A 56,407-nucleotide genomic window follows, 5' to 3' on the forward strand; every position below is an offset into this window, starting at 1 on the left:
GCCTATCAGCGTCTTTTCGGGCTGGCGCTGACGGGCGCGTATCTCGCCAAGGGTGGCATGGCGGAAACCGGCGACGGAAAAGAGGACGCCCGCATCGCGCTTTGCCGTTTCGCGGCGGAAAACCTGCTCGCCGAAACAGCCGCGCTCAAGGATCGCGTCGTCAATGGGGCGGAGAGCCTTGCGGCCGCGCGGGCCGTTCTCGTTTGAGGGGGAACTTATGACTGATCACGTGCTCGTAGAACGCCCGGAGGCCTATCCCGGCGTCCAGGTCATCCGCTTCAACCGGCCGGAAAAGAAGAACGCCATCACGCGCGAGATGTACGCCAAGATGACGAATGCACTGGCGGTGGCGGGAGCCGATCCGGCCGTCCGGGTTACTGCCTTCCTCGGCACCGAAGGATGCTTCTCCGCCGGAAACGACATGGCCGACTTTCTCGCCTTTGCCATGGGCGGGACGATGGGGAACGAGGTACTCGATTTCCTGCGGACGCTTGCAGGCGCGAAGAAGCCGGTTGTCTCCGGCGTCGACGGTCTGGCGATCGGCATTGGCACGACCATCCATCTCCATTGCGACCTGACGCTTGCTTCCGCGCGCTCGGTTTTCAAGACGCCCTTCGTCGATCTCGCGCTCGTGCCTGAAGCCGCATCCAGCCTGATCGCGCCGCGAATTATGGGGCACCAGCGCGCCTTCGCGCTTCTCGCCGCCGGCGAACCGCTGGAAGCCGCCGACGCCTTGCAGGCCGGGTTGATCTGGAAGGTCGTCGATGCGGTCGAGGCGGAGACGCTTTCGCTCGCGGCGCGCCTCGCGAAGAAACCACCGGAGGCGTTGCGCATCGCCCGTGACCTTGTTCGCGGAGACCGCAGCGATGTGCTTGCGCGGATCGACGAGGAGGCTGCGCATTTCGCGGCGCAGTTGAAGAGCGCCGAAGCGCGTGCGGCCTTCGAAGCCTTCATGCGTCGCTAAATCCGCGGGAGAGTCGGCTGCGCGTTCCGGAGGATAGCGTTGCGGGCGGATATCCTGAACTTGCATATGTCAATTTTAATCGGTTCTTAAATAGCGGTCGTTAGCGTGCGGCCGCAGTAGGCCTTCCCTGGATTATCCTGCTTTCAGAGTGGAAACATGGAAAAAGCGGTAAGGATGTTCCGGAACCAGAGCGCCGAGCGTCCTTTGCGCGTTCATCAGAACAGGCAGGCGCTTGTCGTGCGGGCGGCCCCGGCCGCATGAGGCATGGCCGGTCTTGCCTTCGCGGCATGTCCATCATTTCCCCGCAGTTTCGTTTGTTGCGTGCCGCGACCGATCCGCCATGCGCGGGGAATCTCACGAGCTCATGTCCGGCGAAGGATGCCGGCTACTCCAGGGGAGTCCTCTCTTGTCCAAACGATCGAATCTCATGACGCGCATTCTCGTTGCCGCGTCCTGTGTTGTCGTCGGCGCCTTTGCAGGCTTTTCCGTCTACATCGACAGCCTTCAGCGCTCAACGACGACGAAGGCAGTCGAGGAGGACATTGCCTCGTCCGGCAATCAGGCGGCCCAGAGCGTCGCCAATTGGCTGAACGGCCGCGTGACGCTGACCGCCATGGTCGCCGACGCTGTCGGTCGCGTTGGTGACGACGCCGGTGTCCAGCCGGTTCTGAAGAACGATGTTCTCACCGCCGAGTTCATCTCCACCTATGTCGGCAACGAAAGCGGCAAGTTCATCACCTGGCCCGAAACACCAATGCCCGAAGGCTACGATCCGCGGCAGCGTCCGTGGTATCAGCAGGCGGTAAAGGCCGACGCCCGCGTGCTCACCGAACCCTACATCGACGCCTCCAGCGGCGATCTGATCATCAGCGCGGCGGTGCCGGTCAAGCATCAGGGCAAGCTCTATGGCGTCGCCGGCAGCGACTTCTCGCTGAAGACCCTGGTTTCCATGGTCAATGCGATCGACGTCGGTGGCGAAGGCTTCGCGTTCCTCGCCAACAAGGACGGCCAGATCCTTGTCCATCCGAATGCCAAGCTGGTAACGAAGACGCTTGTCGATGCTTTTCCCGTCGACACGCCGAAGATCGGCAGCGGCATCATGAACACCGAACTCGACGGCAAGCCGATGCTGGTCAGCTTCGTTCCGGTCAAGGGGCTCCCTTCGGTCGACTGGTATGTCGGCTTCGTCGTGGACGCGGACGTCGCCTACTCGGCAATCAGCCAGTTCCGCGTCGCCGCCACCGTCGCGACGATCCTCGCCGTTGGCGTCATGATCGCTTTCCTTGCGACGCTGCTCAGCCGCCTGGTCATCCGGCCGATCACGGAAATGACCGGCACCATGGAAAAGCTTGCCGCCGGCAATATCGACGTCGAAATCCCCTGCGAGGGGCGCCCTGACCAGATCGGCTCGATGGCTGCGGCCGTTGCCGTCTTCCGCACAAATGCCGTCGAGCGGGCGCGGCTCGAAGATGAAGCGGACGCCACGCGGTCGCTCACCGAGCGCGAGCGTCTGGACCGCGAGGCCCAGACGGCACGCGATGCGGCGGAAGTACAGCACGCGGTCGACGCGCTTGCGACCGGCCTCGACCGGCTCGCCAACGGCGATCTCGCCTTCCGCATCGACAGCCCCTTTGCCGATCGTCTCGATCGCCTGAGAGCCGATTTCAACAATTCGGTCGCCAAGCTGCACGACACGCTCCGCGCGGTTGGCGTCAACGCCCGAGCGATTGATGCCGGCGCCAGCGAGATCCGCTCGGCTGCCGACGATCTTGCCCGCCGCACCGAGCAGCAGGCAGCGTCCGTCGAAGAGACGGCCGCTGCGCTCGAGGAGATCACTACGACCGTCAAGGATTCCGCTCACCGCGCTGAAGAGGTCGGCGCGCTCGTCGCCCGCACTCGCGCCGGCGCCGAGAAGTCCGGCGAAGTCGTGCAGAACGCCGTGCAGGCGATGCATGCGATCGAGAAGTCGTCCGGCGAAATCTCCAACATCATCGGGGTCATCGACGACATTGCCTTCCAGACCAATCTCCTGGCGCTCAACGCCGGCGTCGAGGCGGCCCGTGCGGGCGAGGCCGGCAAGGGCTTTGCCGTCGTCGCCCAGGAAGTGCGCGAACTTGCCCAGCGTTCGGCCAACGCCGCGAAGGAAATCAAGGCGCTGATCACGACCTCCGGCGACCAGGTACGCTCCGGCGTGACGCTGGTCGGCGACACTGGCCGGGCACTGGAAGCGATCGTTGCCGAGGTGCAGGAGATCAACAAGCATGTAAGCGCGATCGTGACCGCGACGCGCGAGCAGTCGACGGGTCTTCAGGAAATCAACACGGCCGTCAACACCATGGATCAGGGCACGCAACAGAACGCGGCGATGGTCGAGGAACAGACGGCGGCAAGCCACGGTCTCGCCCAGGAGGCTGCCGCGCTCAACGCATTGCTCGCCCAGTTCAATCTCGGTGAGACGCAGGCGGCCCATTCGAGCGCCGCAAGCTACCGGCGCCGCGCAGCCTGATCAGGCTAGACATGAACCAAAAGGAGGCCCGGCATCTGCCGGGCCTCCGTCATTTCTGGGGTTTTTCGAGGGTCGCGACCGCTTCCACATGCGCCGACCAGAGAAACTGATCGATCGGCGTCACGGACGTGATCCGATAGCCCGCAGCGGTGAGAATTGCGAGATCGCGGGCAAGCGTCACGGGATTGCACGAAACGGCCGCAATCTTCTTGACGCCCGAGCGGGCGAGTTCACGGCATTGAGCTTCGGCGCCGGCGCGCGGCGGGTCGAACACGACCGCATCATAGGCCTTCAATTCCTGTGCCATCATGGGCCGGCGGAATAGGTCGCGCTTCTCGATCGTCACCGGCTTCAGGCCTTGCGTGTTGCGCGCGGCAAAATCTAGCGCTTTCAACGCCTTGTCGTCGCCCTCGACGGCATGCACGCGCGCCCTCTGCGCGATCCTCAGGGCGAAGGTGCCGATGCCGGAGAAAAGATCGGCGACGTGTTTGGCCTTACCGACATGCTCGAGCACCAGCCTTGCCATCGCTTCTTCGGCAGGCCGCGTCGCCTGGGTAAAACTTCCCGGCGGCGGTGACACGGCAACGCTGCCAAAGTTTATCACCGGCTTTATGGGCTCGACGATGATCTCGCCATTGAGACTGACGCGCGCAATGCCCCGCTCGGCCAACACAGCCTCGACCGTCAGGCGACGCTCTCTGTCGCCGAGCTTGACGCCCTCAAAGGCGAGATCGAGGCCGGAATTGGTTTCAAGCACCGTGATGCGGAACGGCTCGGCGCTTGACGCCATCGCGGCCGCGATCTTGCGAACGGTCGCGAGCCGGGAGACGATGCCCGGGCTCGTGATCGGACATTCGCTGATCGCCACGATGTGATGGCTTTCCGCCTGGTTGAAGCCGAGCAGCAATTCTTTTTCGGTTTGCCGCACAGTGAAGACGACGCGCCGGCGCTCGCCTGGACGGGCAATGACCAGCGGCGCCACCTCCGGCGTTAACCCCTTCGACTTCAGGGCATCGATAACGAGATTGCGCTTGAAGGCGTGATAAAGGTCGTCAGATGCGTGCTGGAGCGTACAGCCGCCGCAGGTGCCGTTGATGCCGTCAGGGCCGAAGTGACGACACTTCGGCTCGGCCCGGTCGGGGGAGGCCTCCTTCACCGAGATCAGCGTGCCGTGCGCCTTGTTGACGGCGAGCGCTATGGTCTCGCCGGGTAGCGTGAACGGCGCATAGATCGCCCCGGCTTCGGTCTGCGCGATGCCGTCGCCCTGTGCGCCGAGACGGGTGATCGTGACCGTTTGCGTGCTCATGGCTTCACCCCGGCAAGAAGGAATTCCGCGTTCCCGTCGCCACCGGCGATGGGGGAGGGGATGAGGCCGAGGCTCTGCCAGCCCATGTCCTCCACAAGCCAGCGCTCCAACTCCTTAGCCACCGCCGGGGCGCTCTCGGGATCCTTGAGTAGCCCGGCCTTGCTGATCGCCTCGCGCCCGGCCTCGAATTGCGGCTTGACGAGCAGAACGCAGTGCGCGCCGGGTTCGGCCATGCGGAGCGCGGGCGGGAGTGCCAGTTTCAACGAGATGAAGGAGACGTCGGAAACGACGAAGGTGATCGCATGATCCCCGATGTCGGCCACGGTCATCGCCCGGGCGTTCAGCCCTTCGATATTGGTAACGCGCGGATCTGCCGCAATGCGCGGATGCATCTGTCCATGGCCGACGTCGACGGCGATGACATGGCCGGCACCACGCGTGAGCAGAACCTCGGTGAAGCCGCCGGTCGAGGCGCCGATATCGATGCAGGTCTGCCCCAACGGGTCGAGGCCGAAATGGTCGAGGGCGGCGACGAGCTTCAGCGCCGCTCGGGAAACATAGGCCTGCGCCGGATCATCTATGGTAATCGCGACGCCTTCGACGAAGGTGGCGGCGGGCTTGGTGACGGTGCGGCCATCGACCTTGACGGTACCGCGCTGGATGGCATCGCGCGCACGGGCGCGGCTGGCAACGAGGCCGCTGTTGAGCAGCAACTGGTCAAGGCGGAGGGATATCTTGGCTTCATCGGACATGCTGTCTCATCGCGCCTTGGCGTCGTCTCTTCGTTGAGGCGTGTGACCGAGAAGGTCTCAGCCAGCCGCCCCGAGGTCGACCGCATGCTTCTGGCCGAGGGCCTTGAAGACGGTCGAGACGATGCCGGCCCGGTCGAGTCCGGCCGCGGCATACATAGCTTCGGGTTTCGCCTGTTCCATCCAGATATCCGGCATCACCATCGGCCGCACCTTGAGTCCGCCATCGAGCAGCCCGTCCAGGGCAAGGAACTGCAGCACGTGACTCGCAAAGCCGCCGATGGCGCCCTCTTCGATGGTGATCAGCACTTCATGATGACGCGCAAGCTGGCGGATGAGATCGTAGTCGAGGGGCTTTGCGAAGCGGGCATCGGCAACTGTCGTCGAGAGACCGGCAGCGTCCAAGTCCTCGGCCGCCACCAGACAGTCGGCAAGCCGCGTACCGAACGAAAGCAGGGCAATCTTCGATCCTTGCTTGACGATGCGGCCCTTGCCGATCTGCAGGATCTCGCCGCGTTCCGGGAGTTCGACGCCGACGCCTTCGCCGCGGGGGTAGCGGAAGGAAATCGGGCCTTCGTCATAGGAGGCAGCGGTGCGCACCATATGTTTCAGTTCCGCCTCGTCGGCGGCCGCCATCACCACGAAGCCCGGAAGAGTGGCGAGGTAGGTCGTATCGAAGGAGCCGGCGTGCGTCGGTCCATCGGCGCCGACAAAGCCGGCGCGATCGATCGGGAAGCGGACGGGCAGTCCCTGGATTGCCACGTCATGGACGACCTGGTCGTAGGCGCGCTGAAGGAACGTGGAATAGAGCGCCGCGAAAGGCTTGTAGCCTTCCGCCGCAAGCCCCGCCGCGAAGGTCACGGCGTGCTGCTCGGCGATGCCCACATCGAAGCAACGCGACGGGTGCACGGCCATGAACTTGTCGAGACCGGTGCCGGACGGCATCGCCGCGGTGATGGCGACGATCTTGTCGTCAAGGCTCGCTTCCTGGATAAGCGCTTCCGCAAACACGGAGGTGTAGGCCGGCGCATTCGGTTTCGCCTTCGCCTGCGCACCGGTAATCACGTCGAACTTGTTGACGCCGTGATATTTGTCGGCCGCAGCTTCTGCCGGCGGATAGCCCTTGCCCTTCTGCGTGACCACATGGATCAGCACCGGTCCCTTGGCATTATCCCGGACATTGCGCAGGACGGGCAGCAGATGGTCGAAGGAATGACCGTCGATCGGGCCGATATGGTAGAAACCCATCTCCTCGAAGAGAGTGCCTCCGGTTACATAGCCGCGAGCATGCTCGACGGCGCGGGTGAGCGCCCGGTCGACCGACTTGCCGAGATAGGCCGTCAGCTTCTTGCCGACCTCGCGGATGCCCATATAGGTGCGCCCCGAGGCAAGCCGCGCGAGATAGGCGCTCATGGCGCCGGTCGGTGGCGCGATCGACATGTCGTTGTCGTTGAGGATGACGATGAGGCGTGCATCCAGCGCGCCGGCATTGTTCAGCGCTTCGTAAGCCATGCCGGCGGAGAGCGCGCCGTCGCCGATCACGGCGATCACGTTGCGGCTCTTGCCGTCGAGATCGGCGGCGACCGCCATGCCAAGCCCCGCGGAGATCGACGTCGAGGAATGCGCCGCGCCGAAGGGGTCGTACTCGCTTTCGGCGCGCCGCGTGAAGCCGGAAAGGCCGCCTTCCTGGCGTAGCGTGCGGATGCGGTCGCGCCGTCCAGTCAGGATCTTGTGCGGATAGCACTGATGGCCGACGTCGAAGATCAGCCGATCATGCGGCGTGTCGAAAATCTTGTGAATCGCGATCGTCAGTTCGACGACACCGAGGCCGGCGCCGAGATGGCCCCCGGTACGCGACACCGCATCGATCATTTCCGCGCGCAATTCGCTTGCCAGTTGCGGCAGATCCTTCTCGTCGATCTTCTTGAGATCGTCGGGGAACTTAACCTGATCAAGCAAGGGCGTCGCCGGCATAGGATTGGTTGGCAGTTGTGTCACGCTGCATGCCTCATGCGCGCCGGAGGGGCGCGCGAATTGTTGATGGTGTTCTTCGGAACGGATCTTTAGACGCAATCGCCGTTGAATGCAAAATTAGGCTTTCCTGCGACTTCAACCAAGAGCTTAACGAAAATTAGCTTTCGGGCAAAGGTATGAACTCTTCCTCATCCCCCGGCACTATGTCGAACCGCCCGGTGCGCCATTCTTCCTTCGCCTTGTCGATCCGTTCCTTCGACGAGGAAACGAAATTCCACCAGATGTGGCGCGGCGAGCCGAGAGCAGCGCCGCCGAACAGCATGATATGACAGCCCGCGGGACCGGCGGTTACCGTGATTTCATCGCCGGGGCGGAAGACGAGCAGCTGGTTGTCGGCAAAGTGATCGCCGGCGATGATCGCTTCGCCGGAGAGGATGTAGAGCGCACGCTCTTCCCAATTGGCCGCGAAGGGGGCGCTTTTGCCCGCTTCGATCGCGAGATCCACATAGATCGTGTCGGTGAAAGTGGAGACGGGTGACGCCGCGCCCTCGAAACGGCCGAGGACCACGCGTGCGCGTACGCCGCCGTCGGCAAGGTGCGGCAGCAAGCGTTCTTCGGTGTGCGTGAAGATCGGGTCGATTTCCTCCCTGTCGTCGGGGAGTGCCAGCCAGGTTTGCAGCCCGGACAGCGAACGTTCAAGGCCGCGCTGGTTCTCCGGGGAGCGTTCGGAATGCACGATGCCGCGGCCAGCGGTCATCAGGTTCACGTCTCCGGGGCGGATCACCATTTCGGTACCGAGGCTGTCGCGATGCTTGATCTCGCCGTCGAAGAGGTAGGTCACGGTCGAAAGGCCGATATGCGGATGCGGGCGCACGTCGATTGCCTGACCGGCCCGAAGCAGTGCCGGCCCCATCCGGTCAAAGAAAATGAACGGACCCACGAGGCGGCGCCTTGCGGTCGGCAGCGCCCGACGAACCTGAAGACCTCCGATGTCGCTGGTGCGCGGAATGATGAGATGCTCGATGGCGTCGCAGGCCGGCTTGTCGCCGGCGAGCGGATCTGGACCAGGAAAGAAGGACATGGCGATCACTCCGGTTGGTGGCGTACAGGTCGAGACTATCCTCAATGCTGCCGGTCCGGTAGCAACAATCGGGAGACGCAGCGTTTCGCGATCCTGTGGCGTTTCTCACAGGTCGAAACGCCACAGGAGCAGCTTAGCCCGCTTGCGAGGGAGAAGGTGGCCGGCTGGCCGGACGAGGGCAGCAAACCGGCAACGTCTCGTTGTTCACTATTCGGCGTCGAGCGGTTCCACGCCCTGCGGCTTGCCGGCGCGGTCGAGGCGGATTTTCTCGATGCGGTCCTCGGCGGCCTTCAAGAGCATCTCGCAATGCTTCTTCAGCGCCTCGCCGCGTTCATAGATCTCGATCGACTTGTCGAGCGCGACGTCGCCGCGTTCAAGCGCCGAGACGATACGCTCCAGCTCTTCGACGGCCTGCTCGAAGGAGAGGGTGGAAACGTCCTGTTGCGCGGTGGTGGTCATCAATTACCCTCTCATCAATCTCAGAGTATGCATACCCGCCGATTCGGCGAGCCCCTGCAGGTCATAGCCGCCCTCGAGCAGGCTGACGACACGGTTGCCGGCGCTTCTGCCGGCGATTTCCATGAGGCGACCGGTTGCCCAGTCGAAATCCTCCGCCACAAGGTTGATCTGAGCCAGCGGATCTCGGTGATGGGCATCGAAGCCGGCGGAAATCAGCACGAAGTCGGGACGGAAATCATCAAGTGCATTCAGTACCCGTGTCCGGAACGCGTCGCGGAAATGCTCGCTGCCGCTGTTCGGCGAGAGTGGGGCGTTGACGATGTTGTGCTTTATGCCCGTCTCGTCCTTCGCGCCGGTGCCGGGATAGAGCGGCATCTGATGGGTCGAGCAGAAGAGCACCGACGGGTCGTCCCAGAAAATGTCCTGCGTACCATTGCCGTGGTGGACGTCCCAATCGACGATCGCGATGCGCTCGGCCCCATGTGCCTTCTGCGCATGACGGGCGGCGATCGCGACCGTGTTGAAGAAGCAGAAACCCATCGCCTTGTTCTTCTCCGCGTGGTGTCCCGGCGGGCGCGCGGCGACGAAGGCGTTGTCCGCCTCGCCGGCGAAAACGGCATCGACCGCCGCGACGGCACCGCCAATAGCGGTCAGCGCCGCGACAAGGCTCTGCGGGCTCGCGTATGTGTCAGCCTCGAGCTGGTTTATGTCCTCCTCGGGAATCTCCCTGACGATCGACCTCAGGTGCTGTTCCGGATGGGCGAGCAGGACGAGGTCCTCGCTGCCCTTGGACGCCTCGACCCGTTTAAGTTCGGCAAAATTCGGATGGTCGAGCGCAAGGTTCAGCGCCCTCAGCCGGTCCGGCCGCTCGGGATGCCCCTCGGGAACCTTGTGCTCCAGAAAGACCGGGTTTTCGTAGAGAAACGTGGTCATGCCGGAAAACTAGTGCGTGAACTGCCAGAGGTCCATGGTGCAGATCGTGAAAGTGCCGATTTTCAACAACGCGGATCCAGCAGGATCTTGCCGGCGCGGAGCGGGTTCGCTTGGTACGCCAGCGCTTCGGCGAGACGGCTCAGGGGATAGGTGGCGGCGATCGGGCTCGCAAATAACCCGTCGCGCAAACCCGCAAAGCTTCGCGCAAAGGCCGCTTCGAGTGCATCGCGGCCGACCGAATGCACCCAGGTTCTAAGCCACAGGAAGGCGAAACGGACGTCGGGGCGGCCACTGATTGCCGATTGCGGCACCGGCACGCCGCCTAGAGCGCCGTACTGCAGGAAGATCCCGCCGGATTGGACGGAACGCGTGATCAGTTCGCCCGCCAAGGTCCCGCCGACGGCATCGAGCACGGCGTCGAAAGCGAGCCGTGGCGGAAGGCTGTTGCCGTCTGCGACAACGATCCGGTGCACATCGCCGAGGCGGCTCACGCTCTTTTCGCTTCGGACGATGGCGGTTGTCGTCAGGTCTTCGAGAGCGAGCAGACGCAGCAGCATTCCGCCAATCGCGGAGCCCGCCGCGGTGACACCGACGCTGCGGCCCTTGAGAGAGCCGAAATGTTCCTGCAACTGCTCGACGAGCCGCAATGCCGTAAGCGGGTTGACGTAGCTTGTGGCAGCCTGTGCGTCGTCGATGTCGTCCGGGACGGAAAAGCACCATTCGGCCGGGCGGACGAGAAACTGCTGCCACAGACCGCTTGCGCCGATGGGGATGACCCGATCTCCCGGTTGCAGACCTTGTGCGCCAGCCCCGACGCGGCTGATTACCCCGACGCCCTCGAAACCGGGAACGAAGGGCAGGACCGTGCGTGCGCTGTAGGCGCCGGTGACGGGGATCAGGTCCGAGGGGTTGATGGCCGAAAGCGACACGGCGATCTCGACTTCCCCGGTTCCCGGCGTGGCACGATCGACATCTACGAGCGCGATGACTTGTCCGGGATCGCCAAACTGTCTAACCAAGGAAGAACGCATCGTGAGGGCCTCGCATGGACGGCACGCAACGGGAAAATGTTACGGAAATCCGCATTCCGTTTCGCGATATAGACATGCACGGCCATATGCACAATGCGGCCTATTACGCGCATGCCGAGGCCGCCTTGTCCGGCCTCTGGCGCCATCGGCCGACCGTCAGGAACGAGCCCGCCTATCTCGTGCGCCGATCGGCCTGCCTCTTTCATCGTGGCCTGCGCTATGACGAACCCGCCCGTTTCATCGTCAACGTCTCGAAGATCGGCGGCAGTTCAGTGAGTTTTGCGGTACGTGTCGAGGCTGGCGGCCAGCTCGTCGCCGAGGTCGAGATCGTCTGGGTGGCGGTTGATCCCGCTCGCCATGCGCCTGTGCCCCTGCCTGCCGCCACACGCGAATGGCTGACCGGCTATCTCGTCTGATCCAGCCGAAGGCTACGGAAGTGAGCAACGACGCCCATGCCGCCGCCGATCCCCATCATTGCCAGGCCCTCGGCTTCGGAGGGGGCCGCAAGCATCTGCGAAAACAGCCGGACGATGAGGATTGCCCCCGACGCGCCGTAGGGATGTCCGAGCGCAATCGCGCCGCCGTCGCGATTGACGCGGGCCGGCGCGATATCGAGCTGGTCGAGACTGCCCAGAACCTGTGAGGCGAAAGCCTCGTTGAATTCGATGAACTCGATGTCGTCGAGGTCGAGCGCCGGGTTGCGCGCACGAAGCTTCGCCATCGCCGGGACGGGTCCGAGCCCGAGCAGGCCAGGATGCACGCCCGCCGCCGTCGCGTCGACGAATTCCAGGGCAAATGGAACCCCAAGCCGGCGTGCCTCGGCGAGGTTCGTCAGCAGTACCATGGCAGCTCCGTCATTGATCGGGCAGGCATTGCCGGCGGTCACGGTGCCGTCTTTGACGAAAACCGGCTTCAGCCGGGCAAGCGTCTCGGCGGCTGCGTTTGCCCGGGGGCATTCATCGCTGGAGACGAGACCCGTCGGCGTTGACACCGGCACGATCTCGCGCTGGAACCTGCCGGCCGCCGCGGCCGCGACGGCGCGTCGGTGGCTTTCCAGCGCGAACCGGTCCTGCCTTTCGCGGGAGATGCCGCAGGCGGTGGCGACATTCTCGGCAGCGACGCCCATATCCGGGTCGCCGATGGAATCGGGCGCCATCCGCGCGCGCTTCACTGGCTGCAGCTCCTCGTCGGGTACAAGCGGCGGGCGAAGGCGGATATGGGCGCGGCTGGCGCTTTCGCTGCCGCCGGCAAGATAGAACCGTCCTGCGCCGGCCTGAATTTGCCGCGCTGCGAGTGTAACGGCTTCCAGCCCCGAGCCGCATTGCCGGTCGACCGTCACGCCCGGAATGGCGACGGGCAGGCCGGCTTCGAGCGCGGCAAGTCGCGCGAGGTTGCCGGCGCTGTTGGCGGCATTGCCAATGAGCACGTCGTCTATTTCATCGCCGTCGATGCCCATGTCCGTGATGATCCGGGCAATCAGCGGCGCGGCAAGCGTGGCCGGCTCAATTTTGCCCAGACTGCCGTTCACGCGGCCGATCGGCGTCCGCAGGGCGGCGATGATGACGGGTATGCGTGCCGGATCAGACGAGGCGTTCAAGGGCACCGTTCCCCTCCGCGATCCATTGCCGGAGCTCCTTGGTGGCAATCTTGCCGGAGGCCGTCATCGGCATGTCACGGCAGAGCCAGATCTTGCGCGGATGCTTGTAGCGCGGCAGGGCGGCATCAAGATGGCGCTGCAGCGCCCTATGGTCGAATGCATCTCCGCGCGGCTGGACGACCGCCGCGAGCTCGGCGCCGAGGTCGGGGTGATCGAGACCCAGGACCGAGACGGCGCGGACTTCGCCGGCAGCCATGATCGCGGCCTCGACCTCGGACGGATAAATGTTGTTACCACCGGAAAGCACCATGCCGCCGGCGCGGCCGATGAGGTGCAGCGTGCCGTCGGGATCAAGGAAGCCGAGATCGCCGACCGTTGCGAGATTGCCGTTCCGGGAAAAGCCCACGCCGTCGCCGCCAGCAATATAGCCATCGGAGATGAGCGCGCTTTCGACGAAGATCGTACCGATCTCTCCCGCGGGAAGATCGTTTCCCGTCTCATCAAGGATCGCGAGACGAACGCCGGGGAACGCCTTGCCGACCGCAGTCGGGGCGAGACTGTCTGACGCATCGGCGACGCTGATGAAGCCCAGTTCGGAAGCGCCGTAATATTCGATCATCCGTGACTCGGGAAAGGCAAGGCTCGCCGCCTTCCGGTCCGCAGGCGTGAGCTTGGCTCCGGCAACGGTGATCGCTTCGACGGAGGGCAGTGTGGTGCCCTCTGCCTGTTCGCAGAGCCGTCGCAGCATTGTCGGCACCAGCACGAGCCGCTTGACCTTCCCGGCTGAGATGGTCGCCATTGCGTGCCGTGGGTCGAAATGCCGGGCACCGACGAATTCCGCGCCTGCCTTCAGAGTTTCCGCAAGCGCGTAAAGCGTCAGTCCATGCGCGAGCGGACCGGGCGCATAGGTCGTCGTCTCCGCTCCGACGTCAAAAAAGTATCGCCCTGTTTCGAGGCTGAGACGCCAGGAGCGGCGATCGCGGATGATCGCCTTCGGCTCTCCCGTGGTGCCGGACGTGAAAACGATGAGGAAAGGTTCGCCGTCTTTGCCAACAGGAATGGGGCGGAAGCCCTCGGTCGCAGTCTCGAAGAGCGCGGTTTCGCCAGTCGCCGGCCGTTCGAGCCGCAGCGCATCGCCCTCCGTATGAATGACGATATCGGGCCGCAATTGCTCTACCATTCGCCGGCGCGTGGCCGTTGGCAGATGCGGATCGATGAGCGCGGCGCAATTGCCGCCTGCGGTCGCGGCGACGAAGGCGGCGGGAAAGAGCGGGTGGTTGCCGCTTTGAATTGCGATCAGTCGCGCCCGATCTGACAGAATACTTCCACCCGCCCTGGCGGGCACCCATTGTTCAATCAAGCCGAGAATGCTGCTTGCGTCGGCGGCAAGTTGTCCGAAAGTAAAAATCCGGCCTTCGATGCGGAAGGCGGGATCGTGCGGGCGGCTCACCGCATGACGCATGATTGCTTCGGCGAGCGGCATCGCTTCAGGCGCGGGCCGGCAGCAGCGGATAGCCGGCGTAGACGGCGCGGGCGGCGAGCGTGGCGATCGCGGCTTTCAGCAGATCGCCCGGGATAAAGATGAGCGAGCCTGTCGCCGCGGTAAGAAGCGGTGTTCCAGAAACGGCAGACAGCCACGGCACGCCGATCGCGTAGAGGACGACAATGCCGCCGATGACCGAAGCGAGGAAGAACCCGACGAACTGGCGGATTTCCCGCTGGCCTTCATGAACGAAACGTTCGGCGACGAGGCCGGTGACAAACGCCGCGACCGCCCAGCCGAGGATGAAGCCGCCAGAGGGGCCGGCCAGAACAGCCAGGCCGCCGCGCCCGCCGGAAAGCACAGGCAGGCCAATGGCGACGAGGAGGACGAACAGCAGGAAGGCGAGCGCACCGCGCTTCGCGCCGATGATGCAGCCGGCAAGCATCACGCCCATCGATTGCGCCGTGATTGGAACAGGGATGAAGCCGAGCGTGATCGGCGGAATGAGGCCGAGTACCACAACGATCGCGGCAAAGAGCGCGATGAGGACGAGATCTCTGGTGTTCATACGGTCTTACCCTTTTATTAGAAAGCGCGAATTCATTGCCGGCGAAATCCGCGAGCGTCAATGGCTGCGGCAATCGTATCCGCATCTTTGAGCGTCAGGATGATGAGCGGCCCGATAATCGTCAGTGGCCGTATCGGCAGCCCGCGCGCGCGATGCGCCTCGCGGATTGCCTCGTATCGGGCGAAGATATCAGGAACGAAACGCAGTACGAGGCCGAGCGCAAGGCTGACGTCGGCAGCACGCAGTAGGCCAAGGCGCTCGAACGGCTTCACGAGGAAAGTGACCTCGTCCATGAAGGCGCCGATTGTCGTCGTCGCGGTAACCGCGGCGGCGAAAAGCACGAGCGCCATCAGCCGCAGCAGCAGCGCGGCGACCTCGGCGACAGGAAGAAGGAAAAGGTTGATAGCGGCCAGGACGAGTATGGTGAAGAAAAGGAAACCGATTCGCGCGAGAGCCTGGCGGAACGTCAGGCCGAGCGAGAAGTAGAGCCACCCGCAGAGCAGGAAGGCGGGTGCAAGCAGATAGAGCGATTGCGTCGCGAAGAGCGCGAGGCTGAGAACCAGAAGAGCAAGAAGCTTCGCCCGCACCGGCAGGCGGTGAAACCAGCTTCTGCCCTCCACATAGAGGCTTGTCAGCATCCCGCCACCTCGTGATAGCGCTTGATCGTTTCGGCGGGCGGCCCGTCGGCAAGCAGCCGTCCCTCGTGGAAGAGCAACAGCCTCTCGACGCCTTCGACGAGCTCGAGGTCATGGGTGATGACGACCGTGTCCTCGTCGAGTGCGTCGATCGTGTTGGCGACCATGCGGCGGTTGCGGAGGTCGAGCTGGTTGGTTGGTTCGTCGAGGATCAGGATCTTCGGACCGGTGACGACGACGCTGGCCATGGCGACGAGCTGCGTTTCCCCGCCCGAAAGCTCATGTACACGGCGCCTCGCAAGGTGGGTCACTCCGAACCGCGTCAGCGCCGCCTCGGTCCGCGCGGCGATCTCCTGTGCAGGCAGGCCGCGATTCTTCAACCCGAATGCGATATCGTCCGAGACGATCGGCATGATCAACTGGTGCTGCGGATTCTGGAAGATGAAGCCTGCCTCGGCGAGGACGGCCCTGTCGTCCTTGACCGTATCGAGCCCGTTGACCGTTACCCGGCCTTTGCTCGGCTTGACGAGCCCGTTGATCAGCCGCGCGAAGGTGGTCTTGCCGGAGCCGTTGAGGCCGATAATGCCGATCCGTCGTTCGTCGAGAGCGAGTGTCAGAGGATGAAGCGCGACCCGTTCGCCGAAGCTGACCGAGCAATCGGTAAAGCGAATATCCAAGCCTTGTCCCTCGCAGTTTGCGTGGTGGCTCTATAGGGCAAGTCGATCGGGAAGGGCAATGCAGCCGGCCATTCGCACAACCGTATTTGAAAAATGGGAATAAAAGCCTACTCTCCTGCTATGACGATTCGCCTCTCCAATCGCGATGCCCGGCGCATCTTCCTCGCGAAACAGGGCCTCACCGCCGCGCCGCATCGCGCGCTCGGCAAGGACGGGCTGCTGAAACTCATTAGCGATCTCGGCTTCGTCCAGGTTGACAGCATCGCAACGGTCGAGCGGGCCCATCACCAGATTCTCTTTTCGCGCAACCAGACCTACCGCCGCGAACATCTGACCGAGTTGCTGGAGAAGGATGGCGAGCTTTTCGAGCACTGGACTCATGATGCCTCGATCATTCCGAGCACCTTTTTTGTCTACTGGAAACATCGCTTCAAATGGGAGAGCGAAACGCTGCGCGAGCGCTGGCGCAAATGGCGGGGCGAGGGGTTCGACGACGGCTGCGACGAGACTTACGAACGGATCGTCAACAACGGTGCGGTGATGGCCCGCGATCTCAAGGCGGACAGTCACGAATCCGGCGGCTGGTGGAACTGGCACCCGTCGAAGACGGCGCTCGAGGTGCTCTGGCGCCAAGGCAAGCTGGCGATTGCCCGGCGGGAGAACTTCCAGAAAGTTTACGACCTCACGGAACGCGTCATTCCCCCGCATCACTATCAGGGGGAGGTGAGCCACGAGGAATTCGTCGACTGGGCTTGCCGCAGCGCTCTCGACCGGCTGGGCTTCGCGACCCATGGAGAAATCGCCGCCTTCTGGGACCTGGTGTCGCCGGATGAGGCGAAAGCCTGGGTTGCCGCACATCGGGACGAGCTTTGCGACGTTCTGGTCGAATCCGCCAATGGCGGTAAGCCGCGCCCGTCCTATGCCTTCTCCGGCTTCCCCGACGACTTCGGCGACATCACCGAGCCGCCGGCACGCATCCGCGTTCTCAGCCCTTTCGATCCCTTGCTGCGTGATCGCAATCGAACGGAGCGACTTTTCGGCTTCTTTTATCGAATCGAAGTTTTTGTGCCGGAGGCGAAGCGCGAATACGGCTACTACGTCTTTCCGTTAATTGAAGGTGATCGGCTGATCGGCCGCATCGATATGAAAGCAGACCGAAAGCTTGGACGACTCGATGTCCGCCGCCTCTGGCTGGAGCCGGGCGTCAGGGCCTCTTCGGGCCGCATGGAAAAGCTTGCTGCCGAGCTTGACCGCATCGCTCGCTTTACCGGCGTCGAAGAGGTCAAGCTTCTCGACGGCTGGAATGCTTCCGTTTCCTGAAAATTTCCTTGGCTTGCGGCCCTGTGCTTCCTAAATGGAGGCTCAGGACCTTGAACCAGCGGGAGCGGACGACCATGAACACCGATCTGATAAGCCTCTTCGATGCGGACGAGGCGACGGTCCGTAAGGTTCTGTCCGAGACGCTTGCTGGCGCCGACGACGGCGAGCTCTTTCTCGAGCATGCGCAAGCCGAGGTCCTTTCGTTCGACAACGGCCGCCTCAAGGGTGGCAGCTTCAACACCGACCAGGGCTTCGGCCTGCGCGCCGTGGCGGGTGAATCGGTCGGCTACGCGCATGCCGGCGAACTGTCGCTTGCTGCCCTGCGCAGGGCCGCCGACGCCGTCGGTCAGGTGACGCGCGGCTATGCCGGTTCCTATGCCGCAGCCCCCCAGCGCACCAACAAGAAGCTCTACGGCGACGAGAACCCGATCGGCGAACCGACCTTCGAGGCCAAGGTTGCCTTGCTGCAGGAGGTCGACGCCTATCTGCGCGCCAGGGATCCCAAGGTGCGGCAGGTGACCGCCTCGATCTCCGCCAGTTGGCAGGTGGTCAATATCCTGCGTTCCGACGGTCACCGCGTCCATGACGTGAGACCGATGACCCGCATCAACATCTCGGTCGTCGTCGGCGATGGCGACCGGCAGGAAACCGGATCGTTCGGCATCGGCGGACGGCGCGGGTTCGGCGACTTCGTCACGGAAGAGAACTGGAAGCGCGGCGCCGACGAAGCGTTGCGGCAGGCGCTCGTCAACCTCGAAGCCATCGATGCTCCGGCGGGCACGATGGACGTCGTGCTCGCCTCCGGCTGGCCCGGCGTGATGCTGCATGAAGCGGTCGGTCACGGGCTCGAGGGCGATTTCAACCGCAAGAAGACGTCAGCTTTCGCGGGCCTCCTCGGCGAGCAGGTGGCCGCAAAGGGGGTCACCGTTGTCGATGACGGCACGATCGAGGCGCGGCGCGGTTCTATTTCAGTCGACGATGAGGGCACTCCGTCCGGCTACAACGTCCTGATCGAGGACGGGAAATTGGTCGGCTATATGCAGGACCGGCAGAATGCACGGCTGATGGGCATGGAGCCCACCGGAAATGGCCGCCGGCAGGGCTACGCACATGTCCCGATGCCCCGCATGACCAACACTTACATGCTTTCCGGCGATCGCACGCCAGAGGAGATCATCGCTTCGGTTAAGAAGGGCGTCTACGCCGTCTCCTTTGGCGGCGGCCAGGTGGACATCACCTCCGGCAAGTTCGTGTTCGGCTGCACCGAAGCCTATCTGATCGAGAACGGCAAGGTCGGTGCGCCCGTCAAGGGGGCGATGCTGATCGGCAATGGACCGGACGCGATGAAGCGGGTGACGATGGTCGGCAACGACAGCAAGCTCGATACCGGCATCGGCAATTGCGGCAAGGCCGGCCAGTGGGTGCCGGTCGGTGTTGGCCAACCGCATCTCAGAATGGATCAGATCACCGTCGGCGGCACGCAGGCATAAGGCCCACGACCGACTGAGCGGAGCCGAGGTCCGTGGAGGGAAGGGTGCCATGACGGGAGCGGTGGAAATCCGGCGCTTTGCAACGGCGGATGAGCAGGGTGTCATCGACGTCATTTTGCCGATCCAGCGCGAGGAATTCGGCATTGCCATCACCATCGACGATCAACCGGATCTTCGCTCGATCGCCGACTTCTATCAAAGCGGGAACGGAGATTTCGGGGTTACCACCATCGGCGACCGGATCGTCGGTACCCTTGGTCTCAGGGATATCGGCGGTTCTCAAGCGGCGCTCCGCAAGATGTTCGTCGCTCCCGATTTCCGTGGCCGCGGTCATGGCGTGGCAGCGCGGCTGCTCGAGAGACAGCTTGCCCATGCCGAGCAGCGGAAAATCGCGGCTGTCTTTCTCGGCACGAGCGACAAGTTCCTTGCCGCGCATCGTTTCTACGAGAAGAACGGGTTTGCCGAGATCAGCAAGGATGACCTGTCGATTGGCTTTCCGGTCATGGGCGTCGACACCAGATTCTATGTTCGACGGCTTGCGCCCGCCGTGTAGCTTGCGGCGCGGGAAAATCTCCTTGCTGCATGTTTCCTTGAATCGTAATCGATTGGCCAAAGGAAAAACATGCAGCAAATTCAAAGTGCTACAGCGTTCCTTGTGCGGCTGACAAGACGCGCGGCGCTGTAGAAGCACGCGGGACAAACTAACCCCGGTCGGGAAGCAGCCTGCAATCGTAGGATCGCTTCTTGAGAATCGTGCAGGCCGAAGTGGCCGCCTCGCGGCTGGCGAAGCCGATAAAGCGCGCGCGATAGCGCCTGGCGCTGCCGTCGCCCGAAACTTCCGTATGAGGCGAGGCGCCGAGCAGCGCCGCGCCGCCGGCGGACTGTGCTTCGACCAGGATCTTCCTGGCGCCTTCCGCGGTTGTGGCCGTGGAAATCTGAATCTGCCAATATCCGCTGTCGCTTAGTGTTGCTACGCCGCCATCGACGGCAGCAGGGCGATCGGACGGCATCGCCGTTTCGGTGGATGCCGCAACGATCGGCGCGGGAGCGGTTTCGCGCGTTCGCACCGTATCGGCGTAGGACAGCCGGACACCGGGCAACCCCGCTATGTCGAAGATGCCGCGCGAAGTGGTTGCGGCGATCAAACGGCCGCCGGGGGATCCCGTCCTGCCCAAATGCTGATCGAGCAGGGAAGCCATCTTGTCGTCCCGGCCTCTCGCCGACCGCCCGCCGAGCACCACGCCGACGATGCGGCGATTGCCATCTCTTACGGCGCTCACGATGTTGTAGCCGGACGCATTGGTGTAGCCGGTCTTGATCCCGTCCATGCCCGAGTAGCGATACATCAGATTGTTGTGGCCGCGGACTGTGCGGCCGCGAAAGGTGAACCCCTGGGCCGCGAACATTCGATACTCCCCCGGGAAATCTCTCATGAGTGCGATGGCGAGCCGCGCCATGTCGCGCGCTGTCGTGACTTGCTCGCGTGCCGGCAGACCGGAGGCGTTGACGAAATACGTGCGGGTCATGCCCAGGCGACGCGCTTTTGCGTTCATCATCTGCGCAAAGCCGGCCTCCGACCCGCCGAGCGCTTCGGCGACCGCCGCCGCCGCATCGTTGGCCGAGCGGACGATCATGCCGTTGACGGCCTCCTGAACGGTGATCGTGTCGCCGGCCCTGACGCCGAGCTTCGTCGGCGGTTTGCGCGCGGCCGTTGGCGACATCACCAACCTGGTGTTCCAGCCGATCTGACCCCGATGCAACGCCTCGAAGGTCAAATAGAGCGTCATCATCTTCGTTAACGACGCGGGATGGTTGAGCGTGTCGGCATTCTCGGCAGCAAGAATTCTGCCTGTCCGCGCGTCAAGAACGAGGGACGCGCTACCCGCCACCGCTTGCGCGGTGCTGAGCACAAAAGCGGCGACCGCCGCCAGGGCAAATCGGAAGCTCTTCATCGGATCCCCCCTCACCAAAAGCACGATCGTTAGCAATGTTGTTCCGCTTTGTGACAGGGTAGCGGCTTCGTTGCAACATCGAGGCCGATAATCGCTGTCCAAAACCGGAAATTGCTGGCCGTAAACTCGCGCGCAGGCTGACCGGATTCAGCAAGGTTTAACCGGCCGCCGCTAGTTTCCCGTCGCAGGGCAGGGTGACGAAACCGGATGAAGCAGGGCATCGCGCGGGTGGTCAGAAACCGAGTGAGGCGCGTCGCGATCGGCGGCGGGCTCGAGATCGCGCAACTCATCGCGCGCTCGGGATTGATGAACGGCGCGCGCGGATACGGCGCGATCTTCACCCTGCATCACGTTCGCCCCAGGCTTCAGCGAGCCTTCGATCCCAACGCCCACCTGGAAATTACGCCGACGTTTCTAGAGGAAGCGATCCTTGCGCTGAAGCGCGACGGTTATCGCTTCGTCGCGTTGGAAGATCTGCCGGGACACCTGGCTCTTCACGATGCGCAACCTGTCGCCTGCTTCACGCTTGATGACGGCTATCGCAACAATCTCGACCACGCGCTGCCGGTTTTCGAGCAGCACGGCGTGCCGTTCACCGTCTTCGTCACAGGCGGCTACGTCGATCGCACCCACACGCTCTGGTGGGAAACGCTTGCCGACATGCTTTCGGCCGTAAGCGACTTCCGCTTTGACTTCGGCTCCGGCATGGAGATCATGAAGGCCGCAAGCACTGCCGAAAAGCAGGTCGTCTTCGACCGCGTCGCCACCCATGTTCGAGGGCGCGACGAGGCAGATTCCATTGGCAAACTGAATGCGCTGGCGCGGATTCAGGGCATTGATCCGCTTGCGATTACCGCGCGCCTGACGCTCGATGCGACGGGGCTGCGTTCATTGCTCGAAAGCCCCCTTGCAAGCCTCGGCGCACATACGATCAGTCATCGTGCACTCGCGCGCCTGAGCGATGCCGAGGCGCAGCGGGAGATGTCGGAATCTGCCGCACGCGTCGAGGCCATCGCCGGCCGCTGGCCGGGAAGCTTTGCGTATCCCTATGGGGACGAACCCGCCGTTTCAGAGCGCGACCACCGCCTGGCCGAGCGGCTCGGCTTCACGGTGGCGGTGACGACACGACCCGCCATCCTTTCGGCCGACGCCGTTTCAAACCCTCAGGCCCTGCCGAGAATCTCGCTGAACGGCCATTTCCAGAACGCCCGCCACGTTTCGACGCTTGCTTCCGGCGTGCCGTTCCGGTTGATGGAGCGATAGCCTGCAGGCTGATCAGGGATACATGCGAACCTTTGCCCAGCCACCCTCCGGCTTCTGGCGACGGAACTCCAAGCGGTCATGCAGCCGGAACGGCCGGTCGTGCCAGAATTCGATCGAAGTGGGGAGAATGCGGAAACCGGACCAGTATTCCGGGCGGGGAATCTCGCCGATGGCGTGGCGCGCCGTGTATTCGGCGACCGCCTTTTCCAGAGCGAAGCGGCTTTCCAGCGGACGCGATTGCTTGGAGGCCCAGGCACCGATCCGGCTGCCGCGCGGGCGGCTCTTGAAATATTCGTCCGCTTCTTCATCGGAGACGACTTCGACCGGACCTCGGATTCGCACCTGCCGGCGTAGCGATTTCCAGTGGAAGCACATGGCGGCTTTTCGCGACGCGAGAATTTCACGGCCTTTCTGACTTTCGAAATTCGTGTAGAACACAAAACCGCGTTCATCGAATCCCTTGAGCAGCACCATGCGCACATTGGGCAATCCATCCGGATCGACGGTCGCAAGCGCCACGGCGTTCGGGTCGTTGATCTCGTTCTCTTCGGCGTCCTTCAACCATGTGCCGAAAAGGGAAAATGGCTCATTTGCTTCGGTGAAGTCACCGGTTATTAACTCATTCGCGGTCATAATGCCTTCCAATGCCGTGATATCTGGCGCGGGAACGCTTCGGGATGAGCCCGATCCGTGTTTCCGCATCGAAAAATGTCAGAGCCTGCCTGTGGACTTCCTCGGAAAACGTGCAGCTCTAGCGAGTCTGACAGGATTGCCGTGCAAGACATAGCAAAGTGGATCGATGGCAAGAAGGGTTTTTCCTTCGCATTGCTGCGCAGCGGAGTGTTCTGCCTGGCAATTCTCGCCCTGCCGGGGTGCATGGGCGCGGGTCTCGATCTTTTTGGCGGCCCTAGCGTCGACCGGGTGTCGACGGGAACCGTACCGGTCGCGAAGACCTCGGACGGCCTCTCCGACGCGGTCGCAGTGCGCAACGCCGTTTCCTCCGCCGATATCAGCCAGGGTGGCGACAACCCTATCCCGTGGGCAAACGCGAGGTCCGGCAGTGCAGGCGTCATCAGTGCCATCCAGGAAGACCGTGCAAGCGGCATGCTCTGCCGGCGCTTCACGACGACACGCCACTCCTATGAAGGCATAGCCAAATTCGACGGCAGCGCCTGCCAGCTGGGCAACGGCGAATGGTACCTGACGAGTTTCGGCCCGCAGGACTGAAAATCCTCGATTAACCACGTTGCTTCAAAGCCGCGGAAAAACAACTGCGACCAGTCCGCTCGCGCCAATCCTGCACCCGCCGACTAACCGATATTTAGCAACTTCTCCAGATCATCGCCGGGAGAAGAAAGCCGCAAGCCCGGCCTTCGCCCCGGGGACGAGCTACGAGGCGAACACCGGGAGAGGCTGCCGGTCGGAGAAGATGGTGACAAATCATGCGTGATCCCTATGCAATTCTCGGCGTGCGCCGCAATGCCGGGCAGGATGAGATCAAGGCCGCTTGGCGATCCGTAGCCAAGGCCGTCCATCCCGACCACAACCAGGACGATCCCCTGGCGACGCAGCACTTTGCCGAGGCGGGCAAGGCTTACGAGCTCCTGCGCGATCCGGTTCTGAGAAGCCGTTACGATCGCGTTCGCCGCGAGGCCGAGCTGCGCCGTATGGAAGCGATGAAGCAGAAGATGCGTGGACCGGAGTCTGCTGAGGAGCCAGTGGACGCGGAAACGGCGGAAGAAGCGATTTCGCGTATCTTCGGCGTTGAACCGCAGGCTGCCTCCGCTTCCTCGAAGCCGAAGCCGGCGTCCGCGCGCCCAGCCGAAAAGGGCGAACCGCCGGCGGATATCAGGCCGGAGGCGGCCGCTGAACCGAAGCGGGAGGAATTATCGAGGTTTGACCCGTTGGTCGTCCGGCGCTCCGCCGCACCTGCGGCGGACCTGGTTGCCGCGATCGTGCGGCGAATTCGTGGCCGCGTCGCAAAGACCGCCGAGAAGGTTCCGGACCTGGCGATCGACGTCAATGTCAGCATCGAGCAGATCATCAATCGCGCCCGGGTGTCGGTCGAGCTTCCGGATGGCGAGACCGCGAAGCTTTCCATTCCGTCGGGTGCGATCGACGGCCAGAGCATCCGGCTGAAGGAACAGGGTTACCGCGTGACGGGCATGGCGCGCGGCGATGTCGTGGCGACATTACGGGTCAACCAGGAAGGGGCGTTTCGAACGCAAGGTCTCAACCTCGTGACCACCTTGCCACTCGACCTTCAAGATGCCGTATTGGGCTGTGAAACTGCCATCGAAACGCCTAACGGGCCGGTGGCGGTCACCGTTCCCGCCTGGTCGGGGTCGGACAAGTTGATCCGGATTGCCGGCGCGGGTTTGCGCGGTGCGGATGGAGAGGCCGGAGATCTGCTTGTCGAACTGCGGCTGATGCTTCGCGAAAAGCCGGACGACAAGGTAACGGATTTGATGCGGTCGTTGCGCCACGGCCTTTATCTGTGACGGTTTTCTGACAAGCTGAACCAATATTACGGGGACTAACAGTTCCTGATCTGCACTGCGCTTGAACCGCTGTGACGGCTATGCCATAGGCAATGCTCGACAATTTGCCGCACCGCACAGGCGCTGGTGCGGCGTCGTTGAGATTCATGAACTCTCGCACCGGCGGCGGCCGGTGCAGGCAGACAGTATTGGGGACATTCCATGGCTCAGGCATCGGGTCTGATGAATGGCAAGCGCGGCGTCATCATGGGCGTCGCAAACAATCGCTCGATTGCATGGGGCATCGCGAAGGCTTGCTCGGAAGCGGGTGCTGAAATCGCACTGACCTGGCAGGGCGACGCGCTCAAGAAGCGTGTCGAACCTCTGGCACAGGAACTTGGTGCCTTCATGGCTGGCCACTGCGATGTGACCGACCTTGCAACGATCGATGCCGTTTTCTCGGCGCTCGAAGAGAAGTGGGGCAAGATCGACTTCGTCGTGCATGCCATCGCCTTCTCCGACAAGGATGAGCTGACGGGGCGGTACCTTGATACGAGCCGCGACAACTTCGCCCGTACGATGGATATTTCCGTCTACTCCTTCACGGCCGTCGCCGCACGCGCCGAGCGCATCATGAACGACGGCGGCTCGATGTTGACGCTCACCTATTACGGCGCCGAAAAGGTCATGCCGCATTACAATGTCATGGGCGTTGCCAAGGCAGCGCTCGAGGCGAGCGTGCGGTATCTTGCAGTGGATGTCGGCAATCGGGGGATACGCGTCAACGCGATCTCGGCCGGCCCGATCAAGACGCTTGCCGCCTCCGGCATCGGCGACTTCCGCTACATCCTCAAGTGGAACGAGTACAATGCGCCCCTGAAGCGCACGGTCTCGATAGAGGAAGTCGGCAATTCGGCCCTCTATCTGCTCTCCGATCTGTCGAGCGGCGTCACCGGCGAAGTGCACCACGTCGATTCCGGCTATCATACGGTCGGCATGAAGGCTGTCGATGCACCGGACATTTCCGTTCTCAAGGACTGATTTCCTTTGTTGATGTGACGGCGGTGGTGACAGCTCGCCCGGAGTGAACGCTGTGCTCATCTACATGGTTCGGCATGGGCAAACGGATTGGAATGCCGAAAGCCGCCTGCAGGGACAAAAGGACATTCCCCTCAACGAAACCGGTCGCCGGCAGGCGACCGAGAACGGCTTGGTTCTGAGGGAGATTCTCGGACCTGAAGCCAATGGTTTCGATTTCGTCGCCAGCCCGCTCGGCCGCACACGCGAGACCATGGAACGCCTCAGATACGCCATGGGGCTTGATCCGGCTTCCTATCGCATCGACGATAGGCTGAGGGAAGTCTCCTTCGGTGACTGGGAAGGCTACACCCTGCCCGAATTGAAGCGCCAGGTACCCCAGCGGATCGCTGAAAGGCGCGTCGCCAAATGGGATTTTATCCCGCCCGGCCAATATGCCGAAAGCTACGAGATCCTGTCATGGCGCGTGGGCGCCTGGTTGAACGACGTGACGCAGCCGACCGTCTGCGTCAGCCATGGTGGCGTCATTCGCGCGTTGTTCAAGCTTCTTGGGGAAATGAGTGCCGATGAAGCCGCAACTTCCGCCATTCCGCAGGACCGTCTGCTGAGGATAGCCGACGGGGCGATCGGCTGGGTCTAAACCAATTCCGGAAAAGGGGTGCAACGGTTTTTCCGCGCGGAATTGCCTTTCAAAAACTTGAATCGGCACCGCGCCTCAAAGGCGACGCCAGGCGTGCCTCCGAAAGGCCCGCGCTTGTGCGGGCCGGGTTGCGACTCACTGGACGATTTCCAGATCGTTGATGACGCGTTTGCCGTCAATCTCGGTGTAGAAGACGAGCACCTTTACGCCTGCCTCGAGACCTTCGAAGTTGAACTCCTCGGGCGCCTGGTAGCTCTTGCCATCATCCAGCGAGAGGCTAAGGCGATCGGTGTCAACACTGGTGATCACCGCCTCCACGTCGGCGCTTTCGGCATGCACGGAAAGCGGCGAAAGCAAGCCTGCAGTGGCCATGAGCGCGGCAATGACAAATCGCATTCTTCCTGCCCTCCTCAATGATTCCGCGAATATTTTTGTCATCACCATTTGATCCCCGATTGTGGCAAAAGTTGCCTTGTACCGTAGCTTTAGCGCGCATGTCGGCTGGTGGTGAACTGCGCGGCCGCCGAACGAAGAGTGGACGCCGGAGCGGACAATTTCAAGCCGGCGGAGCCGATTGGCCGCCCGGCCGACTGTCGTCTCGGCCACGTTTTCCAAGGAAATTTTTGCGAAAGCCAATCTTAAGATTCCAAGGCTACCGTGCACCGGGGATTGGGGAAAACAATTGAAGATTATCGTCGCTCTGCGCCGCCGCATCCGTGCGATTGCCAACTTTGCGAAGCCATCGCTCGTTCCGGCAGTGATCGCGGGTGCTGTCGTCTTCATCGGCGGCAATATCTATGAGCGGCAGAACCGCGAGAACTTTCGCGAAGACCTGAAGATCGACGTCGAAAACGAATTGAATCTGATCGCCGGCCGTTTCCGCGCGGAGTTCAGCGCCAATATCGCCGCGCTCAATGGGCTGGCCAACGGGCTCGCCGTCCAGCCGGAGACGACGTCGAGCGATTTCAGCAAACTGGCGGCGAAGCTGCTCTTGCAAAACCCGCAGCTGGTTCGCGTTTCCGCGGCGCCGGCGGGCGTCGTCACAATGACCTTTTCGCAGGATCGCCAACAATCGTTCGTCGGCACGGATCTTGGCCGATTCCGAGCGATGCGCGTGGCACTCGATCGTGCGTCCTCGACTGCAAAACCCGTGGTCGTCGGACCGGTCAGGCTGCCGAACGGTCGAACCGGCTTCGATGTCTTCGTGCCCGTCTTCTCGAACATCGGCGGACGAGCCTCGTTCTGGGGCTTCGTCGAGGCTGTCCTCGACGAAGAGGCGCTTTATCGATCGGCGCGCCTGCATGAGGAAGGCGCGGAAATGCCGGAGGCAGTCGGCGACCATAAGCGCGTTCCTGTTGATCTTGCCATTCGCGATATCTCGGTCAGCGACAATGTGATGGAACCGTTCCTCGACGAAACCGGGGTTTTCCTGAGGTCTCCGGTCGTCCGCGAGCTGCACCTGCCCGGCGGCGTGTGGGAGCTGGCCGCGGCTCCCGCGACCGGCTGGGCCCAGGAACCGGAGAACAGCGGCGAAATCAGGCTTGCGACGATTGCCGCGGTCATGGTCGTCGTTGTGCCCATTCTTGTCACCGGCGGCCTCGTCAACGAGCGTCAGCGCAACATAGCCAAGCTGAAGGCGCGCGAAAGCGAAGTGATGGCCCTGTCGCATCGTCTCAACCTGGCCTTGGATGCGTCGAAGATCGGGATCTGGGAAATCGACATTGCCACGCAGGAACGAACCTGGGACGACCGGATGTTCCACCTGCATGGACTGACCGGTGGCGATCCCACTCATGAGAAATGGCGTGCGACCGTGCATCCTGACGACATCGCCGCCGTCTCCGCCGCCTTGTTCCGCAGCCTGGACGAAGGGCTTGAATATCGCTCGCAATACCGAGTCGTGATGACGGATGGCTCCATCCGCCACCTCCGCCATGTGGGCTCGGGCCATGAGGGGGCTGATGGCCGGGCGAAAATCACCGGTATTAGCTGGGACGTCACCGACGATGTGCTGATGACCGAGCAGCTTAGGGCGGCCAAGACGGTGGCCGATATGAAGAATGCCGAACTCGCCCACGCGAAGGACCGCATCGAGCACAATGCCCTGCATGATCCGCTGACGGGGCTCGGCAATCGGCGAATGCTCGACGAGACGCTGGAGCAACTCTTCGCGGCAAGCGTCGAAAAGTCCGAACGCGTCGCCATCCTCCATATCGATCTCGACCGTTTCAAGCAGATCAACGACACGCTTGGCCACGCGGCGGGCGACGCCATGCTTGTTCATGCCTCCGAGATCCTGCGCTTGAACATCTCGGCAGGTGACATCGTGGCGCGCATCGGCGGAGACGAATTCGTCGTGGTGATTTCCGAAGCGCCGGACGATGCCGCGCTGGCCGCGCTATGCGACGGCATCATTGCCCAGATGCGCCAACCGGTCGATTACGACGGTTTCCCCTGTCGCTTCGGCGTCAGCATCGGCGTTGCCGTGGCGCGTCGCTCCACGGCCGATGCGCGCAAGTTGCTCGTGAACGCCGACATCGCCCTTTACCGAGCCAAGGAAAGCGGTCGCAACCGCTACCAGTTCTTTACGCAGGCGCTGCAGGCCGAAGTGGTGACCAACAAGCGGACCGCCGACGAAATACTGGAAGGGATCGAACGCGACGAGTTCGTGCCATGGTACCAGCCGCAGTTCGACGCCGCGACGCTCGCGCTATCCGGCGTCGAGGCGCTGATCCGTTGGGAGCATCCGCGCGAGGGGATCCTGACGCCGGACCGGTTCCTGAGGATCGCCGAAGAGCTGAACGTGACCGCCACGCTCGATCGTCTGGTCCTACAAAAAGCCCTTGCCAACCGGATGCGCTGGGCCGCGGCCGGTCTCCGGGTGCCGAAGATTTCCGTCAACGTCTCGGCCAAGCGCCTGCAGGAAAAGGATCTGCTCGCTTCGCTCGAGGGGCTAAGCATCACGCCCGGCCAGATCTCGTTCGAACTGGTGGAGTCGATCTTCCTGGACGAAAGCGACGACATCGTCACGGCCAATATCGAGGGGATCAAGAAACTCGGTATCGATATCGAGATCGACGATTTCGGCACTGGCCACACCTCGATCGTTAGTCTGCTGAAAATCAAGCCGAAGCGGCTGAAGATCGATCGCCAGCTGGTCGCCCCTGTGCTTGGCGCCCGAACCGAGCAGGCACTCGTGCGCTCGATCATCGACATCGGCCGCTCTCTTGGCATCGAGACCGTCGCCGAAGGCGTGGAAACCATGGCGCATGCGGAAATGCTCGGCATTCTCGGTTGCGACCTTCTGCAGGGTTACGCCTTTTCGAAGCCGTTGAGCAGCGAAAGCTTCGTCGCCTTCGCGATGGAGCGCGGGTCCCGCCTCGCTTCGTGATCGTACAGCGACAAAAAGCACGCCTGCGCTGTAGTGGAAGTCCTTTCCCTTCGGCGGCCTTCCGCTAGCGCCATGGCCCTTTTTCAGACGCACAAAAGATCGCTGTAGCACTTTGATTTGCTGCATGTTCTTATTCTTAAATCGGTTCCGATTTAACGAAACATGCAGTAAGAGAGGGCGCGCGCGTCTGTTTTCCCGCGTGTGGTTGTCAGCATTCGGTTCTCGTCATGTCGCACAATAGCTTCGGTCACCTCTTCCGCGTCACCACCTGGGGCGAAAGCCACGGGCCGGCGCTCGGCTGCGTCGTCGACGGATGCCCGCCCGGCATTCGCTTCACCCTAGACGAAATCCAGGCTTGGCTCGACAAGCGCAAGCCCGGGCAATCCCGGTTCGTGACCCAGCGCCGCGAGGACGACCTAGTGAAGATTCTGTCCGGGGTGATGTTGGACGGGGACGGCGAGACGATGATCTCGACCGGCACGCCGATTTCGATGATGATCGAGAACACCGACCAGCGTTCCAAGGACTATTCCGATATCGCCAAGCGTTACCGTCCGGGCCACGCCGATTATACATATGACGTCAAATACGGTATTCGCGACTATCGCGGCGGCGGTCGCTCTTCCGCGCGCGAAACGGCGGCTCGCGTTGCGGCCGGCGGCATCGCCCGCAAAGTGGTGCCCGGCCTGGTCGTGCGCGGGGCGCTCGTCCAGATCGGCAAGCACAGGATTAATCGGGCCAACTGGGACTGGGCCGAGGTGAACAACAACCCGTTCTTCGCCCCGGACCCGGCGATCGTTCCCGTCTGGGAAGAATATCTCGACGGCATCCGCAAGGCCGGTTCGTCGATCGGCGCGGTCGTCGAAGTGGTTGCCGAGGGCGTGCCTGCGGGTATCGGCGCACCGATCTACGGCAAGCTCGATCAGGACATCGCCTCGAACCTGATGTCGATCAACGCGGTCAAGGGCGTGGAGATCGGTAACGGTTTCGGCGCGGCGGAGATCAGCGGCGAGGAGAACGCCGACGAGATGCGCATCGGACCCGGCGGCGAGCCGGTTTTCCTGTCCAACAATGCCGGCGGCATCCTGGGAGGCATCGCAACGGGTCAGCCGATCGTTGCACGCTTCGCGATCAAGCCGACGTCATCGATCCTGACCGAACGTCGCTCGATTGATAGCGACGGCAATGAAGTGGATGTCCGCACCAAGGGCCGCCACGATCCTTGCGTCGGCATCCGCGCCGTGCCGATCGGTGAGGCAATGCTCGCCTGCACGATTGCCGACCATTATCTGCGCGATCGGGGTCAGACCGGACGGCTGAAGTAGTTTGCGGGGAGTATCTTGATGTCCTATGACCAGAAGCGCGTCGTTGACGCCATTCGCGCCTTCGAGGCCGGCGAGATCGTCGTCGTCACCGATGACGGCGGCCGTGAGAACGAGGGCGACCTGATCGTCGCAGCCGTGCATTGCACGCCCGAGAAGATGGCCTTCATCGTCCGCCATACCTCCGGTATCGTCTGTGCGCCGATGCCGCGCGAGGAGGCAAAGCGCCTCAATCTGAATGCGATGGTGGCGGAGAACGACTCCGCCCATACGACCGCGTTCACCGTTTCGGTGGATTTCAGGCACGGAACCACCACCGGCATCTCGGCCGATGACCGGACGCTGACCGTGCGGAATCTGGCCAATCCGAATATCGGACCAGCAGATTTCGTTCGTCCGGGCCATATCTTTCCGCTGGTGGCCCGCGAGGGCGGCGTGCTGATGCGTTCAGGTCACACGGAGGCGGCCGTGGACCTCTGCAAGCTCGCGAGCCTCCCCCCGGTCGGCGTCATCTGCGAGCTCGTCAATGACGACGGCACCGTGATGCGCGGCCCGCAGGTCGAAAGCTTCGCCGAAACACATGGTCTCAAGCAGGTGTCGGTCGCGGATCTGATCGCCTACCGCCAGCGCAAGGAGACGCTGATCGAGCAGGGCAATTGCTTCGAGATCGACACGCCTTACGGCAAGGCGAAGGGCCACACATATTCGCTGCCCTGGGATCCGATGCAGCACCTCGCCGTTGTCTTCGGCGACATTCGCGACGGCGTCGACATCCCCGTTCGTTTGCATCTCGAGAATGTGGGTGCGGATGTTTTCGGCAGGGACCGTCAGGTCGATGCGATCATGAAGCGCATCGCCGGGGAGGGCAGGGGCGTCATCGTCTATCTGCGTGAAGGTTCCGTCGGCGTCGGCATTTCGCAAACGGCGCGGAAGGGCAAGCACGATCGCGAGGATCACTCGGAAGCCCAGGCGCGCGAAAGCGAATGGCTGGAAATCGGTCTCGGCGCACAGATCCTCAAGGATCTCGGCATTACCTCGATCCGTCTCATCTCCTCGCGCGAGCGCCATTATGTCGGCCTTGAAGGTTTCGGCATCAAGATTGCCGCAACCGATATTCTGTAACGAACAGTCGTTATACCGCCGCAAAAAAGCCGCGCTCGAAGCGCGGCTTTTTAGTCTTCGATGCCGCCCCGATCAGGGCAGGGCGTCGTAACCCTCGCCAAAACCCTTGAGGTCGACCGGGATCCCGATACCTTCCTCCGGCGACTGGAAAACGATGAAGGTTGCAGTCGCGCCGGCGCGGAAGGTCTTCAGGAGTTCGTCCTCGAGCACCACTTCAGCGTAGCAGCCGTCGGAGAAGCAGCGCACGAAATAGGCGCGACCGATATCCTTGCCATCGACATTGAGACCAAGACCGTTCGGTAGAAGCACGCCGAGCGGCGCGAGAACGCGAAGGATCTTCGCCTTGCGGTCGGCGGTTTTCAGAACGACAACTGAAAGGCCGACTTCCGGCCTGTCCTCGGCGATAACGTTCTGCATAAGCGCGCATTGCTCAGCAGAGGCTCCAGCCGGCTGATCGCAGACGATCGACCAGGCGCCGTGGTTTGACTTCACTGTTCCAGGCGTTCCGCCGGATTGCTGGGCCAGGCTTACGGTAGGGAACATGAAGGTGGCAATTCCGAGCGCGGCCAGAACCGGCAGCCGGGAGAAGAGGGACAGGCCCATGTAAACCTCAAAACGTCGAATCATCAGGGCTATTCTTGATGCGCGCGAAGATAAATGAAAAGCCCTGCTGGCTACATTCCAGCGCCGTATGGCGGAAATGGGGCCTCCGCCCGGGGGAAGCTCCGGATCGCACGTCGGCGGACTGGCGGTTCCACGAGCCGCGACAGGCCTAACCCAATTTGGCAGCGGGCGCGAGGGGCGCCCATGTGAAAAGCTGCCTTTGTGCAAAAATGCCGCACGGGGTTGGTTGGACAGATGTTGCGGCGCTGGTCAAACTGTGGTTTGAAGCGCTGCAGTATCGCAGGGATTCTGCGTTTCGGTTTGATCCTGATCAAGCGCATTGGGGAGACACATTGTGAAAAACAAGGCTTATGCAGTTCTGGCAGCGCTTGCCTGTCTGCTTTTTGCTTCGAGCGCCTTTGCTGACAAGCCTGTCGAATGGCAGACGAGTCTTCAGACGGCCGCGACCGGCATCATGGAAGAAATAACGTGGTTTGAACGTTACACACTGTGGTTCATCATCCCGATCACGCTCTTCGTTCTCCTCCTGCTGATTGTCGTTGTGGTCAAATTCCGCGAAGGCGCCAATCCGGTTCCTTCCAGGACCAGCCACAACACCGCGATCGAAGTTCTCTGGACCGTCGGTCCGGTTATCGTTCTGCTTTTCCTCGCTATTCCGTCCTTCCAGCTTCTGACCGCGCAGCTGACGCCGCCGCAGAACCCGGATCTGACGGTCAAGGCGACCGGCAACCAGTGGTATTGGTCGTACGAATATGAGGTCGGTGAAAATCCGCTTTCCTTCGACAGTCTGCTGATGAAGGAAGAGGATCGCGCGAGCCTCGGCAAGGAAGACAAGGCCCAGTATCCGCGCCTTCTCGCCGTCGACAACGAAGTGGTCGTGCCCGTCGGCAAGACAGTCCGCATGCTCGTGACGGCTGCCGACGTTATCCATGCCTTTGCCATGCCGGCTTTCGGTGTGAAGATCGACGCCGTCCCTGGTCGCCTCAACGAAACCTGGTTCAAGGCTGACCGCGAAGGCCTTTATTATGGTCAGTGTTCCGAGCTCTGCGGCAAGGATCACGCCTACATGCCGATCGCCATTCGCGTTGTCGCGCAGGATAAATACGACGCCTGGCTCGCTGCCGCTGCAAGCAATCTCGGCGAAGCGAACAAGGCGCTCATGGCGTCCATCGACGGCACGGCCAAGACCGTTGACGTCGCCGCAAACGCCGCACAGTAATCGGAAGGGGAGCTTGACCCATGGCTGGAACAGCCGTTCATCACGATCACCGGCATGATCATTCCGATCATGCACATGCAGACCATGCGCATAAGCCTCTGAGCTTCTTCCAGCGCTGGTTCCTGTCGACCAACCACAAGGACATCGGTACGCTCTACCTGCTGTTCGCGATCGTCGCCGGCATTATCGGCGGCACGTTGTCGATCTTCATGCGCGCCGAGCTGCAGGAGCCGGGCATCCAGATTTTCCACGGCCTGGCCCAGATGGTCTACGGCTTCGAGGGCGATGCTGCCATTGACGGCGGCAAGCACATGTTCAACGTGTTCACGACCGCGCATGCGCTGATCATGATCTTCTTCATGGTCATGCCGGCGCTGATCGGCGGCTTCGCCAACTGGATGGTGCCGATCATGATCGGCGCGCCGGATATGGCCTTCCCGCGCATGAATAACATCTCGTTCTGGCTGATCGTGCCGGCGTTCCTGCTCGTCCTGCTTTCGATGTTCGTGGAGGGGCCGGCCGGTGCCTACGGTGCCGGCGGTGGCTGGACGATCTATCCGCCGTTCTCGACCTCCGGCATGCCTGGGCCAGCGATGGACCTCGCGATCCTCGGCCTCCATATCGCCGGCGCGTCGTCGATCCTCGGTGCGATCAACTTCATCACCACCATCCTTAACATGCGCGCTCCGGGCATGACGCTGCACAAGATGCCGCTCTTCGCCTGGTCGGTCCTGATCACCGCCTTCCTGCTCCTGCTCTCGCTGCCGGTTCTGGCAGGTGGCATCACCATGCTGCTCACCGACCGTAACTTCGGCACGGCATTCTTCGCGCCGGAAGGCGGCGGTGACCCGATCCTGTTCCAGCACCTGTTCTGGTTCTTCGGTCATCCGGAAGTGTACATCCTGATTCTGCCGGGCTTCGGCATCGTCAGCCACATCGTCTCGACCTTCTCGCGCAAGCCGATCTTCGGCTATCTCGGCATGGCCTACGCCATGGTCGCGATCGGCGCCGTCGGCTTCATCGTGTGGGCGCACCACATGTATACGGTCGGCATGTCGCTCGACACCCAGCGTTACTTCGTCTTCGCGACGATGGTCATCGCGGTCCCGACGGGCGTGAAGATCTTCTCCTGGATCGCGACGATGTGGGGCGGTTCGATCCGCTTCACGACGCCGATGGTCTGGGCGATCGGCTTCATCTTTCTCTTTACCGTCGGCGGCGTCACGGGCGTTCAGCTCGCCAATGCCGGTCTCGATCGTGCGCTGCATGACACCTACTACGTGGTCGCTCACTTCCACTACGTTCTGTCGCTCGGCGCCGTATTCGCGATCTTCGCTGCCTGGTACTATTGGTTCCCGAAGATGACCGGCTACATGTACTCGGAGTTCGTCGGCAAGCTGCATTTCTGGGTCATGTTCATTGGCGTGAACCTGGTCTTCTTCCCGCAGCACTTCCTCGGTCTCGCAGGCATGCCGCGCCGCTACATCGACTATCCGGATGCTTACGCCGGCTGGAACATGGTGTCGTCCTACGGCTCCTACATCGCTGCCGTCGGCGTGCTCATCTTCCTCTTCGGAGTCTTCGAAGCCTTCGCGCGCAAGCGCGTTGCCGGCGACAATCCGTGGGGCGAGGGCGCGAACACGCTCGAATGGCAGCTCTCGTCGCCGCCGCCGTTCCACCAGTGGGAACAACTCCCGCGGATCAAGTGACGGGGAACGAACAGAAGCCGCCGGTTCCGGCGGCTTCACACCGCCGGCCCGCCGGCAGAATGCGGCTGTCGCCGCCGCAGCAGTTTCAAGGACGAGACATGACGCTCATGGACAATCACGAAGCAGTCGGCATGGAAGGCGCACCGCGCCTGTCCGAGGCCTCTGCGCGCGATTATTTCGAGCTTCTGAAACCGCGCGTCATGTCTCTCGTCGTCTTTACAGCCTTTGCCGGGCTCGTCCTTGCGCCAGGACAAATTAATCCGTTCATCGGCTTCATCGCCATCCTGTGCATCGCCGTCGGCGCCGGCGCCTCCGGTGCGCTGAACATGTGGTACGACGCCGATATCGATGCCGTCATGAGCCGCACGGCCAAGCGTCCCATTCCCGCCGGCAAGATCCTGCCTGAGGAGGCGCTCGCCTTCGGCCTGACGCTATCAGCATTTTCCGTGATCATCCTCGGGCTCGCCGTCAATTGGCTCGCAGCCGGGTTGCTCGCCTTTACGATTTTCTTCTATGCCGTCATCTACACAATGTGGCTGAAGCGCTCGACGCCGCAGAACATCGTTATCGGCGGTGCTGCCGGAGCCTTCCCGCCGATGATCGGCTGGGCCTGCGTGACGGGCGGCGTATCGATCGAAAGCATCGTGCTTTTCCTCATCACCTTTCTCTGGACGCCGGCCCATTTCTGGGCGCTGGCCTTGTTCAAGATGCGTGACTACGGTGCTGTCGGCGTGCCGATGATGCCCAACGTCTGTGGTGAGGCGACGACGAAGAAGCAGATCGTCATCTACGCCGTCTTGACCGCTCTTATCGGTATCTGTCCCACCTTCCTCGACTTTGCGAGCCTTGGCTATGGGGCGTTCGCCACTGTCATGGGCCTGGGGTTCGTCTGGTACTCAATCGCCGTCCTGCGCATGCCCGAAGGAGATGAGAGAATGGTCCCGGCCAAGAAACTCTTCGCCTTTTCGATTGCCTATCTCTTTGCGATCTTCTCGGCCCTGGTGGTCGATCACATGATCGCCCAGATCTGGCTCAACGCCGGAGGTATCGCCTGATGGAAACCGTCAAACTCAGCGAAGCGCAGCGCAAGTCGCGGCGCGGCCGCAACATCGCTCTTGGTCTGGTGCTCGCCTCTCTCGTCGCGCTTTTCTACGTCGTTACGCTGATCAAGTTCGGCAACGGCATGGTTCATTAAGAAGGCCGCGCATGACCAACGCCCCGCAACCGACCCGGAAAGAGCGCGCAAACGGCGTGATCGTCGGCACATGCATCGCCTTCGTGGCGGGCATGGTGGGCATGGCCTATGCCGCGGTGCCGCTCTACGACATGTTCTGCCGGGTGACGGGCTATAACGGCACGACGCAGCGGGTCGAGCAGGCTTCGGACGTCATCCTCGACGAGAAGGTCAAGGTTACTTTCGACGCCAACACGTCGTCGGGCCTGCCCTGGGAATTCAAGCCCGTCCAGCGCGACATCGACGTCAGGATCGGGGAGACCGTGCAGGTCACCTATCGGGCGAAAAATCTATCGTCCAAGCCGACGACCGGTCAGGCGACCTTCAACGTGACGCCGATGGCGGCCGGCGCCTATTTCAACAAGGTGCAATGCTTCTGCTTCACCGAAACGACCCTGCAACCCGGTGAAGAGATGGAGATGCCAGTCGTCTTCTTCGTGGACCCGGAGATCGTCAAGGCGGTTGAGACCAAGGGCATCAAGACACTTACGCTGTCCTACGCCTTCTACCCGCGCGAACCGTCAAAGCCGCTTGCCGGAGTGAAGGCTAAGACAGGTGCAGCTGAGAACAAACTTTGACAGAGGGCCTGTTTCGGCTATGCCGGGCGGGCGACAAGAGAAAGACCTATCGGGGATTACTGACATGGCCGATGCGCATCAGAAGAATCACGACTATCACATCATCGACCCGAGCCCGTGGCCGCTGCTCGCCTCCATCGGCGCCTTCGTCATGGCTGTCGGCGGCGTAGGCTTCATGCGCTACGCCTCCGGTGGCTCGTTCAAGCTGTTCGGTGCGGAACTTGCCAATCCCTGGGTCTTCTTCATCGGCCTGGCGCTCGTGCTCTATACCATGTTCGGCTGGTGGTCGGACACGATCAAGGAAGCAAATGAAGGACATCATACCCGCGTCGTGTCGTTGCACCTGCGCTACGGTATGATCATGTTCATCGCTTCGGAGGTGATGTTCTTCGTGGCCTGGTTCTGGGCCTTCTTCGATGCGAGCCTCTTTGCAGGCGAAGCGATCCAGGCGGCGCGCACGACCTACACCGGCGGCGTCTGGCCGCCGAAGGGCATCGAGGTCCTCGATCCGTGGCACCTGCCGCTCTACAACACCGTCATCCTGCTTTTGTCCGGCACGACCGTGACCTGGGCACACCATGCGCTGCTTCACAATGACCGCAAGGGTCTGGTCTACGGCCTGACGCTGACGGTTCTGCTCGGCGTCCTGTTCTCCTTCGTCCAGGGCTATGAATATGCGCATGCGCCGTTCGCCTTCCGGGACTCCATCTACGGCGCAACCTTCTTCATGGCCACCGGCTTCCACGGTTTCCACGTGCTCGTCGGAACGATCTTCCTGCTGGTCTGCCTGTTGCGGGCAATGCGTGGCGACTTCACTCCGAAGCAGCATTTTGGCTTCGAAGCGGCCGCCTGGTACTGGCACTTCGTTGACGTAGTCTGGCTGTTCCTCTTCTTCTCCATCTACATCTGGGGCAGCTGGGGTGCGCCGGTCGCCCACGGCTAAGGGGCCGGCGAAGGTGCATTGAGTTCGGGGGCGGCCTGCGGAAAATGCGGCCGCCCCTTGCATTTGGAGATTGAACAATGACTGACGACAAGGCGCTCTATCCGCCGGTCGATCCGATCATGACCGGCATCAAGGGGCACTGCCCGCGCTGCGGCCAAGGTCAGCTCTTCGATGGTTTCCTCAAACTGCGCCCGGCCTGCAGCAATTGCGAACTCGACTATCGTTTCGCCGATTCCGGCGACGGGCCCGTCGTCTTCGTGATTCTGATCGTCGGCTTCATCGTCGTCGGAGCGGCGCTGTGGATGGAGGTCAACATCAACCCGCCGCTTTGGTTGCACTTCCTGCTCTGGATACCGCTCGCGACGGTGCTTAGCCTTGGGTTGACCCGGATACTGAAGGGCGTGCTGATCAACCTGCAATACCGCAACAGCGCGCGTCCGGGTGAAATTGACCGTGGTTGAAGAACGCAAGCCGGTGCCTCGCGGCCGCGTCGTCGGGATTGCCGGCCTTCTCCTCGTGGTCGCGGCCCTCGGCGTGCTTGTGTCCCTCGGCACATGGCAGATGCAGCGGCTTCAATGGAAGGAAGCGTTGCTGACCGCGATCGCCGAGCGGCGCACTGCGCCCCCGGTCTCGCTCAAGGAAATCGAGACGATGGCCGCCGCCGGCGACGATATCGACTATCGCACGGTGCGCGTTTCGGGAGTCTACGACCACGGCAAGGAGCGTCACTTCTTTGCGACCCACGAAGGCCGCACCGGCTATTATGTCTTCACTCCGCTGATACTCGACGACAGCCGTGCCCTGTTCGTCAATCGCGGTTTCGTGCCGTTCGAGAAGAAGGACGCATCGACACGTCCTCAGGGGCAGGTTGCCGGAACGGTAACGGTGAATGGACTCGCCCGCCCGAGACTTCTCGAGAAGCCTTCCTCGCTCGTTCCCGACAACGACGTCGCCAAGAACATCTTCTACTGGAAAGATCTCGATGCCATGGCGGACGCGGCGGGCATTGCGACCGAGCAGATCGTCCCCTTTTTCGTGGACGCGGATGCCTCCGCAAATCCCGGCGGCCTGCCGATCGGCGGCGTCACGCAATTCGATCTGCCGAACAACCACCTGCAGTATGCCCTTACCTGGTACGGCCTCGCGGCCGCGCTCGTGGCGGTGAGCGGCGCCTACCTCTATCGGCGCAGACGGCAGCCCGCCCGGGAAAACGCTGCTCCGCACGTCTGAGCCGAGGCATCACAGGCGCATGCAAGCTTTCACGTGACCCTATCCGAAGATACGGCACGACACTCTCAAGGTCCGCCTCTGCCGGGCGCGCCATTTGCTTGGCTAGAAGTGTTCTTCCTTGTGTGTGTGGTCGTTGCCGCTATATATGGCCCATGGTTGGTCGAGCCCCGCATGTTTTGAGGCGAGGGTTGCCCGGCGATATTCGCGCTCCTGTTTGTCCTACCGATTCGTGACTCATGGCCTCATCCGCGGCAGAAAAATCTCCGATTACCATTCGCCTCTGCGGTCCGCGCGGCTTCTGCGCCGGCGTTGATAGGGCGATCCAGATCGTCGTGCTGGCGTTGAAGGAGTTCGGCGCGCCGGTCTACGTCCGCCACGAGATCGTGCACAACCGCTATGTCGTCGAAGGGCTCGAAGCCAAGGGTGCGATCTTCGTCGAGGAGCTCGACGAGATTCCGCCCGAGCATCGCAAGCAGCCGGTCGTCTTTTCGGCCCATGGCGTTCCGAAGTCGGTGCCGGCGGATGCGGACGCGCGCAATCTCTTCTATCTCGACGCCACCTGCCCGCTTGTCTCGAAGGTGCACAAGCAGGCGATGCGTCACCATCGGCTGGGACGCCATGTCGTGCTCATCGGCCATGCCGGGCACCCGGAGGTTATCGGCACGATGGGCCAGTTGCCCGAGGGCGCGGTGTCGCTCGTCGAGACGGTCGAGGACGCGGAGGTCTATATGCCTCCGGATCCCGATAATCTCGGATTCGTGACCCAGACGACCCTGTCGGTGGACGATACCGCCGGCGTGATCAAGCGGCTCCACGAGCGCTTCCCCAATCTGACGGCGCCGGCTGCCGATTCGATCTGCTACGCGACCACGAACCGTCAGGAAGCGGTCAAGCAGGCGGCGCCCGGCTGCGACCTGTTCCTGATCGTCGGCGCGCCGAATTCATCCAATTCCAAGCGTCTCGTCGAAGTGGCGCTCAGGGCCGGGGCAAAAAAATCGGCGCTGGTCCAGCGCGCGTCGGAAATCGACTGGGAAGCGATCGGGAATATCTCTACAGTCGGCCTGTCCGCCGGCGCGTCTGCGCCGGAAGTCATCGTCAACGAAATCATCGAGGCGTTCCGCGAGCGTTATGACGCGAGGGTGGAGCTTGCCGATACGGTCGAGGAAAACGAGAACTTCCTCGTCAACCGCGAGCTGCGTCACGTCGAACTGACCGCCGCCGACATGGCTTTCGTCAACGGCGAATAAACCGGATCATGAAGGTGTGCGGTCGCGCGCCGCAGCCCGCTGCATCCTACCCGACTTGCGTTTCTGAAAGTGGCGAGCCTTGGCAGTTTATACCGACATCACGGAAGACGATCTGATCCGTTTTCTGGCGGCCTATGACGTGGGAGCACTGACCTCTTACAAGGGCATTGCGGAAGGCGTCGAAAATTCGAACTTCCTCCTCCACACGACCAAGGGCTCCTATATCCTGACGCTATATGAAAAGCGCGTGAACGCGGACGACCTGCCGTTCTTCCTGGGCCTGATGCATCATCTGGCCGAAAGGGGCCTGTCCTGCCCGCTGCCGCTGCCGCGCGCGGATGGCAAGCTTCTGGGAGAACTGTCCGGCCGCCCGGCTGCGGTGATTTCCTTCCTCGAAGGCATGTGGCTGAGAAAGCCAGAGGCGCGGCATTGCCGCGAGGTCGGCCGCGCGCTCGCCGCCATGCATGTTGCTGGCCAGGATTTTCCCTTGAAGCGCGGCAACGCGCTTTCGGTCGGTGGCTGGCGTCCGCTCTGGCAGAATTCGGAGGCCCGTGCCGATGAGGTGCAGGCCGGCTTGAAGGACGAGATCGCGGCGGAGTTGAGCTATCTGGAGGCTCATTGGCCGAAGGACCTGCCGGAAGGCGTCATTCATGCGGATCTCTTCCCGGACAATGTCTTCTTCCTTGGCGATCGTCTGTCGGGTCTCATCGACTTTTATTTCGCCTGCAACGATTTTCTCGCCTATGACGTCGCCGTCTGCCTGAACTCCTGGTGCTTCGAGAAGAACGGCTCCTACAACATCACCAAGGGCATGGCGCTGCTGGCGGGCTACCAGAGCGTACGAAGGCTGACGGCGGAAGAAGTGGCCGCCCTGCCGTTGCTTGCGCGCGGGTCGGCCTTACGCTTCTTCCTGACGCGTCTCTATGATTGGCTGATGACGCCACCCGGCGCGCTCGTGGTGAAGAAGGACCCGCTCGAATATCTGACCAAGATCCGCTTCCATCGCGCCATCCTGTCGAGCGCCGAATACGGTCTCACGCGCGAAGGGGCATCGGCATGAAGCACGTCGATATCTTTACCGACGGTGCCTGTTCGGGAAATCCCGGCCCGGGCGGCTGGGGTGCCGTGCTTCGCTATGGCGACGTCGAGAAGGAAATGTCCGGCGGAGAGGCCGATACGACGAACAACCGCATGGAGTTGCTGGCCGCGATTTCGGCGCTGAACGCGCTGAAGCAACCCTGCGAGGTCGACCTTCACACCGACAGCAAATACGTCATGGACGGCATTTCCAAATGGATTCATGGCTGGAAGCGCAACGGTTGGAAGACCGGAGACAGGAAGCCGGTGAAGAATGGCGAACTTTGGCAGGCTCTGGATGAGGCGAGGGGCCGCCACAAGGTGACCTGGCACTGGGTCAAGGGCCATGCGGGACACCCGGAGAACGAACGTGCGGACGAACTCGCGCGCAAGGGCATGGAACCGTTCAAGAAGTCGCGCCGCCCGGATGCAGTGCAGTAGAAACGGGCTGTGCTGGCAGGAAATTTCTCCTCACCCTAGCCTTCTCCCCACACGCGGGGAGAGGGGACTGGGTGCCGCTTGCCCCTTCGCCCCGCTTGCGGGGAGCAGGTGCCGGCAGGCGGATGAGGGGGTCTTTTGGACGCGCTGTGCTTCAGTTCAAAGCTGTTCCAGCATCGTGGCGGCGCCCGAAACCGTCGCCTGGCCGGGGGTTTCCTCGACGTTCAGCGCCTTTACCACGCCGTCTTCGACGAGCATCGAATAGCGCTTGGAGCGGATGCCGAGCGTCCCGGCCGACAGGTCGATATCCATGCCGAGCGCCTTCGTGAAGGCGGCGTCCCAGTCCGAAAGGAAATGGATTTTGCCCATGCCACCGGACGAGGTTGCCCAAGCGCCCATGACATGCAGGTCGTTGACCGCGACCACGGCAATATCGTCCACGCCGCGGGCAAGGATTGCATCGCGGTTTTCGAGATAGCCGGGAAGGTGATTGAGCGAACAGGTCGGCGTGAAGGCACCCGGCACGGCAAAAAGAACGACGCGCTTGCCTTTGAACAACTCGTCCGTCGTCACCTCGACCGGGCCGTCGGCAGTCTTTTCCTTGAAGGTTGTGGTGGGCAGCTTGTCTCCGACGGAAATAGTCACGGTTCTCTCCTGATATAAGCGAGGTTCGGTGCGATGGGGAGCGACCGAACGCGTGAGGGACTATAGGTCGCCATCAATCAAAGGCAAGGGTCGTTTCCATGCTCCGGCTGCCGGCGCGCACCGTGAGGGCGATCGGCTTTCCCTTGATGCTCTTGTCCTTGCCGGAGAGCTTTACCGGAATATCCGCCGTGCGGTGAGCGCCCGTTTCGCCGCCGAAAACCAGCTCGCCGAAGCTCACGCCGGAGGGGCCGGCAAGAAAGAAATCCGGCCGGTCCGCGCTTGCCTCCGGAGGCAATTGAAGGCGGAGCCGGATTGCTCCAGCCTCTGTGTCAAAGCGCGCCGCCGTGACCTTGAAATCGGCTGATGGGGCTTGCGGCAAAGCGGCGACCGCATCGGCGATGCGTGCTCCATCGAGCGGATTGTCGAACTCGCCTTTCTTCAACACGAGGTCCAGTTCGCCCTGGACCGGGATGCAGATGTCCTCGCAGATGCCCAGGAACACGGAGGCCCGGATGGCGAGGTCGCCATCGTCGCGCGTCCTCTTCAGCACCAGCGGGAAGGCGACCGGCGTGTCATAACCGACATAGCGTGCCGGCCCTTCACCGAACGTCTGCGGTGCGGGGAAGCGGATTGCCTCGAGAACGACGCCGGAAGAGGGGTCTATCGCAATCTGCGGCGGTATGCCGCTTGCTCCCGGATTCCGCCAATACGTCTTCCAGCCGGGCTTGAGCCTGACCTCGAGGATCGCCGGAATTGTGCCGTCCGCTTTGGGCTGAGCGGCGACGAGACGGATCGTGCCGCCGGCCGATGTTACCCAGTCGCTGGCGGCCGCATAGGTTTTGGCTGGAAGAAAAAATAAGAGCAGCAGGCTTGCCGTGGCGATGCGTTGGGCCATCTTCTCTAGTGCAGGGCGCTTGGTCATGGGCTTAGCATTATAGTTCTTCGACCCATGTCGCCAGTCGCCCGCGCGTATGCCGACGATCATAATCGCTTGATCGGCACGCTTGAGCGTCGTGCGTGCAAATTTTCGCAGCCGCCACGTAGAGGCGCTTTTCATTTCGCGGCGAATTGGTAGGCTATCTCCATTATGGCGACAACGGTGCTGCATAAGACACGCGAACGTGGGTTCCTTGACGGTCAATTCCTGATCGCCATGCCCAGTATGTTCGATTCCAATTTTGCCCGCACCGTCATCTTTGTCTGCGCCCATTCCGAGGATGGAGCTATGGGCTTCGTCCTCAACCGGCCCCAGCAGCTGACCTTCCCGGATGTCCTCTTGCACCTGCAGATTCTCGATGAGGAGGAGGCGATCCGTCTGCCCCCAATGACACGGGACTTTCAGATACAGGCAGGCGGTCCCGTCGAGACCGGACGAGGCTTCGTGCTGCATTCCGACGATTATCTGAGCGACTCCAGCATTCCCGTCAGCGACGACATCTGCCTGACGGCGACGCTCGATATCGTCAGGGCCATTTCGCGCGGCGAAGGACCGCTCAAGGCGACGATGCTGCTCGGTTATGCGGGATGGGGTCCCGGTCAACTCGAAAGCGAAATCGCTCAGAACGGCTGGCTGACTTGCCCTGCGCGCGAGGAGCTCATCTTCGACCGCGCGTTGGACGAGAAGTATGACCGGGCACTTGAGCTGATGGGCGTCAGCTCCGCCATGCTTTCCACGGATGCCGGCCACGCTTGACCGTGAAGCTGGTCGCATTTGCCGGCCTCGGGGAACCGCTACAGCCTTGTTTCGTTATCGAGTGCAGCTTTCGCTTATGGCGCAAGCTTTGGCAACCGTGCAGCCGGTGTCTCAATGAAGCTCTTTCAGTGTAGCAATTGTGGCCAGCCGGTCTATTTCGACAACCGTGTCTGTGTCGCCTGTGGTGGTCAACTCGGCTTTCTCCCCGAAAAGAGCGCAATGTACACTGTGGCGCCGGCGGACGGCGGACTCTGGCAAAGTGCTGTGCTGCCGAGCAGAAGCCTGCGTTTCTGTGCCAATGCGGCAACCGATGTTTGCAATTGGATGCTGACCGACGCGGAGGCAGGCCCCTATTGCTCAGCATGTCGTCACAACCGGATCGTGCCCGTGACCGACAAGCCCGAAGGGCTGCGGCGATGGCAGCGCATAGGGCAGGCGCAGCGGCACCTGTTCTATTCGCTGATCCGGTTGAACTTGCCGCATCCGGATCGCAGTGAGGATCCGGAAGCGGGTCTCGTTTTCGATTTTCTCGCCGACGAGCTTGATGGCGCCGGAAACATCGTCCCGGCGATGACCGGCTACGAGGGCGGTGTGATCAGGTTGCGCGCCGCTGAGGCCGATGACGAGACACGTGAAAGTATCCGGGTGTCCATGAACGAGCCCTACCGGACCTTGCTTGGGCACTTCCGCCACGAGATCGGACATTTCTACTGGGCTCAGCGTGTTCGCGGCGACCAGGCGCTGCTGGAGGAGGCGCGAGCACTGTTCGGCGACGAGCGCCAGGACTATGCGGAGGCGCTGCGGCGAAACTATGAGCACGGTCCGCCCCCGGACTGGCAGGACCGCTTCATTTCCACCTATGCAAGCTGCCATCCAGCCGAAGATTTCGCGGAATGCTGGGCGCATTATTTCCACATCGTGGATACACTGGAAACGGCACGGGCCTTTGGTCTCTCGACCGATCCGCACCATCGAGGGATGGCAGCCGAAGTGGACTTCGACCCTTATGCAGCGCAGGACGCGCAGGCGCTCGTCGATGCTTGGATACCGCTCAGCGTTGCGCTGAACAGCATTCAACGCAGCATGGGGCAGCCGGACAGCTATCCTTTCGTGCTGTCGCCGCCGGTGATCGAAAAGCTCGGTTTCATCGGGGAGTTGATACACACAAGGTGACGCGCCTAGCCATGTTCGGTGTCGACACCTTCGCCGGGGTCAAGCCCGCTTCATCAGCGGAAATCGCTCCTTCAGCAGGCGCAGGATCGATTCCGATCCGACCGGCGGCCCAAAGAGGAAGCTCTGGCCATAGTCGCAACCCATCTGTGCGAGCTGGATTGCATCCTCTTCCGATTCGATGCCTTCGGCGACCACCCGCATATCGAGTTCGCGGGCCATCGTAATCACGGAACGCAGGAGGATGCCGCGTTTGTCGCTCGGGTCGCGAACCAGTGCCTTGTCGATCTTGATGGTATCGAAGGGAAAGCGCGTCAAGTAGGACAGCGACGAGTGGCCGGTACCGAAATCGTCGAGCGCCAGCCGCAGACCCGCTTCCTTGAGTTTTTCGAGGACGAGCCGCGCCTGTTCGGGATTTTCCATCACCAGCGATTCCGTCAGCTCCATCTTGACCTTCGCCGGGTCGCAGCGGTTTTTGCTGAGAACCGCCCGGATATCGTCATAGAGTTCGTTGTTCAGAAGCTGTGCACTCGAAAGATTGATCGCCACGAAGATCGGCAGGTCGCCCGTCTGTATCTGCCAATCGGTGAGATCGCTGGTCGCCTTGTCGAAGGCGAACATGCCAAGCTGATTGATGAGATCGGAATTCTCGGCGATCGGGATGAACTCCGTCGGAGAGACGTTGCCGCGCTTCGGATGATCCCAGCGCATCAGCGCCTCGAAGCCGGCGATTTCGGCATCGTTGAGCCGAACGATCGGCTGGTAGACCAGTGAAAGTTCCTTGCGCTCGATCGCCCGCTTCAGGTCCGCTTCGAGCTGCAGCCGGTCCGATCCCGATGTCCGGAAAGCAGGCCGGAACGGCTCGACGCGGTTGCCGCCCGCCTTCTTGGCGCGGAACATCGCAAGCTCCGCGTCGTCGAGCAAGCCGGCTGCGCTCTGCTCCTGGTCGAGCCAGGAAACGAGGCCGATCGAGGCGGTGAGATTGATCTCGCGATTGCCGTAGTTGAGCGGGACCATGATCGCCTTGCTGACTGCATCGGCGAAATCGGCGATTTTCGCCGGGTCGCGCTCTGACAGAAGGATCAGGCCGAACTGATCACCGCCGAGGCGCGCCAGAGTGTCCTGGGGACGCAGCAGACGGCGCAGGCGGCGCGTCAAGGCGATGAGAATATTGTCGCCGGCCGCGATGCCGAGCATGTCGTTGACCTGCTTGTAGCGATCGACGTCGATCGCAAGAACCGTCGGCCGCACGGAACCGGATCCGTCGGCCATCAGCAGGATCGCCTGCAAGCGATCGAGGAATACCTGCCTGTTCGGAAGGCCGGTCAAATTATCGTGGAGCGCGTTGTGCAGCAGCCGCTCGACCGAATTGCGCTGCTCGGTGATGTCGACGATGGTGCCGACGCAGCGGATGATTTCGCCGTTCGCGCCGAGCACCGGGCGGGCGCGGATCGACAGCCAATGATAGTGGCCGTCCTCGGCGCGCACGCGAAACTCATGGTTCAACCGGCCGCGCCTATGTTCGAGGAGCACGTCGAGCGTTGCGCGGAAGCGGTCGCGATCGTCCGGGTGGAGGCGCGGCACCCAATTTCGGACGGGGCCGTTCATCGTTCCAAGCGAAAGTCCGAGCTGGTGCGAGATGTCGGGGATGGTCACGACGCGATCGCGCGCCACGTCCCAGTCCCAGACCGTATCGCCCGATCCGGTAAGCGCGAGGGACTGCCGCTCCAGGTCGGAGAAAAGGCCCTGCTGGTAGGCGCCGCCAGCAAAGGCATGCTGCATCACGGTGAAGCCGATCAGGAGCACGATAAGCACGAGCCCGCCGCCGAGCGCCGGCTGAACGATATCGTTGGCGAGCTGGCCGGTAACCGCGAGCCATGCGCCGAAAAGCCAGACAAGGATCAGAAGCCAGGCCGGAACAAGAAGGATCGCGCGGTCGTAGCGGTTGAAGCCGAGATAGGCGATCAGCACGATGCCGACGGTTGCCGTCAGTGCGAAGGAGAGGCGGGCAATGCCCGACGCGATCGCCGGATCATAGACCGCGACGCCGAAGAGCAGCGCCAGGCCGAGAATCCAGGCGAGCGTCGCATAGCCGAGATGCTGATGCCAGCGATTGAGGTTGAGATAGGTGAAAAGAAAAACGACCAGTCCCGCCGCGAGGAAAACTTCGGTGCCCGCTCGCCATACTCGCTCGTCGCTCGCGGTAACGCTGATCAGTTTCGACAGGAAACCGAAATCGACGCAGATATACGCAAGCACCGCCCAGGCAAGCGCGGCCGTCGCCGGCAGCATCGAGGTTCCCTTGACGACGAAGAGGATGGTGAGGAACACCGCCAGGAGACCGGCAATCCCGAGCACGATTCCACGGTAGAGCGTGAACGCATTGACCGTGTCCTTGTAGGCGTCGGGCTGCCAAAGGTAGATTTGCGGCAGGTCCGGCGTGGCAAGCTCGGCGACGAAGGTAATGACAGCGCCGGGATTGAGGGTGATGCGGAAGACGTCGGCTTCGTCGCTCGGCTGCCGGTCAAGGGCAAAGCCTTCGCTCGGCGTGATTGACAGGATGCGCTGTGAACCGAGATCCGGCCAGAACAGCTTGGAATTGACCAGCCGGAAATGCGGCGCGACGATCACGCGCTCGAGTTGCTCCTCCGAGACATTCGCCAGCGCGAAGACCGCCCAGTCGCCCTGGTGGTTTTCGGTGCTCGATCGCACCTCGATGCGCCGCACGATGCCGTCGGTGCCGGGAGCCGTCGAAACCTGGAACGCCTCGCCCCTTCCACTGTAGATCTCCGTGGTGGCCGTCAGGTCGAGCGCCGTGTCCTCGCGCGAGATCTTCACCGGTTCGAGCGCGTGCGCGACGCCGCCGGCAAAGCCGATGGCGAACACGACGAATGCGACCAGAAACGCCGCCAGCTTTGCGGCTGGTCGCGCGAACGGCTTAGAGGTCAGGGGCATCAAAGGGGCATATTCCTGTTCGGTACGGCGTCTGCGGACAGGAGGGAAAACATCAGATGGTCCCGCCACTGTCCGTTTATCTTCAAGTACTGTCTCAAATAGCCTTCACGCTCAAAGCCGGCCTTTTCAAGGAGCCGGATGCTCCGCGCGTTCTCTGGAATACAGGCTGCTTCAATACGGTGCAACTCAAGGGTCGAAAAGATGTAGGGGATCGTCAGCTTCAGCGCCTCGTACATATGACTCTGGCCGGCATATTTCTGTCCCATCCAGTAGCCGATCATGCAGTTCTGGGCCGCGCCTCGTCGGATGTGTCCGATGGTAAGGCCGCCAAGGAGTATTTCGTCCGGCTTGTGGAAAAGAAACAAGGGAACGGCCTGACCGGAGGCATATTCCTGTTCGTTGCGAATGACGCGGCTGCGAAACGCGCTCTCGGTCATTTCGTCGGCGCGCCAGGTGGGTTCCCACGGCTCCAGGAAAGCGCGGCTCTCGCTGCGCAACTGATACCATTGACGATAATCGGCATAACGGGGGAGGCGAAGCAGATAGTTCCGGTTGGCGATCTCGATCGACTCGGGCTGCCGCGACAGAAACCGAAAAACCGATCGTGCCATATATACCTCCGGGCCAGGGTCGCGGGCGGGGGCGAAAGCCGTCTGGGGCTTCCTCGCCGTCCCAGCCACTATGCTTGACGGAAGGAATTATCTCCCGTCAACGGCGCCGCCGCTCGAACCTTCCGGTGGCGCCGCCACACAGTGAACGTTGCACAACTTCGCGCCCGAATCGAATCCGATTTTCAGAAATTGTTCAAGAAAAACACTCCGGTTCCGCTGCGTTGAGCTCTGCGGCAGACCCGGTCAGATCGCCATGGCGTGCGCCTCAGCGGCCTTCATGTTCAGAGACGACAGAATGTCGCTCATGGGAGCAAGCTGTTCAAGTGGGCCGATCGCCGACAGCGTCGGGACCGTATCGAAGAACAGGCGGCCGGCGAGGTCGGTCAGGCGCTCTATGGTGATGCCCGACAGCCGTTCCATCAGTTCGTCATTGGGAATGGGGCGGCCATAGAGCATCATCTGGCGGGCGATCTGTCCGGCCCGCGCAGCAGGGCTTTCCTGTCCCATGAGTAACTGCGCGCGGATCTGCGCGCGGGCACGCTCGATTTCCTGCTGCTCAATGCTCATCGATGATTTGCGCAGTTCGTCGATGATCACCGGCATCAGTTCCGGCAGGTTTTCCCCGCCGGTGGCAGCATGGACGCCGAAGATACCGGTGTCGGAGAAGCCCCAGTGGAAGGCATAGACGGAATAACAGAGGCCCCGGTGCTCGCGCACTTCCTGGAAGAGGCGCGAAGACATGCCTCCGCCGAGAATATTGGCGAGGATCTGTGAACAGTAGAAGTCGCGCGCGTGATAGGCTTTCCCCTCGAAGCCGAGCAGGATCTGCGCATCCATAAGATCACGGCTCTCGCGGCTGTCGCCGCCGGTGTAGAGCGCCGTATCGAGAACGGGAGAGGAATGCGGCTGGCGCGGCAGCGTGGAAAAGCGTCTTTCCACCTCGCGCACGAAGGAATCGTGCTCCACCGCACCGGCCGCCACGATGAAGATTCGGTCGGTCGTATAGTTGCGGCCGAGGTAGTGGCGAATTTGGTCCGCCGAGAAGGACATGACGGTTTCCGGCGTGCCGAGGATCGGGCGGCCAACCGTCTGGTCGCGGTAGGCAGTCTCGGCGAAACGGTCGAAGACGACGTCGTCCGGGGTGTCGTCCGCCGCGCCGATTTCCTGCAGGATGACGTGTTTCTCGCGCCTGAGTTCCTCGTCTTCGAAGGTCGATTCCGTCAGGATATCGGCGAGGATGTCGACAGCCAGCGGCACATGGTCCTTGAGCACGCGAGCGTAGTACGAGGTCGTTTCGGTGGAGGTGGCGGCGTTGAGTTCGCCGCCGACATTCTCGATCTCCTCGGCGATCTGGCGGGCGCTGCGCCGCCGGGTCCCCTTGAAAGCCATGTGCTCCAGCAGGTGCGCTATGCCGTGTTCATCCACGGTTTCGTTGCGCGAACCGGACTTGATCCAGACGCCGAGCGCCACGCTTTCGAGATGCGGCATCCGCTCGGTCACCACCGTCAGCCCGGATGGTAGCCGGGTGCACTCAACTTTCATCATACGTTTCTTCTCGTTCTAATCCCGAACGCGGGTACGCTCGCCGATGAAGGTTTCGACGTTCTTAAGCTCCGGATCCAGGATATCGAAACGCTCCGCCCTATTCATGAGATCAGCAAGCCACGTTGGAAGCGCGGGGTCAATACCACTTGCCGATTTTACTGCGTCGGGGAATTTTGCCGGATGGGCTGTCGCAAGTGTGACCATCGGCGCCGAAGATTTCTCGTTTTTGCCCGCCACGAATACGCCGATTGCTGTATGCGGATCAAGGAGATAGCCGCTTTCTTCGAAGGTCCTGCGGATCGTCTTCGCCACCTCTTTTTCCGAGGCGCGGCCCGCGCGGAATTCCTTGCGGATTTTTTTCGCGGCACTGTCGCCGATCGCGAAGGAACCGGATTGCTTGAGGCCTGCCATCGCCGCACGGACCTTGGCCGGGTCGCGATCGTAAGCCTCAAACAACAGTCTTTCGAAGTTGGAAGAGATCTGGATGTCCATCGAGGGCGACGTCGTCGCCTTGACCTCGCGCATTTCGTAGCGACCGGTTTTCAGCGTGCGCGCGAGAATGTCATTCTCGTTGGTCGCGATGATCAGCTTGTCAATCGGCAAGCCCATGCGCTTAGCCACGTATCCTGCGAAGATATCGCCGAAATTGCCGGTCGGGACGGTGAAGGAAATCTTGCGGTCGGGACCGCCGAGCGAGATCGCGGCGGTGAAATAGTAGACGATCTGGGCCATGATGCGGGCCCAGTTGATCGAGTTGACGCCCGAGAGCTTGACGCCGTCGCGGAAGCTCTCATCGTTGAACATCGCTTTGACCAGGTTCTGGCAATCGTCGAAATTTCCCTTGACCGCGATCGCATGCACGTTCGAGGCCGTGGACGTCGTCATCTGCCTTTGCTGCACCGGCGACACCTTGCCGTGCGGGAAGAGAATGAAGATGTCGGTTCTCTCCCTGCCGGCGAAGGCGTCGATCGCCGCGCCACCGGTGTCGCCCGAAGTCGCGCCGACGATGGTCGCGCGTTCGCCGCGTTCTGCGAGCACGTGGTCCATCAGGCGGGCGAGCAACTGCATCGCCACATCCTTGAAGGCCAGCGTCGAGCCGTGGAAAAGCTCCAGCACGAAGGCATTCGGTCCGGTCTGGACGAGCGGCACGACCGCCGGATGCCTGAAGGTGGCATAGGCCTCGTCGATCATCTCGCGAAACTTGGCGGCCGGGATTTCGCCGTTGGTGAAGGGCTCGAGCACGGCAAAAGCGATCTCCTGATAGGACTTGCCGCGCAGCGCCCGTATTTCCTTCTTCGAGAGCGTCGGCCATTCCTTCGGGAGATAGAGCCCGCCGTCGCGCGCGAGCCCTGCGAGAAGGGCGTCGCAAAAACCGAGAGGCGCCGCTTCTCCCCGTGTCGAAATATACTTCACCATCTTCTTCCCTTCATCATCGTTCCGCGAGAGTGCGACCGTATGAAAGGTCCGCCCAACCCGGCCGCCTTTTTGCGTCAATCCCCGGCAAAACACCTAGTCAATCTTGTCACCATGGCAATTTCCGGCTGGTCGTGCTCCCCGGAATTTTCTGCGCGGGACGGCTGACTGGATCGATTTTTCAAAACGCCGCTGCTATAGACGATGCCCGTGGGCCATGAAAGGCCTTCGGCCGATCCTTTTCGGTCTACAGCGCCGCGCGTCTTACCAGACGCGTAAACGACGCTGTAGCACTTTGAATTGCTGCATGTTTTCATCCTTGAAACAGCTACGATTCAAGGAAACATGCAGGAGGGCGTGGTGGGGCAAGGATTTCATGCGATTTTCCTCTCCCGTCCCGCTCTAACCTATTGGAATCGATCACGATGATTTTGGATTGATTCAGTCCAAAATCATCGTGATCTGGTGTTTAACCGGGTTCAGCAGAGGTTGTGCAACGTGTTTGGCAAAGTATCTCGCCGTCTTCTCGCCGTGTCTCTTCTTGCGGCGCTCGCCGGCTGCAACAAGACGCAAACGGGCGGCGCCATCGAATCTGGCGGCAGTGCGGCCGCCGCGACGCCGGCGGTAATACAGGCCGCTTGTCCTCAGGTTACTCTTCGGGACGGGACCTCCAGCTACCGCACCTATGCGAAGGGCGCGAAAGACGATCCGACCAAGGTCGTCTATCAAGCGTCACTTGCCGACACGACGCGCCAATGCGTGCAGAGTGCAGATGCGCTCAAGGTGACGGTGGTGGTGCAGGGGCGTGTCGCGGCAGGTCCCGCCGGCGGACCCGGCAAGCTGACCATGCCGATCCGCGTTGCGGCGACGGATGGCGAAAAGACGCTCTATTCCGAACTCACCCAACATCCGGTCGAGATTCCGCAGGGAAGTGCCTCGACCCAGTTCGTTTTCACCAAGGCCGACGTCACGCTTCCCGCTGGTGCCGGCGCCGAAACCAAGATTTTCGTCGGCTTCGACGAGGGGCCGCCCCGGACGCAGTGAGGCCGGCGGACGGGTTATCCCGCAACACGCAAAAAACGCCGGGGCATGCCCCGGCGTTTCCTTTCGTCCGTCGCCGTCCGCTTATTCTGCGGCGACGCTCTGGCCGGCTTGCCATTTGTACAGCGAGAAGCTCGGCGAAGTGAGATCGCCGGTTTCGCCATAGGTCAGCTTGCCGATCGTGGTGTCGATCGCCTCGCCTGACTTGATCGCAGTTGCAACGGCAGTCGCGTCCTCGGCGGAACCGGCCTTCTCGATGCCCGCCTTGAGGACCTGCACAGCCGCATAGGCATTGAGCGTGAAGGCTTCGGCCGGGATGTTCTTGGCATTGAGAGCCTCGATGATCGGGGCTGCGGCCGGGTGGCGGGTTGCGTCGCTGGCATTGGTGTAGAGCGTGCCCTCGGCAGCGTCTCCGCCGATCGCCCAGAACTCGGTATTGGAGAGGCCGTCGCCGCCGATGAGTTGCGCCTTGACGCCCTGGTCGTGCATCTGGCGCACGAGCAGGCCGCCTTCGGCATGGTAGCCGCCGAAATAGACGACATCGACATTTTCGGCCTTGAGGCGCGTGACGACGGCTCCGAAGTCCTTTTCGCCGGGGGTCAGACCCTCGTAGACGACTTCGGTGATGCCGCCCGCGTTGATCGCAGCTTTGAATCCATCGGCAAGGCCCTTGCCGTAGGCGGCCTTGTCGTGCAGCACGGCGACGCGCTTGTCCTTCAAGTTCTTGACGACATAGTCGGCGGCGACGACCGCCTGCTGGTCATCTCGCCCGCAGGTGCGCAGCACGTTCCACAGCCCGCGGGTCGTGAGGTCCGGCGTGGTCGCCGTCGGCGTAACCATCAGAATCCCGTTTTCCGCGAGCACGTCGGATGCCGGCATCGCGGTGCCGGAGGTTACCGGACCGACGACATAGCGCAGACCTTCGCCGGCAAGCTGGTTGGCAACGGATACGGCTTGCTTGGGTTCACCGGCGTCATCGACGATCTTGATGATGATCTTTTCGCCATTGATGCCGCCGGCATTGTTGATGGCCTCGACCGCCGCTTGGGCGCCGTTCTTGACCTGCTCGCCGAAGGCGGCGACCGGGCCCGTGAGCGGAGTGATCACGCCAATCGTGATATCGGCATGGGCGAGCGGTGCGAAAGCGACACCGGCCGCCAACGTCAAACCGGTCAATATCGAAAGACGCATAATGTCTCCTCCTTGGAAGTAACGCTTGTGGACTGCTTGATATAGCCCCTGGGCGCAGTGCGAAAGCCATGATTTTCGAAGGAAGGTCACGCGCAATCAATGCGGCATGGCGTCCTCGCGCGCCAAATGAGCGCGCCCCCATCGCAACCCGCGGGATTTTTCCGTCCCGGTAGCCGGGCGAAAAAGAGATCTGGCCCGCTGTAGGTTCCCTTAAATCGCAGCCGATTTAAAGGATAAAACATGCAGCGATTCAAAGTGCTACAGCGTCCTTTGCGCGTCTATTAAAGCACGCAGCGCTGTAGTCACACGACCGTCAGGCCGTCATGGACTCCGACCATTCGGCGAGCGCTGCGATCACGCCGGGCAAGACCGCCATGCGGGAAATCACCGTCTCGGCGCCGGCTTCCGTCAACTTATCCGCATGCGACGGATAGGTATGGGCGCCGCCGGTGAAGCCGACGACGCGCATCCCTGCGGCGCGGGCGCCATGGATGCCGTGCACCGAATCCTCGATGACGAGGACGCGCGAAGGGTCGATTCCGAATTGGGCGGCGCCATGCAGGAAGATGTCCGGCTTCGGCTTGACGCGGTCTGGGCCGAGATCACGCGCCGAGTAGATATGCTTGCCGAAATGGTCCCTGATGCCGACCTTGCCGAGCATTATGGCAAGGCGCTCGGAGGTGGAGTTGGAGCAGACGCAATGCGGCAGCGTCAGTTGCGTCAGCGCCAGCTTGACGCCGTCGATGATCTTGACGTCGCGGGCAAGCCGCTTGTCGAGAATCGCGTCGACCTTGTCGATCAGCGATGCCGACAGGGGAATGCTCGCTTCCTTCTCGATTGCGAGCAGGGTGTTGCGCCAGGTCATGCCGGCGAAGCGCTCGGCCATTTCCTCGACGCTGATCGGGTAACCCGCTTCCGTCAGCAATCCGGCCTCGACTTCCGAGGCGATGATTTCCGAGTCGACGAGAACACCGTCGCAGTCGAAGATAATGAGATCGATACCGGTCATTTGGGAGTCAGTTCCTTGGGAGAAAAGGCGCCACTGGCAGGGGAGGAGTCTGGATCGCCACGAGCGCGACAGCAGGCGGAGCTTTATACGATGGCGGCCCAAAGCTCAACCTTTGGAAATCGCCGGAAGAGTACCCGGGCTTCCTCGACAGCGTCGGGATGCGCCTCTATCTGTAGCGCATGAACAGGGAACGCGACGACACGCTTGCGAGCCGCATCAGCCGCGTGCTTGCCGAAAGGATCATCTCCGGAGTGCTGCCGCCGGGCGAGCGGCTGCGGCAGGATCACGTTGCCGAGGAGTTCGGCGCCAGTCACGTTCCTGTGCGCGAGGCCTTTCGCCGGCTTGAAGCGCAGGGGCTTGCGGTCAGCGAACCGCGCCGTGGCGTGCGCGTCGCCGCTTTCGACCTCAAGGAGGTGCGCGAGGTGGCAGAGATGCGGGCCGTCCTGGAGGTTTTGGCACTGCGCCACGCCGTGCCGCACCTGACGCCGGCGATCCTCGATCGGGCCGAGGCGGCAACGGTTGCGGCCGACCGTTCACGGGACGTGCGCTCCTGGGAGGCGGCGAACCGCGCCTTCCACCGGATAATTCTCGAGCCTTGTGGCATGCCGCGCTTGCTCGCGGCGATCGACGATCTTCATGCAGCAAGTGCCCGGTTTCTTTTCTCGGCTTGGCGTTCGAGCTGGGAAGCCCGCACCGATCACGATCATCGCGCCATCCTGGCGGCTCTCCGTCAAGGGAAGGGCGAGGAGGCGGCAGCCATTCTCGAGCGTCACGTGGGCTGGATCGGCAAGACTCCGGTGAAGACCGCAGCCGGTGAGGTCCACGACGCCTTCTCTATCGTCGGCTAGAGGCCG

The 56,407-nt window shown here is 62.2% G+C and carries 54 protein-coding genes (1 of these 54 cut by a window edge); 30 read left to right on the forward strand and 24 right to left on the reverse strand.

The annotated features are described in order from the left end of the window. The 3 genes from QN219_RS01665 to mcpU all read left to right on the forward strand — a co-directional run. Positions 1-207, forward strand: partial view of an acyl-CoA dehydrogenase gene (locus QN219_RS01665; RefSeq protein ID WP_283997453.1) — the end only. The gene continues 1,575 nt to the left of window position 1, outside the view; only the last 207 of its 1,782 coding nucleotides appear in the window; the start codon falls outside the window, past its left edge; its stop codon occupies positions 205-207. Between the two features lie 10 nt (positions 208-217). After that, positions 218-964, forward strand: coding sequence for a crotonase/enoyl-CoA hydratase family protein (locus QN219_RS01670; protein ID WP_283997454.1), 747 nt, complete (start codon positions 218-220; stop codon positions 962-964). Positions 965-1,328: 364 nt separating this feature from the next. After that, positions 1,329-3,470, forward strand: a complete 2,142-nt coding sequence (mcpU, locus tag QN219_RS01675) for a methyl-accepting chemotaxis protein McpU (RefSeq protein ID WP_283997455.1) — start codon at positions 1,329-1,331, stop codon at positions 3,468-3,470. Positions 3,471-3,519: 49 nt separating this feature from the next. Here mcpU and QN219_RS01680 read toward each other — a convergent pair whose 3' ends face one another. The 7 genes from QN219_RS01680 to QN219_RS01710 all read right to left on the reverse strand — a co-directional run bounded on the left by QN219_RS01680 (position 3,520) and on the right by QN219_RS01710 (position 11,003). After that, complete coding sequence (locus tag QN219_RS01680) at positions 3,520-4,776, reverse strand: class I SAM-dependent RNA methyltransferase (RefSeq protein WP_283997456.1); 1,257 nt, start codon at positions 4,774-4,776, stop codon at positions 3,520-3,522. Then, complete coding sequence (locus QN219_RS01685) at positions 4,773-5,528, reverse strand: TlyA family RNA methyltransferase (protein WP_283997457.1); 756 nt, start codon at positions 5,526-5,528, stop codon at positions 4,773-4,775. The genes QN219_RS01680 and QN219_RS01685 overlap by 4 nt, the downstream gene beginning before the upstream one ends. 57 nt (positions 5,529-5,585) lie before the next feature. Then, complete coding sequence (gene dxs / locus QN219_RS01690) at positions 5,586-7,499, reverse strand: 1-deoxy-D-xylulose-5-phosphate synthase (protein ID WP_283998233.1); 1,914 nt, start codon at positions 7,497-7,499, stop codon at positions 5,586-5,588. A gap of 157 nt (positions 7,500-7,656) precedes the next feature. Next, a complete protein-coding gene (locus QN219_RS01695) occupies positions 7,657-8,580 on the reverse strand; it encodes a pirin family protein (protein WP_283997459.1) in 924 nt (307 codons plus the stop codon). 207 nt (positions 8,581-8,787) lie between these two features. Then, positions 8,788-9,039 carry an exodeoxyribonuclease VII small subunit gene (locus QN219_RS01700; protein ID WP_283997461.1) on the reverse strand — a complete coding sequence of 84 codons (252 nt, stop codon included), beginning with the start codon at positions 9,037-9,039 and terminating at the stop codon, positions 8,788-8,790. Between the two features lie 3 nt (positions 9,040-9,042). Beyond that, entirely contained in the window at positions 9,043-9,972 is a 930-nt protein-coding gene (locus QN219_RS01705) for a histone deacetylase family protein (protein ID WP_283997463.1), read from the reverse strand. A 62-nt stretch (positions 9,973-10,034) separates the two neighbouring features. Next, positions 10,035-11,003 carry a zinc-dependent alcohol dehydrogenase family protein gene (locus QN219_RS01710; RefSeq protein ID WP_283997466.1) on the reverse strand — a complete coding sequence of 323 codons (969 nt, stop codon included), beginning with the start codon at positions 11,001-11,003 and terminating at the stop codon, positions 10,035-10,037. A 14-nt stretch (positions 11,004-11,017) separates the two neighbouring features. Here QN219_RS01710 and QN219_RS01715 point away from each other — a divergent pair, with 14 nt between their 5' ends. After that, positions 11,018-11,419 carry a thioesterase family protein gene (locus tag QN219_RS01715; RefSeq protein ID WP_283997467.1) on the forward strand — a complete coding sequence of 134 codons (402 nt, stop codon included), beginning with the start codon at positions 11,018-11,020 and terminating at the stop codon, positions 11,417-11,419. On the opposite strand, the gene QN219_RS01720 is transcribed toward QN219_RS01715, so the two are convergent. The 5 genes from QN219_RS01720 to QN219_RS01740 are packed head-to-tail and all read right to left on the reverse strand — an operon-like array spanning position 11,407 to position 15,963. Beyond that, positions 11,407-12,600 (reverse strand): thiolase family protein, encoded by a 1,194-nt coding sequence (locus QN219_RS01720; protein WP_283997470.1) that lies wholly within the window; start codon positions 12,598-12,600, stop codon positions 11,407-11,409. The two genes, QN219_RS01715 and QN219_RS01720, sit on opposite strands and share 13 nt — an antisense overlap. Next, a complete protein-coding gene (locus QN219_RS01725; protein ID WP_283997472.1) occupies positions 12,584-14,083 on the reverse strand; it encodes a class I adenylate-forming enzyme family protein in 1,500 nt (499 codons plus the stop codon). The genes QN219_RS01720 and QN219_RS01725 overlap by 17 nt, the downstream gene beginning before the upstream one ends. 4 nt (positions 14,084-14,087) lie before the next feature. Further along, positions 14,088-14,651, reverse strand: a complete 564-nt coding sequence (locus QN219_RS01730) for a biotin transporter BioY (RefSeq protein ID WP_283997474.1) — start codon at positions 14,649-14,651, stop codon at positions 14,088-14,090. Between the two features lie 32 nt (positions 14,652-14,683). Continuing rightward, the gene (locus QN219_RS01735; RefSeq protein ID WP_283997476.1) at positions 14,684-15,289 is read right to left on the reverse strand and encodes a CbiQ family ECF transporter T component; all 606 of its coding nucleotides are present in this window, start codon (positions 15,287-15,289) and stop codon (positions 14,684-14,686) included. After that, positions 15,283-15,963, reverse strand: a complete 681-nt coding sequence (locus QN219_RS01740; RefSeq protein WP_283997477.1) for an energy-coupling factor ABC transporter ATP-binding protein — start codon at positions 15,961-15,963, stop codon at positions 15,283-15,285. The genes QN219_RS01735 and QN219_RS01740 overlap by 7 nt, the downstream gene beginning before the upstream one ends. A 120-nt stretch (positions 15,964-16,083) precedes the next feature. On the opposite strand from QN219_RS01740, the gene QN219_RS01745 reads away from it, so the two are divergent. From QN219_RS01745 to QN219_RS01755, 3 genes are all read left to right on the forward strand, one after another. Continuing rightward, on the forward strand, positions 16,084-17,283 hold the full coding sequence (locus QN219_RS01745) for a winged helix-turn-helix domain-containing protein (protein ID WP_283997478.1): 1,200 nt from the start codon (positions 16,084-16,086) through the stop codon (positions 17,281-17,283). Between the two features lie 74 nt (positions 17,284-17,357). Further along, entirely contained in the window at positions 17,358-18,773 is a 1,416-nt protein-coding gene (gene tldD, locus QN219_RS01750; RefSeq protein WP_283997479.1) for a metalloprotease TldD, read from the forward strand. 49 nt (positions 18,774-18,822) lie between these two features. Continuing rightward, positions 18,823-19,326 carry a GNAT family N-acetyltransferase gene (locus QN219_RS01755; protein ID WP_283997480.1) on the forward strand — a complete coding sequence of 168 codons (504 nt, stop codon included), beginning with the start codon at positions 18,823-18,825 and terminating at the stop codon, positions 19,324-19,326. 148 nt (positions 19,327-19,474) lie between these two features. Here QN219_RS01755 and QN219_RS01760 read toward each other — a convergent pair whose 3' ends face one another. After that, a complete protein-coding gene (locus QN219_RS01760; protein WP_283997482.1) occupies positions 19,475-20,725 on the reverse strand; it encodes a D-alanyl-D-alanine carboxypeptidase family protein in 1,251 nt (416 codons plus the stop codon). A gap of 207 nt (positions 20,726-20,932) precedes the next feature. Here QN219_RS01760 and QN219_RS01765 point away from each other — a divergent pair, with 207 nt between their 5' ends. Next, on the forward strand, positions 20,933-21,988 hold the full coding sequence (locus tag QN219_RS01765) for a polysaccharide deacetylase family protein (protein ID WP_283997483.1): 1,056 nt from the start codon (positions 20,933-20,935) through the stop codon (positions 21,986-21,988). A 12-nt stretch (positions 21,989-22,000) separates the two neighbouring features. Here the strand turns inward: QN219_RS01765 and pdxH are convergent, their stop codons facing one another. Then, positions 22,001-22,621: a pyridoxamine 5'-phosphate oxidase gene (pdxH, locus tag QN219_RS01770; RefSeq protein WP_283997485.1), complete on the reverse strand. Its 621-nt coding sequence runs from the start codon at positions 22,619-22,621 to the stop codon at positions 22,001-22,003. 141 nt (positions 22,622-22,762) lie between these two features. On the opposite strand from pdxH, the gene QN219_RS01775 reads away from it, so the two are divergent. The 4 genes from QN219_RS01775 to QN219_RS01790 all read left to right on the forward strand — a co-directional run bounded on the left by QN219_RS01775 (position 22,763) and on the right by QN219_RS01790 (position 26,146). Next, complete coding sequence (locus QN219_RS01775) at positions 22,763-23,215, forward strand: RT0821/Lpp0805 family surface protein (RefSeq protein WP_283997486.1); 453 nt, start codon at positions 22,763-22,765, stop codon at positions 23,213-23,215. 215 nt (positions 23,216-23,430) lie between these two features. Beyond that, complete coding sequence (locus QN219_RS01780) at positions 23,431-24,489, forward strand: DnaJ C-terminal domain-containing protein (RefSeq protein ID WP_283997487.1); 1,059 nt, start codon at positions 23,431-23,433, stop codon at positions 24,487-24,489. Positions 24,490-24,690: 201 nt separating this feature from the next. Then, positions 24,691-25,509, forward strand: coding sequence for an enoyl-ACP reductase FabI (fabI, locus tag QN219_RS01785; RefSeq protein WP_283997488.1), 819 nt, complete (start codon positions 24,691-24,693; stop codon positions 25,507-25,509). A gap of 52 nt (positions 25,510-25,561) precedes the next feature. Beyond that, positions 25,562-26,146, forward strand: coding sequence for a histidine phosphatase family protein (locus tag QN219_RS01790; RefSeq protein WP_283997490.1), 585 nt, complete (start codon positions 25,562-25,564; stop codon positions 26,144-26,146). A gap of 135 nt (positions 26,147-26,281) precedes the next feature. Here QN219_RS01790 and QN219_RS01795 read toward each other — a convergent pair whose 3' ends face one another. Beyond that, positions 26,282-26,542, reverse strand: coding sequence for a DUF1344 domain-containing protein (locus QN219_RS01795; protein ID WP_173510621.1), 261 nt, complete (start codon positions 26,540-26,542; stop codon positions 26,282-26,284). Between the two features lie 286 nt (positions 26,543-26,828). On the opposite strand from QN219_RS01795, the gene QN219_RS01800 reads away from it, so the two are divergent. The 3 genes from QN219_RS01800 to ribB all read left to right on the forward strand — a co-directional run bounded on the left by QN219_RS01800 (position 26,829) and on the right by ribB (position 31,981). After that, positions 26,829-29,537: an EAL domain-containing protein gene (locus tag QN219_RS01800; RefSeq protein ID WP_283997492.1), complete on the forward strand. Its 2,709-nt coding sequence runs from the start codon at positions 26,829-26,831 to the stop codon at positions 29,535-29,537. A gap of 227 nt (positions 29,538-29,764) precedes the next feature. Continuing rightward, a complete protein-coding gene (gene aroC / locus QN219_RS01805) occupies positions 29,765-30,862 on the forward strand; it encodes a chorismate synthase (RefSeq protein ID WP_283997495.1) in 1,098 nt (365 codons plus the stop codon). An 18-nt stretch (positions 30,863-30,880) separates the two neighbouring features. Next, the gene (gene ribB / locus QN219_RS01810) at positions 30,881-31,981 is read left to right on the forward strand and encodes a 3,4-dihydroxy-2-butanone-4-phosphate synthase (protein ID WP_283997497.1); all 1,101 of its coding nucleotides are present in this window, start codon (positions 30,881-30,883) and stop codon (positions 31,979-31,981) included. Between the two features lie 72 nt (positions 31,982-32,053). Here ribB and QN219_RS01815 read toward each other — a convergent pair whose 3' ends face one another. Next, the gene (locus QN219_RS01815; protein ID WP_283998235.1) at positions 32,054-32,584 is read right to left on the reverse strand and encodes an invasion associated locus B family protein; all 531 of its coding nucleotides are present in this window, start codon (positions 32,582-32,584) and stop codon (positions 32,054-32,056) included. A gap of 355 nt (positions 32,585-32,939) precedes the next feature. On the opposite strand from QN219_RS01815, the gene coxB reads away from it, so the two are divergent. The 11 genes from coxB (at position 32,940) to rnhA (ending at position 42,283) form a co-directional block, all read left to right on the forward strand. Further along, positions 32,940-33,824 (forward strand): cytochrome c oxidase subunit II, encoded by an 885-nt coding sequence (coxB, locus tag QN219_RS01820; protein WP_283997499.1) that lies wholly within the window; start codon positions 32,940-32,942, stop codon positions 33,822-33,824. Positions 33,825-33,844: 20 nt separating this feature from the next. Beyond that, positions 33,845-35,533: a cytochrome c oxidase subunit I gene (ctaD, locus tag QN219_RS01825; RefSeq protein WP_173510616.1), complete on the forward strand. Its 1,689-nt coding sequence runs from the start codon at positions 33,845-33,847 to the stop codon at positions 35,531-35,533. A gap of 98 nt (positions 35,534-35,631) precedes the next feature. Then, positions 35,632-36,588, forward strand: a complete 957-nt coding sequence (locus QN219_RS01830) for a heme o synthase (RefSeq protein WP_283997501.1) — start codon at positions 35,632-35,634, stop codon at positions 36,586-36,588. Beyond that, positions 36,588-36,728 (forward strand): hypothetical protein, encoded by a 141-nt coding sequence (locus QN219_RS01835; RefSeq protein ID WP_283997503.1) that lies wholly within the window; start codon positions 36,588-36,590, stop codon positions 36,726-36,728. Before QN219_RS01830 ends, QN219_RS01835 begins: the two co-directional genes overlap by 1 nt. An 11-nt stretch (positions 36,729-36,739) precedes the next feature. Continuing rightward, positions 36,740-37,345 (forward strand): cytochrome c oxidase assembly protein, encoded by a 606-nt coding sequence (locus QN219_RS01840; RefSeq protein WP_283997505.1) that lies wholly within the window; start codon positions 36,740-36,742, stop codon positions 37,343-37,345. 64 nt (positions 37,346-37,409) lie between these two features. Beyond that, positions 37,410-38,288 carry a cytochrome c oxidase subunit 3 gene (locus QN219_RS01845; protein WP_283997507.1) on the forward strand — a complete coding sequence of 293 codons (879 nt, stop codon included), beginning with the start codon at positions 37,410-37,412 and terminating at the stop codon, positions 38,286-38,288. A gap of 77 nt (positions 38,289-38,365) precedes the next feature. After that, complete coding sequence (locus QN219_RS01850; RefSeq protein ID WP_283997509.1) at positions 38,366-38,749, forward strand: DUF983 domain-containing protein; 384 nt, start codon at positions 38,366-38,368, stop codon at positions 38,747-38,749. Continuing rightward, on the forward strand, positions 38,742-39,518 hold the full coding sequence (locus QN219_RS01855; RefSeq protein ID WP_283997511.1) for an SURF1 family protein: 777 nt from the start codon (positions 38,742-38,744) through the stop codon (positions 39,516-39,518). The genes QN219_RS01850 and QN219_RS01855 overlap by 8 nt, the downstream gene beginning before the upstream one ends. A 236-nt stretch (positions 39,519-39,754) precedes the next feature. After that, positions 39,755-40,765, forward strand: coding sequence for a 4-hydroxy-3-methylbut-2-enyl diphosphate reductase (gene ispH, locus QN219_RS01860; protein ID WP_283997512.1), 1,011 nt, complete (start codon positions 39,755-39,757; stop codon positions 40,763-40,765). Between the two features lie 79 nt (positions 40,766-40,844). After that, positions 40,845-41,825: a homoserine kinase gene (locus tag QN219_RS01865; protein ID WP_283997514.1), complete on the forward strand. Its 981-nt coding sequence runs from the start codon at positions 40,845-40,847 to the stop codon at positions 41,823-41,825. Continuing rightward, entirely contained in the window at positions 41,822-42,283 is a 462-nt protein-coding gene (gene rnhA, locus QN219_RS01870; protein WP_283997515.1) for a ribonuclease HI, read from the forward strand. Before QN219_RS01865 ends, rnhA begins: the two co-directional genes overlap by 4 nt. 156 nt (positions 42,284-42,439) lie before the next feature. Here the strand turns inward: rnhA and QN219_RS01875 are convergent, their stop codons facing one another. Then, positions 42,440-42,925 carry a peroxiredoxin gene (locus tag QN219_RS01875; protein WP_283997517.1) on the reverse strand — a complete coding sequence of 162 codons (486 nt, stop codon included), beginning with the start codon at positions 42,923-42,925 and terminating at the stop codon, positions 42,440-42,442. Between the two features lie 73 nt (positions 42,926-42,998). Beyond that, positions 42,999-43,847, reverse strand: coding sequence for a protein-disulfide reductase DsbD domain-containing protein (locus QN219_RS01880; RefSeq protein WP_283997518.1), 849 nt, complete (start codon positions 43,845-43,847; stop codon positions 42,999-43,001). A 165-nt stretch (positions 43,848-44,012) separates the two neighbouring features. Between QN219_RS01880 and QN219_RS01885 the strand changes: the two genes are divergently transcribed. Beyond that, on the forward strand, positions 44,013-44,618 hold the full coding sequence (locus QN219_RS01885; RefSeq protein ID WP_283997520.1) for a YqgE/AlgH family protein: 606 nt from the start codon (positions 44,013-44,015) through the stop codon (positions 44,616-44,618). Between the two features lie 114 nt (positions 44,619-44,732). Continuing rightward, positions 44,733-45,791, forward strand: coding sequence for a putative zinc-binding metallopeptidase (locus QN219_RS01890; protein WP_283997521.1), 1,059 nt, complete (start codon positions 44,733-44,735; stop codon positions 45,789-45,791). Between the two features lie 39 nt (positions 45,792-45,830). Here QN219_RS01890 and QN219_RS01895 read toward each other — a convergent pair whose 3' ends face one another. The 4 genes from QN219_RS01895 to thrC form a co-directional block, all read right to left on the reverse strand. Beyond that, entirely contained in the window at positions 45,831-48,743 is a 2,913-nt protein-coding gene (locus QN219_RS01895) for an EAL domain-containing protein (protein WP_283997523.1), read from the reverse strand. After that, positions 48,743-49,354: a GNAT family protein gene (locus tag QN219_RS01900; protein WP_283997525.1), complete on the reverse strand. Its 612-nt coding sequence runs from the start codon at positions 49,352-49,354 to the stop codon at positions 48,743-48,745. The genes QN219_RS01895 and QN219_RS01900 overlap by 1 nt, the downstream gene beginning before the upstream one ends. Positions 49,355-49,597: 243 nt before the next feature. Further along, on the reverse strand, positions 49,598-50,899 hold the full coding sequence (locus QN219_RS01905) for a pitrilysin family protein (RefSeq protein ID WP_283997527.1): 1,302 nt from the start codon (positions 50,897-50,899) through the stop codon (positions 49,598-49,600). A 15-nt stretch (positions 50,900-50,914) separates the two neighbouring features. Then, complete coding sequence (gene thrC / locus QN219_RS01910) at positions 50,915-52,315, reverse strand: threonine synthase (RefSeq protein ID WP_283997529.1); 1,401 nt, start codon at positions 52,313-52,315, stop codon at positions 50,915-50,917. Positions 52,316-52,810: 495 nt separating this feature from the next. Between thrC and QN219_RS01915 the strand changes: the two genes are divergently transcribed. Then, complete coding sequence (locus QN219_RS01915) at positions 52,811-53,356, forward strand: hypothetical protein (RefSeq protein WP_283997531.1); 546 nt, start codon at positions 52,811-52,813, stop codon at positions 53,354-53,356. Positions 53,357-53,437: 81 nt separating this feature from the next. On the opposite strand, the gene QN219_RS01920 is transcribed toward QN219_RS01915, so the two are convergent. Beyond that, positions 53,438-54,544, reverse strand: coding sequence for an ABC transporter substrate-binding protein (locus QN219_RS01920; protein WP_283997533.1), 1,107 nt, complete (start codon positions 54,542-54,544; stop codon positions 53,438-53,440). 313 nt (positions 54,545-54,857) lie between these two features. Beyond that, a complete protein-coding gene (locus tag QN219_RS01925; protein WP_283997534.1) occupies positions 54,858-55,553 on the reverse strand; it encodes an HAD family hydrolase in 696 nt (231 codons plus the stop codon). Positions 55,554-55,732: 179 nt separating this feature from the next. Between QN219_RS01925 and QN219_RS01930 the strand changes: the two genes are divergently transcribed. Further along, positions 55,733-56,401, forward strand: a complete 669-nt coding sequence (locus QN219_RS01930; RefSeq protein WP_283997535.1) for a GntR family transcriptional regulator — start codon at positions 55,733-55,735, stop codon at positions 56,399-56,401. Positions 56,402-56,407 lie beyond the last annotated feature (6 nt).

Source organism: Sinorhizobium sp. 8-89, from assembly GCF_030124325.1.
In the GTDB taxonomy this organism is placed as follows: domain Bacteria; phylum Pseudomonadota; class Alphaproteobacteria; order Rhizobiales; family Rhizobiaceae; genus Sinorhizobium.

Excerpts from the sequence above, each read along its gene's own strand:
- QN219_RS01670 (WP_283997454.1), top strand. The coding sequence starts at position 218 with ATGACTGATCACGTGCTCGTAGAACGCCCGGAGGCCTATCCCGGCGTC.
- mcpU (WP_283997455.1), top strand. The coding sequence starts at position 1,329 with ATGTCCGGCGAAGGATGCCGGCTACTCCAGGGGAGTCCTCTCTTGTCC.
- QN219_RS01680 (WP_283997456.1), bottom strand. The coding sequence starts at position 4,776 with ATGAGCACGCAAACGGTCACGATCACCCGTCTCGGCGCACAGGGCGAC.
- QN219_RS01685 (WP_283997457.1), bottom strand. The coding sequence starts at position 5,528 with ATGTCCGATGAAGCCAAGATATCCCTCCGCCTTGACCAGTTGCTGCTC.
- dxs (WP_283998233.1), bottom strand. The coding sequence starts at position 7,499 with ATGCCGGCGACGCCCTTGCTTGATCAGGTTAAGTTCCCCGACGATCTC.
- QN219_RS01695 (WP_283997459.1), bottom strand. The coding sequence starts at position 8,580 with ATGTCCTTCTTTCCTGGTCCAGATCCGCTCGCCGGCGACAAGCCGGCC.
- QN219_RS01700 (WP_283997461.1), bottom strand. The coding sequence starts at position 9,039 with ATGACCACCACCGCGCAACAGGACGTTTCCACCCTCTCCTTCGAGCAG.
- QN219_RS01705 (WP_283997463.1), bottom strand. The coding sequence starts at position 9,972 with ATGACCACGTTTCTCTACGAAAACCCGGTCTTTCTGGAGCACAAGGTT.
- QN219_RS01710 (WP_283997466.1), bottom strand. The coding sequence starts at position 11,003 with ATGCGTTCTTCCTTGGTTAGACAGTTTGGCGATCCCGGACAAGTCATC.
- QN219_RS01715 (WP_283997467.1), top strand. The coding sequence starts at position 11,018 with ATGGACGGCACGCAACGGGAAAATGTTACGGAAATCCGCATTCCGTTT.
- QN219_RS01725 (WP_283997472.1), bottom strand. The coding sequence starts at position 14,083 with ATGCCGCTCGCCGAAGCAATCATGCGTCATGCGGTGAGCCGCCCGCAC.
- QN219_RS01730 (WP_283997474.1), bottom strand. The coding sequence starts at position 14,651 with ATGAACACCAGAGATCTCGTCCTCATCGCGCTCTTTGCCGCGATCGTT.
- QN219_RS01735 (WP_283997476.1), bottom strand. The coding sequence starts at position 15,289 with ATGCTGACAAGCCTCTATGTGGAGGGCAGAAGCTGGTTTCACCGCCTG.
- QN219_RS01745 (WP_283997478.1), top strand. The coding sequence starts at position 16,084 with ATGACGATTCGCCTCTCCAATCGCGATGCCCGGCGCATCTTCCTCGCG.
- tldD (WP_283997479.1), top strand. The coding sequence starts at position 17,358 with ATGAACACCGATCTGATAAGCCTCTTCGATGCGGACGAGGCGACGGTC.
- QN219_RS01755 (WP_283997480.1), top strand. The coding sequence starts at position 18,823 with ATGACGGGAGCGGTGGAAATCCGGCGCTTTGCAACGGCGGATGAGCAG.
- QN219_RS01760 (WP_283997482.1), bottom strand. The coding sequence starts at position 20,725 with ATGAAGAGCTTCCGATTTGCCCTGGCGGCGGTCGCCGCTTTTGTGCTC.
- QN219_RS01765 (WP_283997483.1), top strand. The coding sequence starts at position 20,933 with ATGAAGCAGGGCATCGCGCGGGTGGTCAGAAACCGAGTGAGGCGCGTC.
- pdxH (WP_283997485.1), bottom strand. The coding sequence starts at position 22,621 with ATGACCGCGAATGAGTTAATAACCGGTGACTTCACCGAAGCAAATGAG.
- QN219_RS01780 (WP_283997487.1), top strand. The coding sequence starts at position 23,431 with ATGCGTGATCCCTATGCAATTCTCGGCGTGCGCCGCAATGCCGGGCAG.
- fabI (WP_283997488.1), top strand. The coding sequence starts at position 24,691 with ATGGCTCAGGCATCGGGTCTGATGAATGGCAAGCGCGGCGTCATCATG.
- QN219_RS01795 (WP_173510621.1), bottom strand. The coding sequence starts at position 26,542 with ATGCGATTTGTCATTGCCGCGCTCATGGCCACTGCAGGCTTGCTTTCG.
- aroC (WP_283997495.1), top strand. The coding sequence starts at position 29,765 with ATGTCGCACAATAGCTTCGGTCACCTCTTCCGCGTCACCACCTGGGGC.
- ribB (WP_283997497.1), top strand. The coding sequence starts at position 30,881 with ATGTCCTATGACCAGAAGCGCGTCGTTGACGCCATTCGCGCCTTCGAG.
- QN219_RS01815 (WP_283998235.1), bottom strand. The coding sequence starts at position 32,584 with ATGGGCCTGTCCCTCTTCTCCCGGCTGCCGGTTCTGGCCGCGCTCGGA.
- ctaD (WP_173510616.1), top strand. The coding sequence starts at position 33,845 with ATGGCTGGAACAGCCGTTCATCACGATCACCGGCATGATCATTCCGAT.
- QN219_RS01830 (WP_283997501.1), top strand. The coding sequence starts at position 35,632 with ATGACGCTCATGGACAATCACGAAGCAGTCGGCATGGAAGGCGCACCG.
- QN219_RS01835 (WP_283997503.1), top strand. The coding sequence starts at position 36,588 with ATGGAAACCGTCAAACTCAGCGAAGCGCAGCGCAAGTCGCGGCGCGGC.
- QN219_RS01840 (WP_283997505.1), top strand. The coding sequence starts at position 36,740 with ATGACCAACGCCCCGCAACCGACCCGGAAAGAGCGCGCAAACGGCGTG.
- QN219_RS01845 (WP_283997507.1), top strand. The coding sequence starts at position 37,410 with ATGGCCGATGCGCATCAGAAGAATCACGACTATCACATCATCGACCCG.
- QN219_RS01850 (WP_283997509.1), top strand. The coding sequence starts at position 38,366 with ATGACTGACGACAAGGCGCTCTATCCGCCGGTCGATCCGATCATGACC.
- ispH (WP_283997512.1), top strand. The coding sequence starts at position 39,755 with ATGGCCTCATCCGCGGCAGAAAAATCTCCGATTACCATTCGCCTCTGC.
- rnhA (WP_283997515.1), top strand. The coding sequence starts at position 41,822 with ATGAAGCACGTCGATATCTTTACCGACGGTGCCTGTTCGGGAAATCCC.
- QN219_RS01880 (WP_283997518.1), bottom strand. The coding sequence starts at position 43,847 with ATGACCAAGCGCCCTGCACTAGAGAAGATGGCCCAACGCATCGCCACG.
- QN219_RS01885 (WP_283997520.1), top strand. The coding sequence starts at position 44,013 with ATGGCGACAACGGTGCTGCATAAGACACGCGAACGTGGGTTCCTTGAC.
- QN219_RS01890 (WP_283997521.1), top strand. The coding sequence starts at position 44,733 with ATGAAGCTCTTTCAGTGTAGCAATTGTGGCCAGCCGGTCTATTTCGAC.
- QN219_RS01895 (WP_283997523.1), bottom strand. The coding sequence starts at position 48,743 with ATGCCCCTGACCTCTAAGCCGTTCGCGCGACCAGCCGCAAAGCTGGCG.
- QN219_RS01900 (WP_283997525.1), bottom strand. The coding sequence starts at position 49,354 with ATGGCACGATCGGTTTTTCGGTTTCTGTCGCGGCAGCCCGAGTCGATC.
- QN219_RS01905 (WP_283997527.1), bottom strand. The coding sequence starts at position 50,899 with ATGATGAAAGTTGAGTGCACCCGGCTACCATCCGGGCTGACGGTGGTG.
- thrC (WP_283997529.1), bottom strand. The coding sequence starts at position 52,315 with ATGGTGAAGTATATTTCGACACGGGGAGAAGCGGCGCCTCTCGGTTTT.
- QN219_RS01920 (WP_283997533.1), bottom strand. The coding sequence starts at position 54,544 with ATGCGTCTTTCGATATTGACCGGTTTGACGTTGGCGGCCGGTGTCGCT.
- QN219_RS01925 (WP_283997534.1), bottom strand. The coding sequence starts at position 55,553 with ATGACCGGTATCGATCTCATTATCTTCGACTGCGACGGTGTTCTCGTC.
- QN219_RS01930 (WP_283997535.1), top strand. The coding sequence starts at position 55,733 with ATGAACAGGGAACGCGACGACACGCTTGCGAGCCGCATCAGCCGCGTG.